The following is a 43,059-nucleotide window of genomic DNA, read 5'->3' as shown; positions in this document are numbered from 1 at the left end:
CCCCCCCCCCCCGCCCCCCCCCCCCCCCCCCGCGGCCCCCCCCCCCCCCCCCCCGCCCCCGCCGTGTCAGCCCGCACCCGCCCTTTCGGCCCCGGCCCGCCGCGTCAGCCCGCGGCCGGCCGGAAGCGGCGACGGTACTCCGTCGGTGTCGTGCCGAGCCTGCGGCGGAAGGCCCGCACGAGGGTGTCCGTCGTGCCGAACCCGCAGGCGGACGCTATGCGTTCGAGGGTGTCGTCGGTGGACTCCAGCTGGTGGCGCGCCCGTTCGACCCGGGCGGACTCGACGTAGACGCCCGGTGTCGTACCGAGTTCGGTCCTGAAGATCCGGGTCAGCTGCCGCTCGCCGACATGCGCGTACGCGGCGAGTTCCGCGACGCCGAGCCGTTCGCCGAGGTGCTCGGCCACGTAGTGGCGCAGGTCCTCGACGCGCCGGGTCGTGGAGACGGGATCGAGGGGCACGCTGAACTGGCTCTGCCCGCCGGGCCGTTTCAGGTACATCACCAGCTGCCGGGCGACCCGCAGCGCGACCTCCTCGCCGAAGTCGTCGGCGACCAGGGCGAGCGACAGGTCGAGGCAGGCGCTGATCCCCGCGCCGGTCCACACCGCGCCCTCGCGGATGAAGATCGGGTCGGCGTCGACCTCGATGGCCGGGTGCTCCTCGGCCAGTTGCCGCGCGGTGGACCAGTGCGTGGTGGCGCGCCTGCCGTCGAGCAGTCCGGCGGCGGCGAGGATGTGCGCCCCGACGCAGACCGACGCCACCCGGCGGGCCCGTCCGGCGAGGGTCCGCACCCGGTCCACCACCGCGGGGTCGGCGACGGCGCGGACGCGTCGCTGCCCGTCGATCTCCACCGAGCCGGGCACCAGCAGGGTGTCGATGCCGCGACGGGCCACCTCGTCGAAGGTGGCGTCGGGCAGGACGCGGACGCCCGAGGCGGTGGTGACGGGCGCCGACGTCTCGGCGACCAGGGCGACTTCGTAGCCCGCCGTGCCGCCGGTCTCGCGCCGCAGCAGGGAGAACACCTCCGGCGGCCCGGTGACGTCGAGCAGGTCGACGTCGTCGAAGAGGACGATGACGACGAGTCGTCCGTCGGTGTTCATGATGCTCCGTCGGGTCGGGCGGGCCGGGGGCCGGCCGGGAAGGCGGCGGATCCGGTCGCGGTGATGTCCGGATCTGCATGTTAGACGTCATTGCCGACGTGCCGTCACCGCCCGTAGGTTCTCGGAGGGAGCCCGCCGAGAGGGGCGGGCGACCTGATCCGGCACACGTATCGCATCGCGTATCCGTACGTGTGCGCACCCGCGCACCCGCGCATCACTGCACGTGCTCACACCTCCATACCCGTATGCACACGTATCCAGAGGGAAGGACCCACCCATGGCCCGCACGACCCTGCGCGCACTCAACGGCTTCGACGAGACGCCCGCCGCGCTCGCCGACTCCACCCTGATCCTGGTCGACTACCAGAACACCTACGTCGGCGGCGTGATGGAGCTGGACGGCTGGCAGGCCGCCCTCGACAACGCCGCCGCGCTGCTCCGCCGGGCCCGGGAGGCCGGGGCGAAGGTCGTCCACGTCGTCAACGACGGCGGCCCCGGCACCCCGTACGACATCCACGCCGAGATCGGCCGCATCCACCCGAGCGTCGCCCCGGCCGAGGGGGAGCCGGTCGTCGTCAAGAAGTTCCCGAACTCGTTCGTCGGCACCGATCTCGCCGACCACGTCGACGCGGCCGGCCGCAAGGACGTCGTCGTCGCCGGGTTCATGACGCACATGTGCGTGCTGTTCACGGTGGAGGGCGCGTTCCTGCGCGGCAACCGGCCCACGGTGGTCGCCGACGCCTGCGCGACCCGGCCGCTGCGCGGAGCCGGCGCCGAACTGACCGCCGAGCAGATCCACCACGGCGCGCTCGCCACCGTCGCCGACCTCTACGGCGTCGTCGTCGCCTCGCAGAAGCACCTGGCCTGAGGCCCGGCGGCCACAACGGGGGAGCGTACGATCGTACACTCCGGAGGGTACGATCGTACGCATGCCCACCGACTACTTCGCGGACGACCCCCGGACCAATCTGGAGCGCATGCTCGCCGGTGATCTCTACATCGCCGACGATCCCGAGATCGCCCGCCGGCAGCAGCGGGCGGTGCGGCTGGCCGCCCGCTACCAGGCCGCCTACGCCGAGGACGCCGACGGCGCCCGCCCGGTCCTGGTGGAACTGCTGGGCGCGCTGGGAGAGGAGGCCCATGTGCGACCGCCGCTGTACGTGGACTACGGGAGCAACATCACGATCGGCGCGCGCACCTTCGTCAACTACAACCTCACCGCGCTCGACGTCGCGGCCATCGTCATCGGCGAGGACTGCCAGATCGGCCCGAACGTCCAACTGCTCACCCCCACCCACCCGCTGGACCCCGAGCCCCGCCGCGACAAGCTCGAAGCGGCACGGCCCATCACCCTCGGGAACAACGTGTGGCTCGGCGGCGGCGTCATCGTGCTGCCGGGTGTGACCATCGGGGACAACGCGGTGATCGGCGCCGGTGCGGTGGTCACGAAGGACGTCCCCGCCGACGTGGTCGCCGTGGGCAACCCGGCCCGCCCGGTCCGCGGCCTCTGAGACCGCGGGAGCACCCATGGCCACCGGACACACCGATCCGCGCCGCCGCGAGCGGATCATCGGCGCGGCCCTCGACCTGATCGCCGAGGAGGGCCTCGCGGCCGTCTCGCACCGCAAGGTCGCCGCCCGCGCCGGGGTGCCGCTGGGCTCGATGACGTACCACTTCGACGGCATCGACCAGCTGCTCCGGGAGGCCTTCGGGCGCTTCACCGACCACATCGTGGCCGTCTTCGACGCGTATCTCGGCGCCGCCGCCGGTCCCGACGAGGCGCGGGCCGCCGTGGCCGGCCTCGTCCACGCGCTGTCCGAGGGAGACCCGCGCGACCTGGTGCTCACCCAGGAGCTGTACACGCTCGCCGCGCGGCGGCCCGCCTACCGGGAACTCACCCAGGAGTGGACGCTGCGCAGCCGCACCCACCTGGAGAAGCACTTCGACCCCGACACGGCCCGCCTGCTCGACGCCATGATCGAGGGCCTGACCCTGCACCGCGCCCTCACCGGCGACCCCCACGACCGGACGCTGACCCTGGAGGCCGTCACCCGCATCACCACGGGCGGCGACGCCGCCGCGCCCACCCCGCCGCCGGAGGGCGGGCGGTGAGGGACTACCGTCCCTACCGTCCCAAAGGGGACCTGTACCGACTCGTCCCTCGGTGGGCCGAAGGAGAACAATGCGCGTGATCGCCTTGGCGACGACCGGCCCGTCGGCCGGGAGCCCGGCGCAGCCGACCCCGGGCCGGCTGCTGTCCTCCTGGCAGCTCGACGTGCCGGCGCTCGTCCTGGTGCTCGTCCTCGGCGGGCTGTACGGCTGGGGCGTGCTGCGGGTGCGCCGCCGGGGCGGGGCCTGGCCGCCGGCCCGGCTCGCCGCCTTCACGGTGCTCGGCCTCGGCGCGCTGGTGGCGGCGACGATGTCGGCGCTGGCCGTCTACGACCATGTGCTGTTCTGGCCGGCCGCGGTGCAGAACGTCCTGCTCGACCTCGTCGCGCCGCTCGGCCTGGCCCTCGGCGACCCGCTCCGGCTCGCCGCCGAGGCGCTGCCCCCGGCCGGGGCGGCCCGGGTGCGTCGGGCGCTCTCCGGCAAGGCGGTGCGCGTGCTGACCTTCCCGCTGGTCAGCACGGCTCTGGTGCTCACCACGGAACTGGTCGTCTACTTCACGCCGTACTTCGCCACCGCCCTGCGCGTGGGCTGGCTGCACGAGCTGATGTACCTGCATCTGCTGGCGGCGGGCTGTCTGTTCGTCGTGCCGGTGCTCACCCACGAGCAGGCGCTGCCCGCCTGGTGCACGCATCCGGTGCGGGCCGCCCTGGTGTTCCTGGACGGCATCGTCGACGCGGTGCCCGGGGTCGTGGTGATGACGCACGGCACGCTGATCGCGGGCGCCTGGTACCTGCACCACGCCCCCGCGTGGTCGCCGGACGTACGCCACGACCAGCAGATCGGCGGCGGCGCCATGCTGAGCATCGCCGAACTGGTCGCGCTGCCCTTCCTGCTGGCGATCCTGGTGCAGTGGGCGCGGGCCGAGCGCGTCCAGAACGCGGCCCTGGACCGCCGCCTGGACGCGGAACTGATCCGCGCCGCAGCCCCGGCCGCCGCCGAGCACCCCGGACACCCGGAGGAGACCGCGCCGACGGCGCCCGCCGATCGCGTACGGCCCTGGTGGGAGACCGAGCGGAACGACGTGGCCGACCGCATCCGCCGCCAGCACGACCACTTCTGACGCGGACCGTTCGGGCCGGGTCCTCCGTCGGCCCGACGCCTCTCGAACACCCTTGCCGAGCCACCCCCGGCCACTCCTGCCCCCGGCCACTCCCGCCCCCGGCCCCCGCCCCCGGCGCCCCGACTGGCCCTGACCGCCCCGACCGGCCCTGACCGCCCCGCCGCTCAGCCCGTGCCCGGCGCGGCCGGCCCGGCGCCGAGAGCCGACACCGCCGCCGTAGCCAGCCGGACCGCCTGCCGTGTCACCGCCGTGAAGTCGTCGCCGGACTCCACGGCCGTGGTCGCCGCGTTGACGAAACCCTGGAGCAGCCGGGCCGTGCGGTGCGGCGCGTCGTCGCCGAGTTCGGCCAGCGCCGCGATCAGGGGCTCCAGGATCTCCGCGTGCGCCTCGGCCGCGCCCTCCCGCAGCACCGCCGCGTCCCGGTCCCCGGCCAGCGCCTGGGCGATCCGGTGCTCGCCGTCGCGGACCAGGGTCAGCTGCGCGCGCACATAGGCCGCCACCCGCTCCTCGGGCGTGTGGGCGCCGGCCATCTCGGCGCGGATACGGGCCGTCCAGCGCGGCGTCGCCGCCCGCACCACCTCCGCCAGCAGCTCGCGCCGGTCGGCGAAGTACTTGTACACGCTGTTGCGCGCCAGCCCCGTACGGGCGGCCACCGCCGCGAAGGTGACGGCCGAGGCGTCGCCCTCCAGCAGCAGTTCGCCCGCCGCCGCGACGAGCGCCGCACGCTGCTGGGCGCGGTGGTCGGCGACGGAGGCGGCACGGATCTTGGGCACGCCCGCCAGTGTAGAAGCCCGCGCGCCACGACGGAGCACGGCCGCCCGCAGGCCCCGGGGCGCCCCGCCTGCAGGCCCCAGGAGCGCCCCGCCCGCGGGCCCGGGCGCGCCCCGCCCGGAACCCCGAGGCACCCCCGCTCGGAAGCGCGGAGCACCCCCACTTGGCGACGCCGTGTCCCCATCTTCTATCTTGGCGACACAGTGTCCCCAAAACTCTCGCTGGAAGGCCCCCCGTGTACTTGGCCCTGCTCGAACTGAAAGCGGCCCGCGGCCGTTTTCTCCTCATGGGCGGCGTCGTGGTCCTCGTCGCCGCGCTCGTCGGCATCGTCAGCGGTTTCACCACCGGACTCGGCGACGACACCATCTCCGCGCTGCGCCGGCTCCCCGCCACCCATCTCGCCTTCGCCCGCGGCGCCGACTCCGACCAGTTCGCGCGCAGCCTGGTCGACGGCCGCGCCCTGGACGGCTGGCGCGCCCGCGAGGGCGTCCGGGCGACGCCCCTCGGCGTGTCCATCGCCCGCGGCACCACGAACCGCAAGGTGGAGGTGGACTTCGCCGCGTTCGGCATCGAGCCGCGCTCCTTCCTCGACCCCGGCTCCACCTCCGGCCGCGCCCTGTCGGCCGCCGAGCCGTACGGCATCGTCGTCTCGCAGCAGCTCGTCAAGGACGGCGTACGGATCGGGGACACCCTCGCCGTCGACCGCCTCGGCATCACCCTCACGGTCCGCGGCGCCACCGGCCGCTCCTCCTACGGCCACGTCGCCGTCGCCTACCTGCCCGTCACCGCCTGGCAGCGCATCCGCTTCGCCACCCCCGGCGTCGCCGCCACCACCGCGCCACCGCCCCGGCAGTACAGCGCCGTCGCCCTGCAAGCCGCACCGGGAGCGGACCTCGCCGCCGCCGACCGGGCGCTCGGCACCGGCACCCGGACCGTCGAGGCCGCCTACGCCGCCGCGCCCGGCTACACCGGCGAACGCGTGACCATGACCTCCATCCAGGCGTTCCTGTACGCCATCGCACCCCTCGTCGTCGGCGCCTTCTTCGCCGTGTGGACCGTGCAGCGGCAGCCCGAACTCGCCCTGCTGCGGGCCCTCGGCGCGTCCCGGCGCCGCCTCGTGGGCCACACCCTCGGGCAGGCGGCGGTCGTCGTGGGCGGCGGCACGGCCCTCGGTGCGGCCCTCGCCGCCGGACTGGGCCTGCTGGTGGGCTCTGAGGTGCCGTTCAGCCTGCCCGGCGCCGCGCTCGCCGCCACCATGGGCACCGTCGTGCTCGTGGGCCTGGCCGGAACCGCCGTCATCCTGCGCAAGGTGACCACCGTCGACCCGATGACCATGCTGGGAGCCGGCCGATGAGCCTCGAACTGTGCGACGTGACCGTGACCCTCGGCCGCGCCGAGTCCCGTACCACCGCCCTGCGCGGGGTGAGCGCCGGCTTCGCGGCGTCGGCCCTGACCGCCCTGGTCGGCCCCTCCGGGTCCGGCAAGTCCACCCTGCTCGCCGTCGCCGGCGCCCTGCTGCGGCCCGACTCGGGGCAGGTGCTGCTCGACGGGCGGGACATCGCCCGGCTGTCCCCGGCCGAGCAGGCCCGGCTGCGCCGCACCCGCATCGGCTACGTCTTCCAGAGCGGCAACCTGCTCAGCGGCCTCACCGCCCTCGAACAGCTCCTCGCCGCCGCGTCCGTCGCCGGACGCCCGCCCCGCGCGATGCGCCCGCGCGCCGAGGAACTGCTCGCCGAGGTCGGCCTCGCGCACCGGCTGCGGCACCGCGCCGACCAGCTCTCCGGCGGCGAGCGGCAGCGCATCGCCCTCGCCCGGGCGCTCCTGCTCGAACCCGGACTGCTGCTCGTGGACGAGCCCACCGCGGCCGTCGACCGGGAGCGGGCCGCCGGCATCGTGGATCTCCTCGCCACGACGACCCACCGGCACGGCTGTGTGACCGTGGTCGCCACGCACGACCCCGTGGTGACGCGGGCCGCCGACCACGTGGTCGACATGACCCGCCTGCACACGACGTCGGCCGCCGCGTCCTGACCGGACCCCGCCGTCACCCGACCGGGCCAACGCGCCCGCCCGGATCAGAGCGGACCACGCTGCTCGGGCCGGGTCCCGAACGGGGCCCGGGCCGCCGCGCGGCCCGTCTCCGGCACAGGGAAACCGCGCCGCGCGGGACACGGCCGCCGCGCACCGGTCCCCGGCCGGGCGCACGGTCCGCCCCGCGGCCGTGGCGCGCCCTGCGCCGGGAGGCGGCCGGGCCGCCGCCGGCCTCGCACCCGGGAGCGACCGCCCCCGCGTGCGCCCGGCGTACCGCCCGCCCGCGCCCCGGCACCGCGCCCCACCCGCCGCCGGGCGCATCGGCGGCACCGCCCCGCTCCCGCACCACCGCCCCGGCGCACCGACCCACCACCCCGAGACATCCACCGCACCCGATCGGGGCCCGCGTCCGGCGCGCGCCGCACATCGCACCCTTGCACACTGCAAGGGCGGGTACCCGGCTCTGCGGTGGCGGTCCGGCCCGCCGCCCCCGTACGGCCGGCGCGGGCCGGACCGTACGGTCCACGCCCGGCACGGTCCTGGAAGGCGGTCGCCCCTGATGAGTCGCACCCGTCCCGTCGACGCCCCCGCGGTGGACACGGCCGCTCTGGAGGCGGCGCTGCGCGACAGCGTGGACGCCGAGGTCCGGTTCGACGCCGGGAGCAGAGGCGCCTACGTCACGGACGGCTCCAACTACCGTCAGCCGCCCCTCGGCGTGGTCGTCCCGCGCAGCGTGGAGGCGGGCGCGCAGGCCGTCCGGGTGTGCGCGCGGTTCGGCGCGCCGGTCCTCTCGCGCGGCGGCGGCACCAGCCTCGCCGGCCAGTGCACCAACACCGCCGTGGTGATCGACTGGACCAAGTACTGCGACGCCCTGGTCGCCGTGGACCCCGACGCCCGCACCTGCGTGGTCGAACCCGGCATCGTCCTGGACCAGCTGAACAAGCGCCTGTCGGACCACCGCCTCCAGTTCGGGCCCAAGCCCTCCACCCACAGCCACTGCGCGCTCGGCGGGATGATCGGCAACAACTCCTGCGGCGCCTCCGCGCAGGCCTACGGCAAGACCGTCGACAACGTGCGCCGCCTGGAGATCCTCACCTACGACGGGCTGCGCATGTGGGTCGGCCCCACCTCCGAGGCCGAGCGGGCGCGGATCGCCGCCGAGGGCGGCCGCAAGGCCGAGATCTACGCGGGCCTGGAGCGCATCGCCACCGAGTACCTCGCCGACATCCGCCGCGGCTACCCGAAGATCCCGCGCCGCGTCTCCGGCTACAACCTCGACTCGCTGCTCCCCGAGAACGGCTTCGACGTGGCCCGCGCCCTGGTCGGCAGCGAGGGCACCCTGGTGACCGTGCTGCGCGCCGAACTCGACCTGGTGCCGGTGCCGGAACACCAGTCGATCCTGGTCCTCGGCTACCCCGACATCTGCGCCGCCGCCGACGACGTGCCCCGGCTGCTGGAGCACTGCAACCCCAGTCAACTGGAGGCGCTGGACGGGCGGATGGCGCAGCTGATGCGCGAGGAGGGCGCCTATCTGGAGTCCCTCGCCGTGCTGCCCGAGGGCGACAGCTGGCTGATGGTGCAGTACAGCGGCGACAGCCAGGAGGACGTGGACGGGCAGGCGCACGCCCTGCTGCACGCGATCGGCCGCGAGGAGAAGGACCCCGACGTCGCCTTCTCCGACGACCCCGAGCGCGAGCAGCGGATGCTCAAGGCCCGCGAGGCCGGACTCGGCGTCACCGCGCGCCCGCCGGACGACCGGGAGACCTGGGAGGGCTGGGAGGACTCCGCCGTCCCGCCCGAACGCCTCGGCGACTATCTGCGCGACCTGAAGAACCTGTTCGAGGAGTTCGACTACGACCACCCGTCCCTGTACGGGCACTTCGGGCAGGGCTGCGTCCACACCCGGATCCCGTTCCAGCTCAGGACGGCCGAAGGAGTCGCCCGTTTCCGGCGCTTCATGGAACGCGCCGCCGACCTCGTCGCCTCCTACGGCGGCTCCCTGTCCGGCGAGCACGGCGACGGCCAGTCCCGGGGCGAGCTGCTGGTCCGCATGTTCGGGCCGCGGCTGGTGACCGCGTTCGGGGAACTGAAGCGGCTGTTCGACCCGGACGACCGGATGAACCCCGGCAAGGTCGTCGACCCCGACCCCCTGGACGGTCAGCTCCGCCTCGGCGCCGACTGGCGTCCCACGCCCCTGGAGACGCAGTTCGGGTATCCGCAGGACGACCACTCCTTCACCCGCGCGGTGATGCGCTGCGTCGGCATCGGCAACTGCCGCAGCCACGAGGGCGGCGTGATGTGCCCCTCCTACCGGGCCACCAAGGAGGAGGAGCACTCCACCCGCGGCCGGGCCAGGCTGCTGTTCGAGATGCTCGACGGGCACGCGGACTCCACGATCACCGACGGCTGGCGCTCCACCGAGGTCAAGGACGCCCTCGATCTCTGCCTGGCCTGCAAGGGCTGCAAGTCGGACTGCCCGGTGGGCGTCGACATGGCCACCTACAAGGCCGAGTTCCTCTCCCACCACTACGAGGGCCGGCTGCGCCCCGCCGCCCACTACTCGCTGGGCTGGCTCCCGCTGTGGGCCCGCCTGTCCCGGCTCGCGCCCGGACCGGTCAACGCCCTGCTGCGGGCGCCGCTGCTGGGCCGCGCGGGCAAGCTGCTCGCGGGCGTGGCGGGGGAGCGGGAAGCACCGGTCTTCGCCGAGGAGTCCTTCCTCCAGTGGTGGCGGGCGCGGAGCGACGGTGGATCCGGCGGGCCCGATCCGGCCGATCCGCGCACCGTCGTGCTGTGGCCCGACACGTTCAGCACCTACTTCCACCCGTCCATCGCGAAGTCGGCCGTACGGGTCCTGGAGGACGCCGGCTTCCGGGTCGCCGTACCCACCGAGCCCGTCTGCTGCGGGCTGACCTGGATCTCCACCGGGCAGCTCGACACCGCGAAGAAGGCGCTGCGGCGCACCCTCGACGTGCTGCGGCCCTACCTGGAGGCGGGCACCCCGGTCATCGGCCTGGAGCCCTCCTGCACCGCCGTGTTCCGGTCCGACGCCGGCGAACTCATGCCCGCCGACCAGGACGTGCAGCGGCTGGCCGGACAAGTGCGCACGTTCGCCGAGCAGTTGGTGCACCACGCGCCCGACGGCTGGCGGCCGCCGGCGGTCACCCGGCAGGCGACCGTGCAGACCCACTGCCACCAGCACGCGATCATGAAGTTCGACGCCGACCGCGAACTCATGCGCCGCGCCCACCTCGACGCCGACGTCCTGGACGAGGGCTGCTGCGGCCTGGCCGGCAACTTCGGCTTCGAACGCGGTCACCACGAGGTGTCCATGGCCGTCGCCGAACAGGGCGTCCTGCCCGCCGTCCGCGCCGCCGCCCCCGACGCCCTCGTCCTCGCCGACGGCTTCAGCTGCCGTACCCAGATCGAACAGGGCGGCACCGGCCGCCGGGCCCTGCACCTGGCCGAGGTGCTTGCCCTCGGCCTCGACGGGAACCTGCCCAGTGAGCAGCCCGAACGCCTGGCCGAGCGGCCCGCCCGCCCCTCCCGCACGGCCCGGTGGGCGGCCACCGCGGCCGCCGTGGCCGCCGCCGGCCTCACCGCGACGGCCGCGACCGCCGCCGGCCGCGCGGCCCTGAAGAGGCCGCGCCGACCCTGACCGCGCACGACGAGAAGCACCCTCCCGAAAGGTCGTCGAACATGTCGATGAAGGTCTCCGACCACGTCCTCGAGCGCCTGCGCGACTGGGAGGTGGAGTACGTCTTCGCCTACCCCGGCGACGGCATCAACGGGCTGCTCGCCGCCTGGGGCCGCGCCGACGACAACCCCCGGTTCATCCAGGCCCGGCACGAGGAGATGGCCGCCTTCGAGGCCGTCGGCTACGCCAAGTTCTCCGGCAAGGTCGGCGTGTGCGCCGCCACCTCCGGACCCGGCGCCATCCACCTCCTCAACGGCCTGTACGACGCCAAGCTCGACCACGTCCCCGTCGTCGCGATCGTCGGCCAGACCAACCGCAGCGCCATGGGCGGCTCCTACCAGCAGGAAGTCGACCTGCTCAGCCTCTACAAGGACGTGGCCTCCGACTTCTGCGAGATGGTCACCGTCCCCGAGCAACTGCCCAACGTGCTGGACCGGGCGATGCGCACCGCCATGGCCCGCCGCTCGGTGTGCGCCGTCATCATCCCCGCCGACGTGCAGGAACTCGACTACTCACCGCCCGAGCACGCCTTCAAGATGGTCCCCTCCAGCCTGGGCATGCCGCACTACGCGCCCGTCCCCGGCGACGACGACCTCGCGCGCGCCGCCGAGGTCCTCAACGCGGGCGAGAAGGTCGCCATCCTCGTCGGACAGGGCGCCCGCTCGGCCCGCACCGAGGTCATGAGCGTCGCCGAACGGCTCGACGCGGGCGTCGCCAAGGCACTGCTCGGCAAGGACGCCCTCGACGACGACCTGCCCTACGTCACCGGCTCCATCGGCCTGCTCGGCACCCGGCCGTCGTACGAGCTGATGATGGAGTGCGACACCCTCCTCGTCATCGGATCGTCCTTCCCCTACACCCAGTTCCTGCCGGAGTTCGGGCAGGCCCGCGCCGTGCAGATCGACATCGACCCGCACATGGTCGGCCTGCGCTACCCGTTCGAGGTCAACCTCGTCGGCGACGCCCGCGAGACCCTGACCCGGCTGCTGCCCCTGCTGAAGGCGCACAAGAACAAGAGCTGGCGCAAGAAGGTCGAGAAGGACGTGGCCCGCTGGTGGGAGGTGATGCAGCGGCGCGCCGCCGTCGACGCCGACCCCATCAACCCCGAGTACGTCGCCCACGCCCTCAACGACCTGCTGCCCGAGAACGTCATCCTCGCCGCCGACTCCGGCTCCGCCGCCAACTGGTACGCCCGCCACCTCAAGCTGCGCGGCGCGATGCGCGGCTCCCTGTCCGGCACCCTCGCCACCATGGGACCCGGCGTCCCGTACGTCATCGGCGCGAAGTTCGCGCACGGCGACCGCCCGGCGATCGCGCTGGTCGGCGACGGCGCCATGCAGATGAACGGCATGGCCGAGCTGATCACCATCCACAAGTACTGGCGGGAGTGGCAGGACCCGCGCCTGATCGTGGCCGTCCTCAACAACCAGGACCTCAACCAGGTCACCTGGGAGATGCGCGCCATGGCCGGCGCCCCGCAGTTCGAGGAGTCCCAGTCCATCCCCGACGTCGCCTACGCCGACTTCGCCCGCTCCCTCGGCCTCAACGGCATCCGGGTCGAGAAGCCCGACGAGGTGCAGAGCGCCTGGGAGGCGGCTCTCGCGAGCGACCGGCCCTGTGTGCTCGACTTCGTCACCGACCCGGCCGTGCCGCCGATCCCGCCGCACGCCACCCTCGACCAGATCGAGGCCGCCGCGACCGCGATCCTCAAGGGCGACAGCGACCGCACCGCCATGGTGCGCCAGGGCTTCAAGGCCAAGGTGCAGGAGTTCCTGCCCGGCGGCCGGCACCGCGAGGACCGGCCGGGCGCGCGGGACGGCAAGTGACCCACGGTCCGGCAGCGGCGGGGACGGACCCGGAAGCGCTCCGCCCCCGCCGCCGGGAACCCCGAACCGAACGGCAGGACCACACCCCCATGAGCACCGCATCCTTCCCGCCGCACGCGCTGCACGACTACGCGCTGCTGGCCGACGGGGAGCGCGGCGCCCTCATCGGACCGGACGGCGCCGTCGCCTGGCTGTGCGCGCCCACCTGGCACGACGACGCCGTCTTCGCCGCCCTGATCGGCGGCCGGGGCGGCTACGCCGTCACCCCGCGCGGCCGGTACGTCCCCGGCGGCCACTACGAGGAGGGCACCCTGATCTGGCGCAGCCGCTGGATCACCACCGACGGCGTCGTCGAGTGCCGCGAGGCCCTGGCCTTCCCCGGCGAGGCCGGCCGCCTGGTCCTGCTCAGGCAGCTCACCGCCGTCGACGGCACCGCCCACGTCCGCGCCGTGCTCGACCCGTACGCCGACTACGGCCGCACCCCGCCGGCCGCCCCGCACCGCGACGACGACGGCCGGTGGCACCTCAACGTCGGTCACCACCGGCTGCGCTGGCAGGGCGCGCCCTCGGCGACCGTGGGCGCCGACGGTCTCACCGCCGAGTTCGTCCTGCGGCCCGGCGAACGCCACGACCTGGTCCTGGAGTGCTCCGACGCGCCCCTGCCGCACACCCCGCCCCACGCCGGCCAGGCCTGGACCGCCACCGAGCGGGCCTGGCGGGAGAGCGTGCCCCCGCTGGAGCGGACCGTCGCCCCGCGCGACGCCCGCCGCGCCTACGCCGTGCTGCGCGGGCTGACCACCCACGGCGGCGGCATGGTCGCCGCGGCCACCACCAGCCTGCCCGAACGCGCCGAGGCCGGCCGCAACTACGACTACCGGTACGTGTGGATCCGCGACCAGAGCTACGCCGGACAGGCCGCCGCCGCTGCCGGCGCCCCCGAACTCCTCGACGCAGCGGTCCACTTCGTCGGCGAACGGCTCCGCTCGGACGGCCCCCGTCTCGCCCCCGCCTACACCGTGCACGGCAGGCCCGTGCCCGACCAGCGCGAACTCGGCCTGCCCGGCTACCCCGGCGGCTCCAGCCGGATCGGCAACCACGTCGGCGAGCAGTTCCAACTCGACGCCTTCGGCGAGTCGTTGCTGCTGTTCGCCGCCGCCGAACGGGCCGGCCGGCTGGACGCCGAGGGCTGGAAGGCCGCCGACCTCGCGGTGCGCACCGTGGCCGACCGCTGGCGCGAACCCGACGCCGGGATCTGGGAATTGGAGCCACGGCAGTGGACGCACAGCAGGCTCACCTGCGTCGCGGGACTGCGCGCCCTGGCCGGGGCGGCGCCCCGCCAGCCGCTCGCCGGCACATGTGAGCGGCTGGCCGACGCCCTCTTCGCCGAGGCGTGCGCCACCGCCGTCCACCCCGACGGCCACTGGCAGCGCGCCACCGACGACCCCGGGATCGACGCCGCCCTGCTGCTGCCGGCCCTGCGCGGCGCCCTGCCCGCCCGCGACCCGCGCACCCGCGCCACCCTCGCCGCCTGCCGCGCACATCTGACCCAGGACCACTTCGTCTACCGTTTCCGCCACGACGACAGGCCCCTCGAACAGGCCGAAGGAGCCTTCGTGCTGTGCGGGTTCGTCATGGCGCTGGCCGAACACCAGCAGGGGAACGACACCGAGGCCTACCGCTGGTTCGAACGCAGCCGCGGCGCCTGCGGGGCGTCGGGACTGTACGCGGAGGAGTTCGACATCGCCCAGCGCCAATTGCGCGGCAATCTGCCCCAGGCCTTCGTCCACGCCCTGCTGCTGGAGAGCGCGGCCCGGCTCGCCCCGCCGTTCGCGCCCACCGCCGAGTAAGGAGCCCGTCATGCCCCAGACCGTCGTCATCACCGGCGCCAGCGCCGGCATCGGCCGCGCCACCGCCCGCCTCTACGCCCGGCGCGGCGCCGACGTCGTCCTCGTCGCCCGCGGCCGCACCGGCCTGGACAACGCGGCCAAGGAGGTCGAGTCGCTCGGCGGCCGGCCCCTCGTCCACGTGGCCGACGTGGCCGACCCCGAGCAGGTGGAGGCCGCCGCCGAGGCCGCCGAGCGCGCGTTCGGACCCATCGACGTATGGATCAACTGCGCCTTCAGCACGGTGTTCGCCCCGTTCGAGGAGATCACCCCCGAGGAGTACCGCCGGGCGACCGAGGTGACGTATCTCGGCTTCGTCAACGGCACCAGGGCCGCGCTCGAGCGGATGCTGCCGCGCGACCGGGGCACGATCGTGCAGGTGGGCTCCGCGCTGGGGGAGCGGTCGGTGCCCCTGCAGTCCGTGTACTGCGGCGCCAAACACGCCATCAACGGCTTCACCTCCTCCCTGCGCACCGAACTGCTGCACCGCGGCAGCAACGTGCACGTCACCGTGGCGCAGATGCCCGCCGTCAACACCCCGCAGTTCTCCTGGGTCACCACCCGGCTGCCCAAACACCCGCAGCCCGTCCCGCCGATCTACCAGCCCGAGGTCGCCGCCCGGGGCGTCGTGCACGCCGCCGACCACCCGCGCCGCAAGCAGTACTACGTCGGCGCCACCACCGTCGCGACCGTCTGGGCCAACCGCCTCGCCCCGGCCCTGCTCGACCGCTACCTCGCCCGCACCGGCTTCGACTCCCAGCAGACCGACCTGCGGCCCCCGACCGGCGAGAGCAACCTCTTCGAACCCGTGGACGAGGGACCGCGGGGCAGCGACCACGGCGCCCACGGCATCTTCGACGCCTCCTCGCACAGCCGCTCCCTCCAGGCGGCCCTCGCCCGCCACCCCGCCGCCCTCGCCGCCGGACTCGCCCTCGGCGGCGCCGCCGCCACCGCCGCCGCACTCACCCGGCGCGGTCGTACCGGCGCGGCCTGAGACACCCGGCCGGGGCACGGCGCCGGACGGCCGCGGCGAGAGCGGAAGGGGGACACCATGGCAGAGCACCCCACCCACCGGGGCCGGGCCCCCTCCCGCGCCCGGCCCGCGCAGCACGCCCTCGACCACGAGGCGGAAGAACTGAGCATCGCCGTGATGACCGCCTCCCGGCTGTTCGTCGCGATCTCCGCCCGCGCCCTGGCCCGCACCGACGACTCGCTCACCCTGCCCCAACTGCGCGCCCTGGTCGTCCTGGACACCTGCGGACCCGTCAAACTCGTCGCCCTCGCCACCACCCTCGGCGTCAACCCGTCCACCGCCCTGCGCATGGTCGGCCGCCTCGAAGCGCTCGACCTGGTGGACCGCAGGACCAATCCCGCCAACCGGCGCGAGGTCGTCCTCAGCCTCACCCCCGGCGGCCACGACCTGGTCGGCCGGGTCCTCACCCACCGCCGCGCCGAGATCCGCACCCTCGTGCGGCGGCTGCCCGCCGCGCAGCGCACGGCCCTCGTCCCGGCCCTGCACGCCCTGACGGCCGCCGCGGGCGAGATCGCGGTGGACGCCCACGACGACGCCCGCGCGGACCGGGGCGTCGTGGACGACCCCCTCGACCCCGCCGCACCCCCCGAGGTGTGACACCCGCGGACCCCTGAGGTGGGACACCTCCCGAGGCGCGCCCCCGCCGTATGCCACCCGAGGTGTGACACCCCGCCCCGGACGGGCCACCTCAACGCGCCGACCCGGCGTCCGGCCGGTGGAATGGACCCGTGACCGGGCCCCCGGACGACTGCCTCGCACGCAACGAGTGGATCTGCGGCGCATACCTGAGCACGCGCCGCCACATCCTCCTGGACGCGGTGCTCCAGCACCTCCAGCTCACCGGCCTGTCCGTGCTGATCGGCCTCGCCGTCGCCGTCCCGCTCGCCGTGCTCGCCCGCCGCTGGAAGGGCGCCGCCGGACCCGTCCTCGCCGTCACGACCGTCCTCTACACCATCCCCTCGCTCGCCATGTTCTCCCTGCTCCTGCCCCTGTACGGCCTCTCGGCCACCCTCGTGGTCGCCGGGCTCGTGCTGTACTCGCTCACCCTGCTGGTGCGCAACATCCTCGCCGGACTGCGCGCCGTGCCCGAGGAGACCCGGCAGGCCGCCCTCGGCATGGGCTACGGCCCCGCCCGGCTGCTCCTCACCGTCGAACTGCCGCTCGCCCTGCCCGCCGCGATGGCCGGACTGCGCATCGCCACCGTCTCGGCGGTCTCCCTGGTGACCATCGGCGCGATCGTCGGCTTCGGCGGCCTCGGCAACCTCATCTACGCCGGCATGAACACCTACTTCAAGGCACAGGTGCTCACCGCCTCCGTACTGTGCGTGGTGATCGCCGTCGCCGCCGACCTGCTCCTGCTCGGCCTCCAGCGCCTGCTCACCCCGTGGACCCGGACGGCCCGCACATGAACACCCGCACGGACGACACCCGCCCGGACACCCGCTCCGTCGGCGCGCACACCAATCTCCGTGCCGGAGGCCGGGTGTGAGCACCGTGACCGACGCCTGGGCCTGGCTCACCGACCCCGCGCACTGGGCGGGCGACGACGGCATCGCACACCGCCTCCTCCAGCACCTCGCCCTCACCGTCGTCTGCCTCGCCGTCAGCTGCCTGATCGCCCTGCCCGTCGCCCTCGTCCTCGGTCACCTCGGCAAGGGCGGCGCCCTCGCCGTCAACATCTCCAACGTCGGCCGGGCCGTGCCCACCTTCGCCGTCCTGGTGCTGCTGCTCCTCACCCCCGTCGGCCGGTGGGGCGAGGGGCCGACCGTCGTCGCCCTGGTGCTGTTCGCCGTGCCGCCGCTGCTCACCAACGCCTACGTCGGGATGCGCGGGGTGGACCGGGACGTCGTCCAGGCGGCGCGCGGCATGGGGATGATCGGCCGGCAACTGCTGTTCCGCGTCGAACTTCCTCTGGCCCTGCCGATGGTGCTCACCGGGGTGCGGATCGCCGCCGTCCAGCTCGTGGCCACCGCCACCATCGCGGCGCTGGCCGGCGGGGGCGGCCTCGGCCGGATCATCACGGCGGGCTTCAACCTGGCGAGCACCCCGCAGGTGGTGGCCGGCGCCGTCCTTGTCGCCGTGTTCGCCCTGGCCGTCGAGGCGGTCTTCGTCGCCGTCGAACGGCTGGCCCCGGCCCGGGCGAGGGGCGACGGCCGGTGAGGACGCCGCCGATGCGGGGCCTCCTCGCGCTCCTGCCGCCGCTCCTGCTCGCCGCCTGCTCCACCGGCCCCTCCCTGGAGCAGCGCGGCCAGGTCACCGCGCCGCCCGGCGACAGCCGGCGCCTGACCATCGGATCGGCCGGCTTCACCGAGAGCGACCTGCTCGCCCAGATGTACGCCCTGCTGCTGAAGCAGGCCGGACACGACACCGAGCTGATCACCGTCGCCAACCGCGAACTGTACGAACCCGCCCTGGAGTCCGGCCGAATCGACGTCGTCCCCGAGTACGCGGCCACCCTCGCCGACTGGCTGAACGCCAAGGCCCACGGCCCCGACGCGTCCCCGGCCGGGTCGCCCGACCTCGCCGCCACCATGAGCGCCCTGCGCCGCCTGGCCGCGCCCCGCGGCCTCACCGTCCTCGACCCGGGCCGGGCCGTCGACCAGAACGCCTTCGCGGTCAGCGCCGCCTATGCCCGCGAGCACCGCCTGAAGACCCTCAGCGACCTCGGCGCGTCCGGGCTGAAGGTACGGCTCGCCGCCGGGGACGAGTGCGTGAGCCGGCCGTACTGCGAGCCCGGTCTGAGGACGACGTACGGTATCCGGATCACCGGCATCGACCCCAAGGGCGTCGGCACCACCCCGGCGAAGCAGGCCGTGCGGAGCGGCCGCGACCAGATGGTGCTGACCACCACCACGGACGCCACCCTCGACGCCTTCGGCCTGGTCGTCCTCGCCGACGACAAGCACCTCCAGAACGCCGACTACGTCGTCCCGGTCGTCAACCGCGCCCGCGCGGGCGGCCCCGGGGTGACCCGCGTCCTGGACCGGCTCAACAAGGTGCTGACCACGGCGGACCTGGCGTCGATGAACCGACAGGTCGACAGCTGGCGCCGCCTGCCCGCCGACGTGGCCCGCGCCTACCTGAAGGACAAGGGCCTGCTGAAGTGACCCCGCCGCCCCGCCCGGCGGGGGCCGGTCGGCACCGAGCCCTCACGCGTCGGCCACCGAGTCGAAGCCGACCTCTCCGCGCGGCACCCCGAGCGCGTCCGCGTCCACCGAGCGGCGCAGCGCCTCGTGCAGCTTCGCGGGGGTCAGCACCCCGCAGAACCGGGCGCCGTCCAGCACGGCCACCCAGCCCGCGTCGTGCTGGAGCATCACCCCGAACGCCTGCTTGAGCGGCGCGCCCACCGGCACCCAGGCGTTCATCCGGTGGGCCAGATCGCCGACCGAACCGCCCGCGTCCAGCGCGTCCAGCCCCACCCAGCCGTGCAGGTCCCCGGCCGCGTCCAGGACGACCGCCCAGCGCGCCCCCTGCGCGCGCAGCCGCCCGGCGGCCCGCTCGGCCGGCTCGTCCAGCCGGGCGACCGGCGGCTGCTCCAGGTCGCCCCGCTCGATCGCCGTCACCGACAGCCGCTTCAGCCCCCGGTCGGCGCCCACGAACCCGGCGACATAGGGAGTGGCCGGGCTGCCCAGCACCGCGCCCGGCGTGTCCAGCTGCTCGATGCGCCCCTGCCCGTACACGGCGATCCGGTCCCCGAGCCGCACCGCCTCCTCGATGTCATGGGTGACCAGCAGCACCGTCTTGCGCACCGCGGCCTGCATCCGCAGGAACTCGTCCTGCAACTGCTCGCGCACCACCGGGTCCACCGCCCCGAACGGCTCGTCCATCAGCAGCACCTCGGGATCGGCGGCCAGCGCCCGCGCCACCCCGACCCGCTGCCGCTGCCCGCCCGACAACTGCCGCGGATAGCGCGGCCCGTACGTCTTCGGGTCCAGGCCCACCAGGTCCAGCAGTTCGGCGGCCCGCGCCCGCGCCCTCGCCTTCTTCCAGCCGAGCAGCGCCGGCACCGTCGCCGTGTTGTCGAGGACCGTGCGGTGCGGGAAGAGGCCGACCTGCTGGATGACGTACCCGATACGGCGGCGCAGCCGCACCGGGTCGAGGCCCGCGATGTCCTCGCCGCCGACCAGGACGCGGCCCGAGGTCGGCTCGACCAGACGGTTGACCATCATCATCGTGGTGGTCTTGCCGCAGCCGGACGGCCCCACCAGGGTGACGAGTTCGCCCTCCGCGACCTCGAAGCTGAGGCCGTCCACGGCTGTGGTCCCGTCCGGGTAGCGCTTGGTGACCTGCTCGAACCGGATCATCCCTTCACGCTAGCCGCGCCCGTCACGCTCCGCTCACCAGCACCACCTCCAGGGTGCGCGGCCCGTGCACCCCCTCGACCCGGTCCAGTTCGATGTCGCTGGTCGCGGACGGGCCGGAGATCCAGGTCAGCGGGCGCGCCGGAACCAGCCGCTCCAGGGCCTCGGGCACCGAGGACACCACCTGGTCCGGCACCCGGACGACGCAGATGTGGTGATCGGGCACCAGCGTGATCCGGCGGCGGCCCTGGTCGGCGGAGCCGTCCAGGACGATCGTGCCGGTCTCGGCGATCGCGACCGCGCAGCCGGTGACCACGCTGTCCACCCGGTCCAGCTCGTGCGGCGTGGCGTCGGCCCGGTCGGCGACCTGCGCCACCGCCGTCGCCGACAGCCACGACGCGTCCAGACCCGGCGGCACCAGGACGCCCGTGGAGTCGCGCTCGCCGAGCAGATGGGCGATCAGCGCGGGCAGCCCCGCAAGGTCGCAGCGGTGCACCACGGCCCGGTAGTCCACCAGGTTCTCGGCCAGCAGATCCACCGTCTCCGCCGTGCTCCGCTCCCCGTGCCGCCGGTCATAATCCCGGGGAACCGCCTGCTCATACGGCGTGTCGTCCTCGGGCGCGCCGGCCAGCGCGCGCCGCACCCGGCCCAGGATCCGGTCCCTGCCGCTCACTTGTCGTCCTCCTCGCCGCCGTGCGTGCGCTGCCACCAGTCCCGGAACGGTTCGGCGGGCGCCTCGGGCAGATCCCGCGTCCCCGTCCACGCCCGGCCCGGTCCGGGCAGGGTGCGCGGATGGAGCCGGCGGGTGCGCGAGGCCAGCCGCTGGCCGCCGCGCAGCACCGCCGGGTGAGAAAACGCCCAGCGGGCCGCCCGCATCGCCGCCCGCTCCCCGCCGTGCCCCTTCGCGGGTTTGAGCACCACCTTGTTGCCCTCGCGCGTCACCTCGCCGCCCTGCACGACGCGTTCGCGCAGGTGGACGAGGACTTCAGGGATGTCGATGGCGACGGGGCAGACGTCGTAGCAGGCGCCGCACAGCGAGGAGGCGTAGGGGAGGGAGGCGTCGATGTCGCTGTGGGTGCCGCGGAGTTGGGGGCTGAGGATGGCGCCGATGGGGCCGGGGTAGACGGAGCCGTAGGCGTGGCCGCCGGCGCGTTCGTAGACGGGGCAGACGTTGAGGCAGGCGGAGCAGCGGATGCAGCGCAGGGCCTGGCGGCCGACGTCGTCGGCGAGGGTGTCGGTGCGGCCGTTGTCGAGGAGGACGAGGTGGAAGTCGCGTGGTCCGTCGCCGTCGGTGGTGCCGGTCCACATCGAGGTGTAGGGGTTCATGCGTTCGGCGGTGGAGGAGCGGGGGAGGGTCTGGAGGAAGACTTCCAGGTCGCGCCAGGTGGGGAGGATCTTCTCGATGCCGACGACGGAGATGAGGGTGTCGGGGAGGGTGAGGCACATGCGTCCGTTGCCCTCGGACTCGACGACGACGAGGGTGCCGGTCTCGGCGACCATGAAGTTGGCGCCGGAGACGCCGACCTTGGCGCGCAGGAATTTCTCGCGGAGGTGGAGGCGGGCGGCTTCGGCGAGTTCGGCGGGTGTGTCGGAGAGGTCGTCGGGGGCGGGGCGGCCCCATGCGGCCATCTGGGTGCGGAAGATGTCGCGGATCTCGCCGCGGTTGCGGTGGATGGCGGGGACGAGGATGTGGGAGGGGCGGTCCTTGCCCAGTTGCACGATGAGTTCGGCGAGATCGGTCTCGTAGGCGCGGATGCCCTCGGCCTCCAGGGCTTCGTTCAGCCCGATCTCCTGGGTGGCCATCGACTTGACCTTGACGACCTCGTGTTCGCCGGTGGCTTTGACGAGGTCGGTGACGATGCGGTTGGCCTCGGCGGCGTCGAGGGCCCAGTGCACGGTGCCGCCGGCCGCGGTCACCGCTTCCTCCAACTGCACGAGGTAGCGGTCCAGATGCCGCAGGGTGTGGTCCTTGATCCGCTTGCCGGCTTCCCGCAGACGCTGCCAGTCCTCCAGTTCCGCGACCGCGTGGGCGCGCTTCGCGCGGATCGTGGTGGTCGCGTGGCGCAGGTTGCCGCGCAGCCGCTCGTCGCGTACGGCGTCGTGCGCGGCCTCGGGGAAGGGCGGGAACGCCGGATGCGCGGGCGGCGGAAGTCCGGGCATCCCCAGATGGGTCGTGCTCATGCCGCCGGGTCCTCCTCCGTGCTCGCCAGGATCTCCGCGATGTGCACCGGCCGCATACGGGTGCGCAGCCGGCTCATGGTCCCGCCGATGTGCATCAGACAGGAGTTGTCCCCCGCGCACAGCACCTCGGCGCCGGTCGACTCGGCATTGCGCACCTTGTCCGCGCCCATCGCCGCCGACACGTCCGGGTTCTTCACCGCGAAGGTGCCGCCGAACCCGCAGCACTCCTCCGCGCCGGGCAGTTCGACCAGGTCCAGGCCCCTGACCGCCCGGAGCAGCCGCCGGGGCCGGTCCCCGAGGCGGAGGCTGCGCAGACCGTGGCAGGTCGGGTGGTAGGTCACCGTGTGCGGGTAGTACGCCCCCACGTCCGTCACCTCCAGCACGTCGACCAGGAACTCCGTCAGCTCGTACGTCCTCGGGACCACCGGCGCGAGCACCCGCTCCAGGGTGTCCCCGCGCCCCTCGGCCCGCGCCCGCTCGCCCAGGCGCGGATACAGCTCCCGCACCATCGCCCCGCACGACCCGGAGGGCGTCACGATCGCCTCGTAGCCCGCGAACACCTCGCTGAAGCGGCGGGCCAGCGGTTCGGCCTCGTGCCGGTAGCCGGTGTTGTAGTGGGCCTGCCCGCAGCACGTCTGGTCCACCGGGAAGTCCACCTCGACGCCCAGCCGGGTCAGCAGTCTCACCACGGCGCGCCCGGTGTCCGGATAGAGCGTGTCGTTGACACAGGTCAGGAACAGGGCGACACGCATCGCGGCTCCTCGCTGTCGATCATCGGACGAGTGCAGCGTAGTCAGGCGGGGCGGGCCGCGGCAGACGCCGGCCCCCGGCGGGGCGGCGGCCCGCCCCGCCCCGGGGCGCGATCGACCGGCTCGGCTGTGTCCGCAGCGAGTCCGCCCGCCAACCGTGTGCCGGCCGCACCCTCCCGGCCCGCTGACGCCACGGCGCACGACCCCCCGCGCACGCGCGCGCCCCCGCACCGCGCGCCCCACCGGACACGTCACCCGCGCGCCCCGCGCGACTCGCGCGCCCCCCACCCTCCGCACCGGTGCGCCCCGCCCTGGCCGCCCGGCGCGCCCCGCCCACTCCGCGCGCCCGTCGCAGGCGCGACCCTGCGCCCCGCGCATCCACGAACCCGCCGCGCCCGCCCCCACCGGCCGCACACCCCGCCCGTGCGAACCGGGAACGCGGGGCGGCGCACCGGCCGCCCCACCCCGCGCCCGGAGGGCCGTGGCGCATGTGCTGAACTGGGACGCGGCCGCGCAACCCTCCGTCCGGGAGCCCCCTTGTCCCTCAGCTACCGCCAGCCCGGCGTCGTCCTCACCGACCGCTTCTTCACCGTGCCGCTCGACCACGACGACCCGGCCGGGGAGACGATCGACCTGTACGCCCGCGAGGCCGTCGCGAGCGACCGGGCCGGCCAGGACCTGCCGTGGCTGCTCTACCTCCAGGGCGGCCCCGGCTTCGGCGCCAACCGTTTCGTCGGCAGGCAGGCCTGGCTCGGCCGGGCCCTGGAGGACTACCGGGTGCTCCTCCTCGACCAGCGCGGCACCGGCCGCTCCACCCCCGCGAACCGGCAGACGCTCCCGCTGCGCGGCGGCCCCGCCGAACAGGCCGACTACCTCGCCCGCTTCCGCGCCGACTCGATCGTCCGCGACTGCGAGGCGATCCGCCCGCAGGTGACCGGCGGCGCCCCCTGGACCGTCCTCGGCCAGAGCTTCGGCGGCTTCTGCGCCACCGCCTACCTCTCCACCCACCCCGAGGGCCTGGCCGCCGCACTGATCACCGGCGGCCTGCCCGGCCTCGACGCGCACGCCGACGACGTCTACCGGGCCGCCTACCCGCGCATCGAGCGCAAGGTCGCCGCCCACTACGCCCGCTACCCCATGGACGTCGAACGCGCCCGCCGCATCGCCGAACACCTCCTCGGCCACGAGGTGACGCTCCCGAACGGATACCGGCTGACCGTGGAGGCCTTCCAGTCCCTCGGCCTCATGCTCGGCGCCGGCGACGGCAGCCACCGCCTCCACCTCCTCCTGGAGGACGCCTTCGTCCGCACCCCGGCGGGCCGGGAACTGTCCGACGCCTTCCAGGAACAGGTCCAGAGCCTGCTCTCGTACGCCGGACACCCGCTGTACGCCCTGGTGCACGAGGCGATCTACGGCCAGGACGAGCGCCCCACCGCGTGGTCCGCCGAACGCGTGCGCGCCGAGTTCGCGCAGTTCGACGCGGCCACGGCCGTCGCGGACGGGACGCCGCTGCTGTTCACCGGCGAGTCCGTGCACCCCTGGATGTTCGACTGCGACCCCGCGCTGCGCCCGCTGCGCGAGACGGCCGAACTCCTCGCCGCCCGCACCGACTGGCGGCCCCTGTACGACCCCGCCCGGCTCGCCGCCAACGAGGTCCCGGTCGCCGCCGCCGTCTACCACGACGACATGTACGTCGACACCGCCCACTCGCTGGCTACCGCCCGCGCGATCCGCGGTCTGCGCACCTGGGTCACCGACGAGTTCGAGCACGACGGGGTGCGGGCCGGCGGCCCCCGCGTCCTGGACCGCCTCCTCGCCCTCGCCCGCGACGAGGCCTGACCGCCCGGGTCGAGGCCGGACTGCCCGCGACGAGGCCTGACCGCCCGCGACGAGGCCGGACCGTGATGCGCCCGCCTGAATTCCCCGCTCGCCGGCCGGCCCCCTGCGCCTAGGATGATCCGGCAGGCGGGGGCACGGGTGCGGGGGACGGGGAGCGGATGACCGGCACGGGCGGGGACCAGGACGTCATGGCACGGCGCTTCGAGGAGCACCGCGGCCGGCTGCGGGCGATGGCCTACCGCATGCTCGGCTCGCAGGCCGAGGCGGAGGACGCCGTCCAGGAGGCCTGGCTCAAGCTCACCCGCACGGACGCCGCCGCCGTCGAGAACCTGGGCGGCTGGCTGACCACCGTGACCGGCCGGGTCTGCCTCGACCTGCTGCGCGGCCGCCGGGCGCGGCGCGAGCAGCCGATGGACGAGACCTTCGTACCGGACCCCGTCGTCCGGCCGCTCGACCGCACCGACCCGGAGGAGGAGGCGCTGCGGGGCGACTCGGTGGGCCTCGCCCTGCTGGTGGTCCTGGAGACGCTGGGGCCCGACGAGCGGCTGGCGTTCGTGCTGCACGACCTGTTCGCCGTGCCGTTCGACGAGATCGCGCCGATCCTGGAGCGCACCTCCGCCTCGACCCGGCAGCTCGCCAGCCGTGCCCGGCGCCGGGTGCGGGACGCCACCCCGCCCGCCGAGACCGACCTCGGCCGGCAGCGGCAGGTGATGGAGGCCTTCCTCGCCGCCTCGCGCGGCGGCGACTTCGAGGCCCTGCTCGCCGTCCTCCACCCCGACGTGGTGCTCCGGGTGGACGCCGGCGCCCTCGCCCGGGGAGCCGCCGCCTCCAAGGCGGTGCACGGCGCGCGGACGGTGGCCGCGCAGGCGCTCGCCTTCTCCCGGTTCGCCGGGACGGCGCGCCTGGTCCTGGTCAACGGCGCGATCGGGCTGGCCAACGCGCCGCAGGGCGGCCCGGCCTCGGTCATGGGCGTGACCGTCGCCGATGGCCGGATCACCCACCTCTACATCCTGTCCGACCCGGACCGGCTGAGGCACGTGGACCTGGCCGCCGGTGAGGCGGGATGACCGGGCCGTCCGGGGCTTCCCCGCAGGTCAGTAAGGTGGCTGCCATGCCGGAACAGACGACCGACCGGGGCGCCGGGACCGAACTGCGCGGCGACTGCGCCGCCTGCTTCGGACTGTGCTGCGTCGCCCTGCCCTTCGCCGCCTCCGCGGACTTCGCCCGCGACAAGCCCGCCGGGAAGCCCTGCCCGAACCTCCGGGCGGACCACCGCTGCGACATCCACACCAGACTGCGCGCCGAGGGCTACACCGGCTGCACGGTCTACGACTGCTTCGGCGCCGGTCAGAAGGTCTCCCAGATCACCTTCGGCGGCCGGGACTGGCGCTCTGCGCCCGCCGGGCAGGCCCGCGAGATGTTCGAGGTCTTCCCCGTCGTACGCCAGTTGCACGAACTGCTCTGGTACCTGACCGAGGCGCTGGCCCTGCCCGCCGCCCGGCCGGTCCACGCCGACCTCGGCGTCGCGCTGGAGGAGACCGAGCGGCTCACCCTGCTGCCGCCCGGGGAACTGGCCGCGCTGGACGTGGGCGCGCACCGGCAGGAGGTCAACGTGCTGCTGCTGCGCACCAGCGAGCTGGCCCGGGCGGGGGCGCGCGGCAAGAAGAAGGACCGCCGGGGCGCGGACCTGGTCGGCGCCCGCCTGAAGGGCGCCGACCTGCGCGGGGCGAGTCTGCGCGGCGCCTGGCTGATCGCCGCCGACCTCACCGGCGCGGACCTGCGCGGCGCCGACCTCATCGGCGCCGACCTCAGGGACGCGAACCTGACCGACGCCGATCTGACCGGGGCGTTCTTCCTGACCCAGCCGCAGCTGAACGCGGCCCGGGGCAGTGCCGGCACCCGGCTGCCCCGGTCAGTCGCCCGCCCGGTGCACTGGACAGCGCGGGGCTGAGGCCTCGCCGTCGCCGCCCGCCGGCACGGAGTCCCGTACGACGGGCGCGGTGCGCCGCTCCAGGCGCAGCCTGAGGCCCTCGGGCATCAGGGTCAGCCGCTCGGTGATCTTCAGCCGGTAGCCGGGGTCGGGGTGGAGGTCGTAGCGGCGCAGCAGCAGGCCGAGGACGAGCGTCGCCTCGTGCAGCGCGAACTGGCGGCCGATGCAGGCGCGGGCGCCGGTGCCGAACGGCTTGAAGACGTGCGGCGGCCGGGCCCGTACCGCCTGCGCGTCGAAGCGGTCCGGGTCGAAGCGCTCCGCGTCCGCGCCCCACGCCTCCGGGTCGCGGTGCAGCATCGGGGTGAGCACCAGCGCCCACGCGCCCCGCCGCATCGGGTGCTCGCTGGCCAGCACGGTGTCGTGGCGGGCCTCGCGGGCGAAGGCGGGCGCGGTCGGCCACAGCCGCAGCGACTCGTCCAGCACCCGGCGCACGTACCGCAGTTTGGCCACCTGCTCGTAGCCGGGGGAGGCGGTGTCGCCCCAGACCCGGTCCACCTCGGCGCGGGCGCGCTCGGCGATCCGCGGGTGCTGGGCGAGGTAGTGCAGCGCGAAGGAGAGCGCGCCGGAGGTGGTCTCGTGCCCGGCGACCAGGAAGGTGATGACCTGCCGGCGCACGTTCTGCGGCGACAGCCGCTCGCCGGTCTCCGGGTGGGTGGTCTCCAGCATCCGGTCGAGCAGATCGCCCTGGCCGCCCCCGCCGCCCGCCCGCCGGGCGCGCACCAGTTCGTCCACGGTGCGGTTGAGGTGGTCGATGTCGGCGGCGTTGCGGCGGCTCGCGGCGCGCAGCAGATACGGCGCCAGCGGGGCCGGGACGGTGTTGAGGCGCTGCGCGTAGGTGAGCGTGCCGACCATCGCCGTGACGAACGGGTGCGGGCGGGAGCGTTCGAACGAGCCGAAGTCGTGGCCGAAGCCGGTCCGCGCGATCGTCTCCAGGGTCAGCTTGGTCATGTCGCCGGGCACGTCCACGGTGCGCCCGGCGGCCAGTTCGCGGTCCCAGTGGCCGGTGAGGCGGGCGGCGACGTCCAGCATCATCACGTGGTAGCCCGCCATCGCCTCGCGGCTGAAGCCCGGGGCCAGCACATCGTGCGCCAGCTGCCAGTTGGGCTCGTGGTTGTACGCGGTGAACAGCCCGTCCCCGGCGACCGGCCGGAGGTTGGCGACGCCCAAGCCGACGTGCTTGGCGAAGCGTGACTCGTCGGCGAGATCGGCGGCGTGCCGGGCGCCCCAGACGAACACGAACTCCTTGCCGAACACCCGGCGGCGGTAGACCGGGCCGAGCGCGCGGGCGTAGCGCATCGAGTCCTGCAGCGGGCTGCGCCGGTCGGCGCCGAGCACGTCGCCGAGGAGGGGGAGGCGGCGCGGCGGGTGCGGGATGCGGTGCAGCTCGGGCCAGCCCTGCTCGGCGCTGCGGAACCCCCTCGGCAGTCCGGCTCCGGCTCCGGTTCCCGTTCCGGTCGTCGTCTGTGCCATGCCGCGCTCTCCCCGGTCTGCGTCGGGCCGGCGGTCGGCTCCGCGTGCGCGGTGACTCCGTCGTCCGGCCACGTGTTGTACGTGGGTTCAATAGCGTGCTTCAGTCTGGTCCGGTTGTTGAACCGGCGTCAAGTAAAGTGCGGACATGGCCGCGAAGCAGGGGGAGCAGCGCACACGCCGTCGGCTCAGCACCGAGGAGCGCAGGGAGCAGTTGCTCTCGGTCGGGGCGCGGCTCTTCTCGGAGAGCCCGTACGACGAGGTGTGGATCGAGCAGGTCGCCGAGATCGCCGGCGTCTCCCGGGGGCTCCTCTACCACTACTTCCCGACCAAACGGGACTTCTTCGCCGCCGTCGTCGAACGCGAGAGCGAGCGGATGCTGCGGATGACCGCGGCGGTGCCCGGCGTTCCGGTGCGCGACCAACTGGCGGCCGGGCTCGACGCGTATCTGGAGCACGTCCAGGCGCACGCGCACGGCTACCGCGCCTTCCACCGCGCCGACGCGGCCGGCGACCAGGCCGTGCGCCGCGTCTACCAGCGGGCGCTGGCCGCGCAGGAGCGCCAGATCCTGGCCGCGCTCGCCGGGGACCCCGAGTTCGGCCCGCTCGCCGAGCGCCGCCCCGACCTGAAGCTGGCCGTTCGCGGCTGGCTGGCCTTCACCACCGCGGTCTGCCTGGAGTGGCTGCGCGACGCGCAGTTGAGCCGCGCCGAGGTGCGGGACCTGTGCACCCGGGCGCTGCTGGGCGTGCTGACGGACTGAACCGCGCCCCGCGCGCGGGCGGCGGCCGTGGCGCGGAGGGGACCGCGCACCCGCGCCCCTGCCCCCGCGCACTCGCACGCGCGTACCCGCGCCCCCGCACCCGTGCACGGCGGCCGGTCGGCCGTCGTGTGCTCCCGCCCTGCCCCCGCCCTGCTTCCGCTCGCCACCCCCGCGTGGTTGGCGTACGCGCGGGACTCCTATAGGTTAGGCAAGGCTTACCTAATGAGGAGGTTCCGGATGGGTGACAGCCACACGTGGGCCGCGGTGCCCGGCGCCGCGCAGCGGGCCAGGTCGGTGCTCGCCGTCGCATGGTCCTGCACGGTGACCACCGAGGGCTCCCCGGAGGAGTTCACCGGCGCGCACTCCGTGACGGGCGACGGCCGGGTGCTCCTGCGCGCCCCCGAGGACAGCGCCCTGGCCGCCACCGCGCTGCTCGCCCCCCGCGGCGAACTCCCCGCCCTGCTGGAGTTCGCCGACGTGGCCCCGGTCCCCGTGCGCAACCGCATCCGCGCCCGGCTGCGGCTGGCCGGCCGGTTCACCCGGGCCGGCGACAGCCTTCTGTTCCAGCCCGTGCGCGTGGTGCTGCGCCAGCCGCCCGGCGCGGTCGTGATCGCCCCCGGCGACTTCGCCGCCGCCGAACCCGACCCGCTGGCCACCGCCGAGGCGCGGCTGCTCACCCACCTCGCCGACTCCCACCCCGACGCGGTCGAACGGCTCACCCGGCTGGTCGGCCCCGACAGCCTGCACGGCGCGGTCCGCGTCCGGCCGCTCGCCGTGGACCGGCACGCGCTGACCTTGCGCATCGAACGCGCCCGCACCGACGGCGACGTACGGCTGGCCTTCCACGCCCCGGCCGACGACGTCTCCCAGCTCACCGAGCGCATGCACGTCCTGCTCGCCCAGGCGGCCGGCGCCTCCTGCGGCCGGGCCCTACAGCGGCAGCGCGCAGACGGCGACGGGTGAGGCGTACGGCTCGCCGGCCAGCCGCAGCGCGCCGTCGGCGCGGTCCACGCGGAACACGCTGACCGTGCCCGACTTCTGGTTCGCCGCGAACAGCAGCGCGCCGTCCGGGGAGAAGGCGATCTGGCGCGGGAAGTCCCCGGCCACCGGCACCGCGTCCAGGAACCTGAGCCGCGCCCCGGCGGCCTCCACGGCGTAGCGCGCGAGGGTGTTGTGGCCCCGGTTGGCCAGATAGGCGAACCGGCCGTCGGCGGTGACCAGGAACTGCGCCGGATAGTTCGTGCCCTCGCCCGGCCCGGTGGCCTGCGGTTCGCCGATGGTCAGCCGGCCGCTCGCCGGGTCGTAGGCGCACACCGTGACGGTGTCGTCGACCTCGTTCGCGAGATAGGCGTACCGGCCGCCGGGGTGGAAGGCGAGATGGCGCGGTCCCGCGCCGGGCCGCGCCCGCGCCCGGGAGACCTCGGTCAGCCGGCCCGTACCGGTGTCCAGGCGGTAGGTGTAGACCGTGTCGGTGCCGAGATCGACGGCCAGGACATGGCCGCCGTCCGGAGCAGTGACGATCTGGTGGGCGTGCGGGCCCTGCTGCCCGGGGCCGGGCGGCGGGCTGGAGTGCGTCACCAGATCGGTGCGCTCGCCGAGCGCGCCGGACGCCTGGACCGGATGCACGGCGACGCTGCCGGACGTGTAGTTCGCGGTCAGCAGCCAGCGCCCGCCGGGATGCACGGACAGATGGCACGGCCCCGCCCCGCCGGTGCTCCGGGACCCCAGCACGGTCCGGTCGGCGAGCCGCACGGCGGTCACCGCACCGTCCTGGCGCTCGTCCACCGCGTACAGCGTGCGCCCGTCGGGGTGCACCGCGAGATACGACGGGTCGGCCACACCGGTCACCGCGCCGCGCCCGGTCACCGCCCCGGAGGCCGGGTCGTACGCCGCCAGGCCGATCCCCGCGCCCCCGCCCGCCACCGAGGTGTAGGTGCCCAGATACAGGGGGCGCGGTCCGGACCCGCGCGGCGCCGGCTCCCGGCCGGCCGCGCTCGGTTCCGGGAGCGGCGGCGCTCCGGGCGTCTCCCGCGGGGCCGCCGGCGCCGGGACGCCCGTGATCGCGGCGATCCCCGTCACCGCCCCCACGAACCGGCGCCTGCTCCAGCCGCGCGGCACTCCCGTCCCACCGTCCATGCCCGCACCTCAAGGTCGTCGACTGTCCCGGTCCGCCCCACACCTTGGCCCGGACCGCCCCACGACGGCAAGACCGGCAACCGCCGTTGCGCAAGCCGCAACGCGACGGGGGCGCCGTCCACCGCACCGCGATCCGCCGCCGGGAGCCGTCGCCCACCGGCCGCGGCATCACGACACGCGCGCGCCGCTGGAGCCGTCCGTCACCGCGCCGCGCCCCGGGCTACCGCTCGTCGTCCCGGTGGCGCCGCCGCTTGACCGGCGCGCCGAGCCGGTCGGCGATCCGGGTCAGCCGCGACCTGCGCTCGCGCTGCGCCCGCGTGTGCCGGTCCAGTTCCTCCAGCAGCCGCTGGGAGCGGTGCTCGGTGTCCATCTCGTCGATGATGCGGTTCACCTCGGTCAGCACCGCGCCCTGGAGCTGCCACTGGCTCGCGTCGTGCTGGATCTCCTCCAGCATCAGCTGCGCCAGCTTGTCGCGGGTGGCCGCGGCCTGCCGCAGCTCGGCGGCGAGCCGGGACTCGGCCGACTCCGCGCTCACGCTCACGTCGGTGGTCACCAGCACCGCGTAGCTGACCACCGCGTCGGAGATCTCGCACAGCAACTGCTGCACCACGGGCCCCGTCTGCGGCGAGAACAGCGGCTCGGGCTCGCGCTCCTTGGCCAGATCGGTGAGGCTGCGCGCCAGCACCCGCAGGACCACCGTGCAGATCTCCAGGGTGTCCAGGCCGGTGCGCAGCACCACCCGGTGCAGCAGCCCCTCCCGCACCCTCGGGTTCAGCCGGAGGCTGTCCTCGGCCTGCCGCAGCGCCGCGTCCACGTCGGCGATGTCGTGGTCCAGCCGGCGCGCCTCGTGCAGCCGCTCGGCGGCCTGCTCGACCGGGGTGCCGCCGGTCACCTGGTCGCCCATGTGCAGCATCAACTGACGCATCCGGCGCGCCAGGCCCTCGATCGACTCGCCCGCCTGCTCGGTCCACAACGGGGGAGCGAGCAGGAGATTGCAGGCCATGCCGACCACCGCGCCGATCAGCGTCTCCACGATCCGCGCCCAGGCCGTGCTGCCGACCGTGGTGACGCCCAGCACGAGCATGGCGCTGATCGCCACCTCGGCGACGAACTCGTCCACCCGCACCAGGTGCCCGACCGCCAGCCCCGCCAGGATCACCAGGGCGAGGCTCCACCAGGTGAGCCCCACCAGCAGCGAGAAGGCGATGGCCACGATGACGCCGGCCACTACCGCGTTGACCCGGCGGATACTGGTGGTCAGGGTCGCGAACAGGGTGACCTGCACGACCAGCAGGGCGGTCAGGGGGGCGGTCAGCGGCGCCGGTTCGGGGCTCAGCCACTTCGCGAACACATACGCGACCGTCGCCGCCACCGTCGACCGGAAGGCCTGGACGACCACCGGATCGCGGTGCCGCCGCACCAGCCCCGCAAGGGACGACATCCACTCACGTACAACTTGCATCCCTTGCGCTGTTCCCCGTTCGCATCCGCATCGAACGTGACCGGCGCCGAGTGCGACCGTCCGGGGCCCCGCCCGGACGGCCCACGGCCGGCCCGCCCGGACGGCCCACGGCCGGACCGGGCTCCGGCCGTACGGGTCGCCGCCCTCAGGCGTACAGCTTGTCCAGGAAGGCCGCCAGGTTGCCCCGCATCCGGTCGATCTGCTCGGTCAGGGTCAGGCTCTCCTCGAAGCGGATCCCGGTCTCGGGGACCTTCCTGCCCCGCACGTACAGGGAGCAGGCCAGATCGGTGCACATGTAAAGGCCGACCGAGTTGCCCTCGCGGCCCGCCGTCCCGGCCTTGCGGGCGGTCATCAGGGAGACCCCGCCGCCGGGGTGCGTGGTCAGGCACAGCGAGCACATGCTGCGGTGCAGGAACCCGCGCTGCGCGGACGGGAAGCGCAGCGCCACGCCCACGAGCCGGCCCTCGCGCTCGGTGACCAGATGGCTGCGGTCGGGCGCGCCCGGATCGCGCCAGCCGAGGAAGTCCAGGTCGTCCCAGGGGCGTTCGTCGAGGTCGCGGGGGACGGCCAGGCGCTTGGCCTCGCCCTTCGAGCAGTTGACGAACGAGGTGCGGATGTCCTGCTCGGTGAGCGGTCTCATCGGGGGCTCCTGGGAACACGGCGAACTGCCTAATGCTTTTAGTTACGCGGCTAGGGTAGGCAGGTCGCGGACGCAGCGGCCAGTGAATTTCGGGCTGTACCGGTCACCTCGGGCGCGGCGCGGTTCCATATCCTGGGCCGGAACGGGGCCCAGGAGTCGGACACGTCTTAATTTATTGCGTGGACTAAGGGGTCGAATAAGTCGCGTCGGGGTGGCTCGCGGCGGTATGTTGCAGGTCGGGCAGGGTTCGGACAAGGGAGCCACATGGCGGGGCGGAACGGGCGCACGGTGCGCGATCTCAGGCGGGCCAACCGCACGGCCGTACTCCAGCGGCTGTACTTCGACGGACCCCTCAGCCGCTTCGAACTCGGCCCGGCGACCGGGCTCAGCTCCGGATCGATCAGCAACGTCGTCGCGGACCTGGTCGCCGACGGGCTGGTCGAGGAGGCCGGCAGCGTCGACTCCGACGGCGGCCGGCCGCGCACCCTGCTGCGGGTGGCCCCCACCAGCGGCCACATGATCGGCGTGGACGTCGGCGAGACCCGGGTCCGCATCGAGCTGTTCGACCTCGCCCTGACCGAACTCGCCCGCGCCGAGCGGCCGCTGACGCCGCAGCGCTACGACGTGGACGTGATCACCGGGCACATCCGGGACGGCATCGCCGAGGTCCTGGCCGCCGCCCACCTGGCGCCCGAGCGGCTGCTCGGCGTCGGCATCGGCGTCCCCGGCATCGTCGAGCGCACCACCGACCGGGGCGCCGTCGTGCACGGGCAGACCATCGGCTGGAACGCCGTGCCGCTGGAGGCGCTGCTGCGCACCGACTCCCGGCTGCCCGAGAGCGTCCCCTACTTCATCGACAACGGCGCCAAGACGCTCGGCCAGGCAGAGATGTGGTTCGGCGGCGGGCGCGGCGCGGGCAACGCGGTCGTCGTCCTGTTCGGCTCGGGCGTCGGCGCCTGCCTGGTCACCCCCGAGGTGGAGCGCGGCCGGGCCGTCGAGTGGGGACACCTCACGGTGCGGGTGCGGGGCCGGCGCTGCCGGTGCGGCGCGCTGGGCTGCCTGGAGGCGTACGCCGGGGCGGAGTCGCTGCTGGCCCGCTGGCGCGAGGAGGGCGGTCGCCCGCCGCGCGACACCGACGAGGAGACGGCGCTGACCGCCATGCTGGCCGCCGCCTACCCGCCCGAGGGCACGGAGGCCGACCCGGTCGCGCTGGCCGTCCTGGAGGAGACCGCCGAGTACCTCGGCGCCGGTCTGTCCGACCTGATCAACCTCTTCCAGCCCGAGCGCATCCTCATCGGCGGCTGGGCCGGTCTCCAGCTCGGCTCCCGCTTCCTGCCCGCCGTACGCCGCCACGCCACCGCGTACGCGCTGCGCCACCCCGCGGAGAACGTGACCGTGGACCTCGGCCGGCTCGGTCCGGACGCGGTCACCGTCGGCGCGGCGATCCTGCCGCTGGCCGACTTCTTCACCCGCGGCGGACGGCGCGCCGAGCCCGTGCTCCAGGACCGGCTGCCGGCCTGGCAGACCGCGCTGGAGGAACGCCGGGCATGAGCGCCGGGCGCGGCGCGCCCGGGCCGGCGGCGGACCGGAGCCCTCGGTCCGCACCCGCGTGACTGCCGTGCCGGGGGTGCGGGACCACCCGCACGGCGGGAGGTGTCGTGCGGGTGGTCCCGCGCGGCGGGCCGGCCGGCGGCCCGGGCCCGGTTCGGCCGCGGTCCGGGCGCCGATCCGGCCCTGGTCACATGGATTGTCGAACGTCGGTTGCGAGCCGAGCGTGTCGCACATCATAGTGATCGGGGGATTTGCCGGGGGCGAGCGCCGTACGGCGATCAACGGCGCGTGCACGCACGTGATGTGACGCGCCGTCAGGACTGTTGCGGGGCCCCGCCGCACGACACTCGAAGGCGAGGCCCCGCAATGACCGGCGTGACCGACAGACCCTCAAGACGCCAGCCCAGCACCGTAGTCGTCCGTGGTGGTGCGGGGCGCGGGTTACGGGGGGCGACGCCGTGACCGACCCCGTACGGAACCCTGAGGCCACGGCCCCGTCCCCGCAGCGGGCGGAACCGGCGTCGGCGGGGGCGGCCTCCGCGCACCCGGCGCCCGTGAGTCCGGCCGACGCGCACCCGGCGGACGCCGTGTCGCCCGCGCTCGCCGCGGCGCTGGCCGAGGAGCTGATGCGCCGGGCCGGCGAGGACCGCGAACTGATGCGGGAGGCCGCCGCCGCGCCCACCCCGGAGCGACGACGGCGGATCGCCCGGTGCCACCGGGACAACGCGGAGGCGCTGGAGACGATCGTGCGCCGGCACGGCTGGCCGGACGCCTCCCTGGTGGGCCCGGCGGCGGCCACGGCGGCACTGATGATCCTGCTGCACGCCCCCGAGCCGGACTTCCGGCTGCGCTGCCGCGATCTGATCGCGCAGGCCGCGGCCGACGGCCGCTGTCCCGCCGTCCACTTCGCCTACATCGCCGACCACTGCGCCGTCGACCAGGGCGAGCTGCAGTTCTACGGGACGCGGATGGACCCCGCCACCCTGCGCCCCTACCCGGTCCGCCATCCCCGCACCCTCGACGAGCGCCGCCACGACGTCGGCCTCGGCCCGCTGGAGGAGCAGTTGCGGGCGCTGCGGCTGCCCGGTTGACGAGGCCCCCGGCGGGCGGGCGCCGAGCCCGCCGGGCGGCAGGTTTCGCAGGTCGTCGCGGAGGTACCCGCGCGTCGCCCCACGACGCGCACAGGGGTCCCACGACGCGAAGGGAGTTCCCCGTGACCGACGACCACCGCCGCGAGGCACCCGGCGAGAACGGCGCGCCCGTCCCGCGTGACATGCCCGACCAGCAGGCCCAGGGCGGCGACGACCCCTGGGAGGCCGCCGACCGCACGGCGATGGCCAGGGCGTCCCGGGCCGCGCGCACCGAGCCCGGCGCCGACGAGGACGTGCCCGACACCGACGAGGCCGGCACGGGCCGCGACAGCGGCGCGCCCTCCTCGGGCGCGACCCAGTCCGAGGAGCAGCCCGTACCGGAAGAGCCGTCCGGCTGACGTACGGGGAAGAGGCAGGGGAGAGCCGGTCCGGCCGACGCACACGGAGCAGCCGGTCCGGCTGACGTACGCCCTGCGACGCTCGGCCGCCGTGACGCGCCCCGGAAGGCGACCCTCTCGCGGGGCCGCCGCCCGAGGCGCGTCACGGCGGGTTCAGCCGACCTTGCGGCCCCGCATGGGCGCGGTGTCCGCGCCCTCGCCGCGCTGCAGTCCCTCCAGGAACTCCTGGATGACCTCGATCGCCGTACGCCGGGGCTGCCAGCCCAGTTCCGTGTGGGCCCGGGTGCAGTCCAGCAGGGGGAGGCGGAGCACCGCGTCGAACAGGTGCGGGGAGGCCGGCAGCAGATGCAGCCCCCAGGCGGCGGCGATCGCCGAACGCGCCGCGACGCGCGGCAGCCGTACCGGCCGGGTCCCCAGCAGCTCGCTCAGCACCTTCGCGTCCAGCGGCGGATCGGCCGCCAGGTTGAACGCCCCGCGCACCTCGCGGTGCAGCGCGAGCTGGTAGGCGCGGGCGCCGTCGTCCGTGTGCAGGGCCTGGACCCGCAGCCCGGGGATGTCCGGCAGGAACGGCAGCAGCTCCGGCCGGGCCAGCGGCCCGGGCAGGAACCGGCCGCCGAAGATGCGCCGCTGCTCGCTCGCCGACTCCGCCTTGAACAGGAAGGCCGGGCGCATCCGCACCACCCTGATGTCCGGGTGGTCCCGCTCGAAGGTGTCCAGGGTCCGCTCCAGATACGCCTTCTCCCGGGTGTACGCCGCGTCGGGCCACCCGTGCGTCGGCCACGACTCGTCGACCGGCCGGTCCTTGGGGCCGGGGGAGTAGGCGCCGACCGAGGAGGCGTGCACCAGCACCGGCACCCGGGCGGCGGCCGCCGCCTCGTACACCCGGATGGAGCCGAGGACGTTGGTGCGCCAGGTCGTCGCCGGGTCGTGCGTCGGCTGGAACGCCCAGGCGAGGTGGATCACCGCGTCCGCGCCCTCGAACTCGGCGGCGAGAGGGGCCAGCTCGGAGGACACGTCCACGGCCGCCCACTCCGTCTTCGGCGGCGACCAGTCCGGGATCCGGCGGGCCAGCCCCCGGACGGAGGCGACCTCCGGGTCCTCGGAGAGCAGACGGACGACGCTGGTACCGACGTTGCCGGTGGCGCCCGTGACGACGACCCTGCTGCCCGAAGCGCTGCTCACCTGGGGCTCCTCTCGGCCGGTGACTGAGACGCGCACCCGAGTACCCGGTCCCCGCGCCTCAACCCGGCACGCCCTCCGGGCGCTACGCGAACGCGTTCACCCCGGTCAGCTCCGCCGACAGGTCCCACAGGCGGGCCGCCTCGGCGGGATCGACGGCCCACGGCTTCACGCCGTCGGTCATCTGCCCCGGCCCGGTCTCGCCGGCCGGCTCGGCCACGTCGCAGTCCTCCAGATAGAGGCCGCCGAGGCCGTCCAGCCGCGGGGAGGTGGCCGCCCACACCTGGGTGGCGGCGCCCTGCTGCGGAGTCTTGAACTGCTCGGGGTGCAGCACGGTGCCGTTCTCGTCGATCCAGCCGCGCTCGACCATCTCGTCCCGCGCCAGATGGCGCTGGAGCGGGGTGAGGATGCCGCCGGGGTGCAGCGCGAAGGCGCGGACGCCGCGGTCCCGCGCCAGCGCGTCGAGGTGGACGGCGAACAGGACGTTGGCGGTCTTGGCCTGCCCGTAGGCCTGCCACTTGTCGTAGCCCTGCCGCCAGTGGACGTCGTCCCAGCGGACGCCGGAGAGCTGGTGGCCGCGCGAGGAGACCGAGACCACCCGGGCGCCGCCCGGCTCGATGGCCGGCCACAGCCGGTTGACCAGGGCGAAGTGGCCGAGGTGGTTGGTCGCGAACTGCGCCTCCCAGCCGGGCCCGACCCGGGTCTCGGGGCACGCCATGATCCCGGCGTTGTCGATGACGATGTCGAGGGTGCGGCCGGAGGCGAGGAACCGCTCGGCGAACGCGCGGACGCTGTCCAGGTCGCCGAGGTCCAGCTCGTCCACCTCCACGCCGTCCACACCGTCCAGCGCCTCCCGCGCGGTGTCCGGCCGCCGCGCCGGTACGACCACCCGGGCGCCGGCCTTAGTCAGCGCGCGGGTCGTCTCCAGCCCCAGACCCGAGTAGCCGCCCGTGACCAGGGCGAGCTTGCCGGTGAGGTCGATGCCGCGCAGGACGTCGTCGGCGGTGCTCGTCGCGCCGAAACCAGAACCGATCTTGTGCTGTGCCGAAATGCTCATGACCGGAACGCTACGAATTGGAGTGCTCTCGAAGTCAAGCCCCGGCCGACGGCGCGCACACGGACCCGCGACCGACACGCGGACGGCGCAGGCCTCTGTGCGACCGACACGCGGACAGTGGAAAGCCCCGGCCGTGACGGGGGAATCACGGCCGGGGCGGTCGGGGTGTGGGTACGCATGGCGGTCGCCTCTCGGCGAGACGCTCCACAGGGCTTCAGCCGAACGATCGTCCCTGTGGGCAATAGGTGAGGCCCGGGGACACTGTCCCATCCGCACCCACGATCTGTTCAACGGAGAACCACCCCTCGGTGTTCCGGCATCGGCCGGATGACGTGGTGATCCGTGTCACTCCGCCTCCGGCGCCCGCGACGCGGTCCGCGACGCCACCGCACCCTGCGGCTCCGGCTCCCGCACGGCGGCCGGCACGGCCTCCGCCCACAGGCTCTCCGCCTGCAGCAGCAGTGACCCGAGCACCGTGGTCCGGGCCGCCTCCCGGCCCGCGTGCTCCCGCAGCACCTCCTGCAGCCGGTGGTGCAGCTCCCGGCGCGTGCGCTCGCCGTCCTCGCCGCACCCGTCCCCGGAGTCTCCCGCCCTGGCGTCTCCGTCCTCGGCGTTCCCGTCCCCGGCCCGCCCGTCCGCCGGCCCGCCGAGCAGCCGGTCGCCCTCCGCACGGCAGGACTGCCCGATCAGCTCCAGCAGCCGTGCGTACGTGGCCAGCACCTCCGGGTCCGGCGGCATCGGCGCCCGGTCCTCGTCGGCCGCGATCGCCAGCGTCCGGGTGAGCGCCCGGACATGCCCGGTGATCCGGCTCCAGCGCTCGTCCTCCGCGTCCGGGGGGATGTCCGAGGGGACCCGGCGCAGGGCGCGCAGCGGGCCGTTCATCAGCCGGAGGCTCTCCCGGCTCCACCGGCGCGCCGAGTGCAGCGTCTCCAGCCGGTGCTCGAGGCGGGCCGAGCGGCGGGACCAGTCGGCGGCGGTGCGGGCGTCCCAGTCCCCGTCGCGCAGCTCCCCGGCGACCGCGCACAGCACGTCACCGGTCTCCCGCGCCACCGCCGCCAGGTTCTCCCGTACGTCCCGCAGATGGATCGGCGGCAGGACCAGGGCGTTCACGGCCACGCCGATCACCGCGCCGAGCAGCGTCTGGCCGAGCCGGTGCCCGACCGAGGCGGCCGAGACGCTGCCCGCCGCCAGGGTGAACACCGCCGTGGTGGCGCCGTAGATCCCCTGGTCGCCGAAGCGCGACCAGTTCGCCAGCAGCATCAGCAGCGGCAGGCAGATCGCGAGCGCGCCCAGGGTGTCGCCGGTGACCGCCTCCGCGCCCGAGGCGAGGAGCGTCCCGGCGCAGATCGCCGTGCACTGCTGCGCCGCCCGCCGCAGCGAGCTGTACACCGTGGCCTGTACCAGGACCAGCGCCACCCACGGCGCCATCAGGGCCATCGGGTCGCCCATCAGGTTCTTCGCCACGACCCAGGCCAGCAGGGCCGCGCCGGCCGCCTTCAGCGACTGCACCAGCAGGTCCCGCTCCCGGCCGGGGCCGCGCCCGATCGCCCGGACGGACCGCCCGATCCGGGCGGCCTCGGTGCGGACGGCGTGCACCGGCCGGACGCCGAGCGGCCGGACGAAGGCCTGCCACCGGTCGCCCGGCCGGCCGCGGGACGCCTCTCGCGAGTCCTCGGGCGACGGGGGTCCTGGGCTCTCCGGTACGCGCGTCATCGGAACCGGGTATCCGAGGACGCGGGGGTCCCAAGCGGGATCATCGTCACATTTTTCGTTCGCCGGGCACAGGTTTCGCAGGCAGGAAGGCGACCGGGCCTCAAGTCCTCAGGTTCACCGGTCCCCAGGCCCTGTCCCTGGGGCCGCTCCCCAGGGCCCTTTCCTCAGGGCCTCTCCGCAGGTCCTCTCCTCCGGCCTTCTCCTCAGGCCAGCGCTCCGTCCGCGAGCGACGCCAGCAGGTCGGCCGGGTCCCGGTACACCGCCGAGGCGCCCGCCTCCTCCAGGTCGGCGCGCGGGATGCCGCCGCACAGCACGCCCACACAGCGCACTCCGGCCCGGCTGCCGGCCCGCATGTCCCAGACCGTGTCGCCGACGAACACCGCCCGCCCGGGGTCCACCCCGGCCAGTTCCAGGGCGTGCTCGACGGGCTCGGGCGCGGGCTTGCCCTCGGCCACGTCGTCGGAGCTGGCCGTGGCGGTGATGGCGTCGTCCGCGTCGATCGCGCGGCGCAGCGCGCTCAGCTCGGGACCGCTCGCCGAGGTCGCCAGCACCACGGCCCACTCGTTCTCGTGCAGCCGCCGCAGCAGCCGGCCGGCGTCCTCGAACGCGGGCAGCCGCTCGAAGTACTGCGCGTACAGCGCGGTGTGGGCGGCGCTCAGTTCCGCGTCCTGCTCCTTGTCGCGGTCGTCGCCGAGCAGGTGCGCGATCAGATCGGTGGAGCCGAGTCCCACGGACCGGTGGACGGCGTGCATGGGCACCTGGTGGCCCGCCTGCCGGAAGGCCTCCCACCAGGTGACGACGTGGAGGTGGTTGGTGTCGACGAGCGTTCCGTCGACGTCGAACACGGCGGCACGGTCCATTACGGGAGTCCTCCCACTGCTTGTCGGTGCCGCCCGGGTACCCGCACCGCCCGCCCGCCACTCCGCCCCAGGTCAGCGACCTCTCCCCGGAACCGCGCCCAGCAGCGGGAGCCGCTCACCCCCGCGCCGCGCGGGCGGTCCCCACGCCGCCCGGGTCACCCTTGCGCCGCCCGGACCGGCGTCCGCCGCTCCCGGGTCCAGTCCAGCAGCTCGTCCGCCGTCCAGGTCGTCACCACCCGTTCGGCCGGCACCCCGCACTCCTCGGCCCGCGCGCAGCCGTACGCCTGCCAGTCCAGCTGGCCCGGCGCGTGGGCGTCGGTGTCGACGGCGAACAGCACGCCCGCCTCCACCGCGCGGCGCAGCAGCGGCCGGGGCGGGTCCAGCCGCTCGGGCCGGCTGTTGATCTCCAGCGCCGTCCCGCTCTCGGCGCACGCGGCGAACACCTCGTCCGCGTCGAACTGCGACTCCGGCCGCCCCCGCCCCGTCACCAGCCGCCCGGTGCAGTGCCCGAGCACGTCGGAGTGCGGATCGCGGACGGCGGCCACCATGCGCCGCGTCATCGACCGGGCGTCCATCCGCAGCTTGGAGTGGACCGACACCACGACGACGTCGAGCCGCTCCAGCAGCTCGGGCTCCTGGTCGAGGGAGCCGTCGTCGAGGATGTCGCACTCGATGCCGGTCAGCAGCCGGAACGGCGCCCACGTCTCGTTCAGCTCCGCCACCACGTCCAGCTGCTCGCGCAGCCGTTCGGGGGAGAGCCCGCGGGCCACGGTCAGCCGCGGCGAGTGGTCGGTCAGCACCGCCCACTCGTGCCCGAGCGCCGCCGCGGCCCGGCCCATCTCCGCGATCGGGCTGCCGCCGTCGGACCAGTCGGAGTGCAGATGGCAGTCGCCGCGCAGCAGCGCCCGCAGGGCCTCGCCCCCCTGGACGAGCGGCTGCCCCGCCTCCTGCTCCAGCTTCCGCAGATACCCCGGCACCTCACCGGCCAGCGCCTCCCGCACCACCTGCGCGGTCTTGGGGCCGACGCCCTTGAGCGACTCCAGCGTCCCGGCCGAGGCGCGCTCGGCGACCTCGTCGACGGGCAGCCCGGACAGCACCCCGGCCGCCGTACGGAAGGCGCGCACACGGTACGTCGGCTCCCGGGACCGCTCCAGCAGGAACGCGATCCGGTCCAGTGCCTCGACGGGGTCCATCGCCACCTCCACCCCCAGGGTTCCCCGGCGCCCCCGGACCCGCACCCACGGAAGGCGGTGCGGCGGGGCGCCGGTTTGCCCGGTGCGGCCCCGGGTACTGCGGTGGCTCGTCCCTGTCGTAGAGCACTCGTCGTAGAGCACCCGTCGCAGAGCCCCGCCGCAGCGCGCCCTCGTGAAGCACGCGTCGTGGCGCACAGCCGCAGAACACCCGCCGCGGCGCACGGCCGCAGAGCACCGCAGGAGGTTCCCGCCATGTCCGACCCCACGCCGGCCGCCGCCCCGGTGGCCGTGATCACCGGCGCCGACTCCGGCATCGGCCGCGCCACCGCCGTCCGCCTGGCCGAGGCGGGGCTGGACATCGGCATCACCTGGCACAGCGACGAGAAGGGCGCCGAGGAGACCGCCGAGGAGGTCCGTTCCAAAGGGCGCCGGGCGGCGGTCACCCGGATGGACCTCACCCGGCTGCCCGGCGCGGCCGACGCCCTGGACGAACTGGCCGACGCGCTCGGCGGCAGGGTCGACGTCCTGGTCAACTGCTCGGGCACCGGCACCGCCACGCCCTACCTCGACCTCGGCCTGGACGATCTGCGCCGGGTGCTCGACGTGGACCTGGCCGGGCCGTTCCTGCTGGGGCAGAAGGCGGCCCGGCGGATGATCGCGCAGGGCGACGGCGGCCGGATCGTCAACGTCACCTCGGTGCACGAGCACCAGCCGAGGGTGGGCGCGGCGCCCTACTGCGCGGCCAAGGGCGGCCTCGGCCTGCTCACCCAGGTGATGGCGCTGGAACTGGCCGAGCACGGCATCACCGTCAACGCGGTCGCGCCCGGCGAGATCGCCACGCCCATGACCGGCCAGGAGGACACCGACGTGCACACCGAGCACCGTCCCGGAGTGCCGCTGGGCCGGCCCGGCGACGCCCGCGAGGTCG

The 43,059-nt window shown here is 74.8% G+C and carries 38 protein-coding genes; 23 read left to right on the top strand and 15 right to left on the bottom strand.

The features are described 5' to 3' along the window. Window positions 1-104 precede the first annotated feature (104 nt). The gene (locus K7787_RS26730) at window positions 105-1,097 is read right to left on the bottom strand and encodes a GlxA family transcriptional regulator (protein WP_169438819.1); all 993 of its coding nucleotides are present in this window, start codon (window positions 1,095-1,097) and stop codon (window positions 105-107) included. A 277-nt stretch (window positions 1,098-1,374) separates the two neighbouring features. Here K7787_RS26730 and K7787_RS26725 point away from each other — a divergent pair, with 277 nt between their 5' ends. The 4 genes from K7787_RS26725 to K7787_RS26710 all read left to right on the top strand — a co-directional run bounded on the left by K7787_RS26725 (window position 1,375) and on the right by K7787_RS26710 (window position 4,326). Next, complete coding sequence (locus K7787_RS26725; protein WP_164390124.1) at window positions 1,375-1,965, top strand: cysteine hydrolase family protein; 591 nt, start codon at window positions 1,375-1,377, stop codon at window positions 1,963-1,965. Between the two features lie 61 nt (window positions 1,966-2,026). Continuing rightward, the gene (locus K7787_RS26720; RefSeq protein WP_019983425.1) at window positions 2,027-2,608 is read left to right on the top strand and encodes a sugar O-acetyltransferase; all 582 of its coding nucleotides are present in this window, start codon (window positions 2,027-2,029) and stop codon (window positions 2,606-2,608) included. Between the two features lie 16 nt (window positions 2,609-2,624). Next, window positions 2,625-3,209, top strand: a complete 585-nt coding sequence (locus K7787_RS26715) for a TetR/AcrR family transcriptional regulator (RefSeq protein ID WP_223003229.1) — start codon at window positions 2,625-2,627, stop codon at window positions 3,207-3,209. Between the two features lie 70 nt (window positions 3,210-3,279). Continuing rightward, window positions 3,280-4,326: a cytochrome c oxidase assembly protein gene (locus K7787_RS26710; protein WP_223003228.1), complete on the top strand. Its 1,047-nt coding sequence runs from the start codon at window positions 3,280-3,282 to the stop codon at window positions 4,324-4,326. A 164-nt stretch (window positions 4,327-4,490) separates the two neighbouring features. Here K7787_RS26710 and K7787_RS26705 read toward each other — a convergent pair whose 3' ends face one another. Further along, complete coding sequence (locus tag K7787_RS26705) at window positions 4,491-5,099, bottom strand: TetR/AcrR family transcriptional regulator (protein ID WP_223003227.1); 609 nt, start codon at window positions 5,097-5,099, stop codon at window positions 4,491-4,493. Between the two features lie 233 nt (window positions 5,100-5,332). Between K7787_RS26705 and K7787_RS26700 the strand changes: the two genes are divergently transcribed. The 10 genes from K7787_RS26700 (at window position 5,333) to K7787_RS26655 (ending at window position 18,671) form a co-directional block, all read left to right on the top strand. Then, a complete protein-coding gene (locus K7787_RS26700) occupies window positions 5,333-6,451 on the top strand; it encodes an FtsX-like permease family protein (RefSeq protein ID WP_223003226.1) in 1,119 nt (372 codons plus the stop codon). Then, a complete protein-coding gene (locus K7787_RS26695; protein ID WP_223003225.1) occupies window positions 6,448-7,128 on the top strand; it encodes an ABC transporter ATP-binding protein in 681 nt (226 codons plus the stop codon). The genes K7787_RS26700 and K7787_RS26695 overlap by 4 nt, the downstream gene beginning before the upstream one ends. A 559-nt stretch (window positions 7,129-7,687) precedes the next feature. Beyond that, entirely contained in the window at window positions 7,688-10,783 is a 3,096-nt protein-coding gene (locus K7787_RS26690; protein ID WP_223003224.1) for an FAD-binding and (Fe-S)-binding domain-containing protein, read from the top strand. Window positions 10,784-10,824: 41 nt separating this feature from the next. Beyond that, entirely contained in the window at window positions 10,825-12,648 is a 1,824-nt protein-coding gene (locus tag K7787_RS26685; protein WP_043261607.1) for a thiamine pyrophosphate-requiring protein, read from the top strand. An 89-nt stretch (window positions 12,649-12,737) separates the two neighbouring features. Further along, a complete protein-coding gene (locus tag K7787_RS26680) occupies window positions 12,738-14,495 on the top strand; it encodes a glycoside hydrolase family 15 protein (RefSeq protein WP_223003223.1) in 1,758 nt (585 codons plus the stop codon). A 10-nt stretch (window positions 14,496-14,505) separates the two neighbouring features. Further along, window positions 14,506-15,525: an SDR family oxidoreductase gene (locus tag K7787_RS26675; RefSeq protein ID WP_164392898.1), complete on the top strand. Its 1,020-nt coding sequence runs from the start codon at window positions 14,506-14,508 to the stop codon at window positions 15,523-15,525. A gap of 57 nt (window positions 15,526-15,582) precedes the next feature. Then, entirely contained in the window at window positions 15,583-16,161 is a 579-nt protein-coding gene (locus K7787_RS26670) for a MarR family winged helix-turn-helix transcriptional regulator (RefSeq protein WP_223003222.1), read from the top strand. 131 nt (window positions 16,162-16,292) lie between these two features. Then, entirely contained in the window at window positions 16,293-16,973 is a 681-nt protein-coding gene (locus K7787_RS26665) for an ABC transporter permease (RefSeq protein WP_019983434.1), read from the top strand. A 76-nt stretch (window positions 16,974-17,049) separates the two neighbouring features. Further along, complete coding sequence (locus tag K7787_RS26660) at window positions 17,050-17,724, top strand: ABC transporter permease (RefSeq protein ID WP_223003221.1); 675 nt, start codon at window positions 17,050-17,052, stop codon at window positions 17,722-17,724. A gap of 11 nt (window positions 17,725-17,735) precedes the next feature. Continuing rightward, on the top strand, window positions 17,736-18,671 hold the full coding sequence (locus tag K7787_RS26655) for an ABC transporter substrate-binding protein (RefSeq protein ID WP_223003220.1): 936 nt from the start codon (window positions 17,736-17,738) through the stop codon (window positions 18,669-18,671). A 42-nt stretch (window positions 18,672-18,713) separates the two neighbouring features. On the opposite strand, the gene K7787_RS26650 is transcribed toward K7787_RS26655, so the two are convergent. From K7787_RS26650 to K7787_RS26635, 4 genes are read right to left on the bottom strand one after another with little or no spacing between them, the layout of a single operon-like run. Then, entirely contained in the window at window positions 18,714-19,868 is a 1,155-nt protein-coding gene (locus K7787_RS26650) for a betaine/proline/choline family ABC transporter ATP-binding protein (protein ID WP_223003219.1), read from the bottom strand. Between the two features lie 22 nt (window positions 19,869-19,890). Next, window positions 19,891-20,538, bottom strand: a complete 648-nt coding sequence (locus tag K7787_RS26645; protein WP_223003218.1) for a LutC/YkgG family protein — start codon at window positions 20,536-20,538, stop codon at window positions 19,891-19,893. Beyond that, window positions 20,535-22,046 (bottom strand): LutB/LldF family L-lactate oxidation iron-sulfur protein, encoded by a 1,512-nt coding sequence (locus K7787_RS26640; protein WP_372456692.1) that lies wholly within the window; start codon window positions 22,044-22,046, stop codon window positions 20,535-20,537. Before K7787_RS26640 ends, K7787_RS26645 begins: the two co-directional genes overlap by 4 nt. Next, window positions 22,043-22,798 (bottom strand): (Fe-S)-binding protein, encoded by a 756-nt coding sequence (locus K7787_RS26635; RefSeq protein WP_223003217.1) that lies wholly within the window; start codon window positions 22,796-22,798, stop codon window positions 22,043-22,045. The genes K7787_RS26640 and K7787_RS26635 overlap by 4 nt, the downstream gene beginning before the upstream one ends. A gap of 534 nt (window positions 22,799-23,332) precedes the next feature. Here K7787_RS26635 and K7787_RS26630 point away from each other — a divergent pair. The 3 genes from K7787_RS26630 (at window position 23,333) to K7787_RS26620 (ending at window position 26,585) form a co-directional block, all read left to right on the top strand. Beyond that, the gene (locus tag K7787_RS26630) at window positions 23,333-24,634 is read left to right on the top strand and encodes an alpha/beta fold hydrolase (protein WP_223003216.1); all 1,302 of its coding nucleotides are present in this window, start codon (window positions 23,333-23,335) and stop codon (window positions 24,632-24,634) included. 158 nt (window positions 24,635-24,792) lie between these two features. Next, a complete protein-coding gene (sigJ, locus tag K7787_RS26625; protein ID WP_223003215.1) occupies window positions 24,793-25,701 on the top strand; it encodes an RNA polymerase sigma factor SigJ in 909 nt (302 codons plus the stop codon). Between the two features lie 44 nt (window positions 25,702-25,745). Then, the gene (locus K7787_RS26620) at window positions 25,746-26,585 is read left to right on the top strand and encodes a pentapeptide repeat-containing protein (RefSeq protein WP_223003214.1); all 840 of its coding nucleotides are present in this window, start codon (window positions 25,746-25,748) and stop codon (window positions 26,583-26,585) included. Here K7787_RS26620 and K7787_RS26615 read toward each other — a convergent pair. Next, window positions 26,547-28,094 (bottom strand): cytochrome P450, encoded by a 1,548-nt coding sequence (locus K7787_RS26615; protein ID WP_223003213.1) that lies wholly within the window; start codon window positions 28,092-28,094, stop codon window positions 26,547-26,549. The genes K7787_RS26620 and K7787_RS26615 overlap by 39 nt on opposite strands. A 145-nt stretch (window positions 28,095-28,239) precedes the next feature. Between K7787_RS26615 and K7787_RS26610 the strand changes: the two genes are divergently transcribed. Together K7787_RS26610 and K7787_RS26605 are read left to right on the top strand one after the other, a co-directional pair. Continuing rightward, window positions 28,240-28,851, top strand: a complete 612-nt coding sequence (locus K7787_RS26610) for a TetR/AcrR family transcriptional regulator (RefSeq protein WP_164390799.1) — start codon at window positions 28,240-28,242, stop codon at window positions 28,849-28,851. 237 nt (window positions 28,852-29,088) lie between these two features. Continuing rightward, window positions 29,089-29,814, top strand: coding sequence for a DUF2470 domain-containing protein (locus tag K7787_RS26605; RefSeq protein ID WP_223003212.1), 726 nt, complete (start codon window positions 29,089-29,091; stop codon window positions 29,812-29,814). Here K7787_RS26605 and K7787_RS26600 read toward each other — a convergent pair. The 3 genes from K7787_RS26600 to K7787_RS26590 form a co-directional block, all read right to left on the bottom strand. Beyond that, window positions 29,782-30,987 (bottom strand): lactonase family protein, encoded by a 1,206-nt coding sequence (locus K7787_RS26600; protein ID WP_223003211.1) that lies wholly within the window; start codon window positions 30,985-30,987, stop codon window positions 29,782-29,784. The genes K7787_RS26605 and K7787_RS26600 overlap by 33 nt on opposite strands. A 220-nt stretch (window positions 30,988-31,207) precedes the next feature. Continuing rightward, entirely contained in the window at window positions 31,208-32,449 is a 1,242-nt protein-coding gene (locus K7787_RS26595; protein ID WP_223003210.1) for an FUSC family protein, read from the bottom strand. A 145-nt stretch (window positions 32,450-32,594) separates the two neighbouring features. After that, entirely contained in the window at window positions 32,595-33,089 is a 495-nt protein-coding gene (locus K7787_RS26590) for an FBP domain-containing protein (protein ID WP_223003209.1), read from the bottom strand. A gap of 264 nt (window positions 33,090-33,353) precedes the next feature. Between K7787_RS26590 and K7787_RS26585 the strand changes: the two genes are divergently transcribed. From K7787_RS26585 to K7787_RS26575, 3 genes are all read left to right on the top strand, one after another. Continuing rightward, window positions 33,354-34,640, top strand: coding sequence for an ROK family transcriptional regulator (locus K7787_RS26585; protein ID WP_223003208.1), 1,287 nt, complete (start codon window positions 33,354-33,356; stop codon window positions 34,638-34,640). A gap of 554 nt (window positions 34,641-35,194) precedes the next feature. Continuing rightward, window positions 35,195-35,731 (top strand): DUF6624 domain-containing protein, encoded by a 537-nt coding sequence (locus K7787_RS26580; RefSeq protein ID WP_308036480.1) that lies wholly within the window; start codon window positions 35,195-35,197, stop codon window positions 35,729-35,731. Window positions 35,732-35,913: 182 nt separating this feature from the next. Beyond that, the gene (locus K7787_RS26575; RefSeq protein WP_164388205.1) at window positions 35,914-36,129 is read left to right on the top strand and encodes a hypothetical protein; all 216 of its coding nucleotides are present in this window, start codon (window positions 35,914-35,916) and stop codon (window positions 36,127-36,129) included. Window positions 36,130-36,282: 153 nt separating this feature from the next. On the opposite strand, the gene K7787_RS26570 is transcribed toward K7787_RS26575, so the two are convergent. The 5 genes from K7787_RS26570 to K7787_RS26550 all read right to left on the bottom strand — a co-directional run bounded on the left by K7787_RS26570 (window position 36,283) and on the right by K7787_RS26550 (window position 42,131). Then, a complete protein-coding gene (locus tag K7787_RS26570) occupies window positions 36,283-37,311 on the bottom strand; it encodes an SDR family oxidoreductase (RefSeq protein ID WP_223003206.1) in 1,029 nt (342 codons plus the stop codon). 82 nt (window positions 37,312-37,393) lie between these two features. Next, window positions 37,394-38,365 (bottom strand): SDR family NAD(P)-dependent oxidoreductase, encoded by a 972-nt coding sequence (locus K7787_RS26565; RefSeq protein ID WP_223003205.1) that lies wholly within the window; start codon window positions 38,363-38,365, stop codon window positions 37,394-37,396. A gap of 345 nt (window positions 38,366-38,710) precedes the next feature. Then, entirely contained in the window at window positions 38,711-40,078 is a 1,368-nt protein-coding gene (locus tag K7787_RS26560; protein ID WP_223003204.1) for an FUSC family protein, read from the bottom strand. A gap of 203 nt (window positions 40,079-40,281) precedes the next feature. Then, window positions 40,282-40,938, bottom strand: a complete 657-nt coding sequence (locus tag K7787_RS26555; RefSeq protein WP_223003203.1) for an HAD family hydrolase — start codon at window positions 40,936-40,938, stop codon at window positions 40,282-40,284. 155 nt (window positions 40,939-41,093) lie between these two features. Beyond that, window positions 41,094-42,131: a PHP domain-containing protein gene (locus K7787_RS26550; RefSeq protein WP_223003202.1), complete on the bottom strand. Its 1,038-nt coding sequence runs from the start codon at window positions 42,129-42,131 to the stop codon at window positions 41,094-41,096. A gap of 252 nt (window positions 42,132-42,383) precedes the next feature. Between K7787_RS26550 and K7787_RS26545 the strand changes: the two genes are divergently transcribed. Then, window positions 42,384-43,059: SDR family oxidoreductase (locus tag K7787_RS26545; protein ID WP_223003201.1), on the top strand; the 676-nt coding region annotated here is incomplete at its 3' end.

The sequence above is a fragment of the Streptomyces sennicomposti genome, from assembly GCF_019890635.1.
Classification (GTDB): domain Bacteria; phylum Actinomycetota; class Actinomycetes; order Streptomycetales; family Streptomycetaceae; genus Streptomyces; species Streptomyces sennicomposti.
The sequence above is the reverse complement of the archived record's forward strand: the minus strand, read 5'-3'. Positions and strand labels throughout refer to the sequence as shown.

What these genes read in the sequence shown, in the direction of transcription:
- K7787_RS26730 (WP_169438819.1), bottom strand. Translation starts at nt 1,097, where the DNA reads ATGAACACCGACGGACGACTCGTCGTCATCGTCCTCTTCGACGACGTC.
- K7787_RS26725 (WP_164390124.1), top strand. Translation starts at nt 1,375, where the DNA reads ATGGCCCGCACGACCCTGCGCGCACTCAACGGCTTCGACGAGACGCCC.
- K7787_RS26720 (WP_019983425.1), top strand. Translation starts at nt 2,027, where the DNA reads ATGCCCACCGACTACTTCGCGGACGACCCCCGGACCAATCTGGAGCGC.
- K7787_RS26715 (WP_223003229.1), top strand. Translation starts at nt 2,625, where the DNA reads ATGGCCACCGGACACACCGATCCGCGCCGCCGCGAGCGGATCATCGGC.
- K7787_RS26710 (WP_223003228.1), top strand. Translation starts at nt 3,280, where the DNA reads ATGCGCGTGATCGCCTTGGCGACGACCGGCCCGTCGGCCGGGAGCCCG.
- K7787_RS26695 (WP_223003225.1), top strand. Translation starts at nt 6,448, where the DNA reads ATGAGCCTCGAACTGTGCGACGTGACCGTGACCCTCGGCCGCGCCGAG.
- K7787_RS26690 (WP_223003224.1), top strand. Translation starts at nt 7,688, where the DNA reads ATGAGTCGCACCCGTCCCGTCGACGCCCCCGCGGTGGACACGGCCGCT.
- K7787_RS26685 (WP_043261607.1), top strand. Translation starts at nt 10,825, where the DNA reads ATGTCGATGAAGGTCTCCGACCACGTCCTCGAGCGCCTGCGCGACTGG.
- K7787_RS26680 (WP_223003223.1), top strand. Translation starts at nt 12,738, where the DNA reads ATGAGCACCGCATCCTTCCCGCCGCACGCGCTGCACGACTACGCGCTG.
- K7787_RS26675 (WP_164392898.1), top strand. Translation starts at nt 14,506, where the DNA reads ATGCCCCAGACCGTCGTCATCACCGGCGCCAGCGCCGGCATCGGCCGC.
- K7787_RS26670 (WP_223003222.1), top strand. Translation starts at nt 15,583, where the DNA reads ATGGCAGAGCACCCCACCCACCGGGGCCGGGCCCCCTCCCGCGCCCGG.
- K7787_RS26655 (WP_223003220.1), top strand. Translation starts at nt 17,736, where the DNA reads ATGCGGGGCCTCCTCGCGCTCCTGCCGCCGCTCCTGCTCGCCGCCTGC.
- K7787_RS26650 (WP_223003219.1), bottom strand. Translation starts at nt 19,868, where the DNA reads ATGATCCGGTTCGAGCAGGTCACCAAGCGCTACCCGGACGGGACCACA.
- K7787_RS26640 (WP_372456692.1), bottom strand. Translation starts at nt 22,046, where the DNA reads ATGAGCACGACCCATCTGGGGATGCCCGGACTTCCGCCGCCCGCGCAT.
- K7787_RS26635 (WP_223003217.1), bottom strand. Translation starts at nt 22,798, where the DNA reads ATGCGTGTCGCCCTGTTCCTGACCTGTGTCAACGACACGCTCTATCCG.
- sigJ (WP_223003215.1), top strand. Translation starts at nt 24,793, where the DNA reads ATGACCGGCACGGGCGGGGACCAGGACGTCATGGCACGGCGCTTCGAG.
- K7787_RS26620 (WP_223003214.1), top strand. Translation starts at nt 25,746, where the DNA reads ATGCCGGAACAGACGACCGACCGGGGCGCCGGGACCGAACTGCGCGGC.
- K7787_RS26615 (WP_223003213.1), bottom strand. Translation starts at nt 28,094, where the DNA reads ATGGCACAGACGACGACCGGAACGGGAACCGGAGCCGGAGCCGGACTG.
- K7787_RS26610 (WP_164390799.1), top strand. Translation starts at nt 28,240, where the DNA reads ATGGCCGCGAAGCAGGGGGAGCAGCGCACACGCCGTCGGCTCAGCACC.
- K7787_RS26605 (WP_223003212.1), top strand. Translation starts at nt 29,089, where the DNA reads ATGGGTGACAGCCACACGTGGGCCGCGGTGCCCGGCGCCGCGCAGCGG.
- K7787_RS26600 (WP_223003211.1), bottom strand. Translation starts at nt 30,987, where the DNA reads ATGGACGGTGGGACGGGAGTGCCGCGCGGCTGGAGCAGGCGCCGGTTC.
- K7787_RS26595 (WP_223003210.1), bottom strand. Translation starts at nt 32,449, where the DNA reads ATGCAAGTTGTACGTGAGTGGATGTCGTCCCTTGCGGGGCTGGTGCGG.
- K7787_RS26590 (WP_223003209.1), bottom strand. Translation starts at nt 33,089, where the DNA reads ATGAGACCGCTCACCGAGCAGGACATCCGCACCTCGTTCGTCAACTGC.
- K7787_RS26585 (WP_223003208.1), top strand. Translation starts at nt 33,354, where the DNA reads ATGGCGGGGCGGAACGGGCGCACGGTGCGCGATCTCAGGCGGGCCAAC.
- K7787_RS26575 (WP_164388205.1), top strand. Translation starts at nt 35,914, where the DNA reads ATGCCCGACCAGCAGGCCCAGGGCGGCGACGACCCCTGGGAGGCCGCC.
- K7787_RS26565 (WP_223003205.1), bottom strand. Translation starts at nt 38,365, where the DNA reads ATGAGCATTTCGGCACAGCACAAGATCGGTTCTGGTTTCGGCGCGACG.
- K7787_RS26560 (WP_223003204.1), bottom strand. Translation starts at nt 40,078, where the DNA reads ATGACGCGCGTACCGGAGAGCCCAGGACCCCCGTCGCCCGAGGACTCG.
- K7787_RS26555 (WP_223003203.1), bottom strand. Translation starts at nt 40,938, where the DNA reads ATGGACCGTGCCGCCGTGTTCGACGTCGACGGAACGCTCGTCGACACC.
- K7787_RS26550 (WP_223003202.1), bottom strand. Translation starts at nt 42,131, where the DNA reads ATGGACCCCGTCGAGGCACTGGACCGGATCGCGTTCCTGCTGGAGCGG.